The sequence below is a fragment of the Actinokineospora enzanensis DSM 44649 genome, assembly GCF_000374445.1.
GTDB classification, from domain to species: Bacteria; Actinomycetota; Actinomycetes; order Mycobacteriales; family Pseudonocardiaceae; genus Actinokineospora; species Actinokineospora enzanensis.
This window is the reverse complement of record NZ_KB894433.1, coordinates 1-56165: the sequence shown is the minus strand read 5'-3', so window position 1 is coordinate 56165 and position 56165 is coordinate 1. Positions and strand designations below refer to the sequence as shown.

The 56165-nt window shown below is 70.3% G+C and carries 60 protein-coding genes; 25 read left to right on the top strand and 35 right to left on the bottom strand.

Annotation, left to right across the window (positions count from 1 at the left end):
• Positions 1–222: 222 nt before the first annotated feature.
• The 4 genes from C503_RS0128820 to nucS form a co-directional block, all read right to left on the bottom strand.
• Positions 223–1431, bottom strand: a complete 1209-nt coding sequence (locus C503_RS0128820; protein ID WP_018685694.1) for an MFS transporter — start codon at positions 1429–1431, stop codon at positions 223–225.
• A gap of 150 nt (positions 1432–1581) precedes the next feature.
• The gene (locus tag C503_RS0128815; protein WP_018685693.1) at positions 1582–3726 is read right to left on the bottom strand and encodes an ATP-binding protein; all 2145 of its coding nucleotides are present in this window, start codon (positions 3724–3726) and stop codon (positions 1582–1584) included.
• Between the two features lie 18 nt (positions 3727–3744).
• On the bottom strand, positions 3745–4320 hold the full coding sequence (locus tag C503_RS0128810; protein ID WP_018685692.1) for a DUF6879 family protein: 576 nt from the start codon (positions 4318–4320) through the stop codon (positions 3745–3747).
• 455 nt (positions 4321–4775) lie between these two features.
• Complete coding sequence (gene nucS / locus C503_RS0128805) at positions 4776–5435, bottom strand: endonuclease NucS (RefSeq protein ID WP_033401162.1); 660 nt, start codon at positions 5433–5435, stop codon at positions 4776–4778.
• Positions 5436–5592: 157 nt separating this feature from the next.
• On the opposite strand from nucS, the gene C503_RS0128800 reads away from it, so the two are divergent.
• Positions 5593–6081 (top strand): NUDIX domain-containing protein, encoded by a 489-nt coding sequence (locus C503_RS0128800; RefSeq protein WP_425393539.1) that lies wholly within the window; start codon positions 5593–5595, stop codon positions 6079–6081.
• Positions 6082–6102: 21 nt separating this feature from the next.
• Here the strand turns inward: C503_RS0128800 and C503_RS0128795 are convergent, their stop codons facing one another.
• Both C503_RS0128795 and C503_RS41265 read right to left on the bottom strand, forming a co-directional pair.
• Complete coding sequence (locus tag C503_RS0128795; protein ID WP_018685689.1) at positions 6103–6741, bottom strand: response regulator; 639 nt, start codon at positions 6739–6741, stop codon at positions 6103–6105.
• Positions 6738–7895: a sensor histidine kinase gene (locus C503_RS41265; protein WP_018685688.1), complete on the bottom strand. Its 1158-nt coding sequence runs from the start codon at positions 7893–7895 to the stop codon at positions 6738–6740. Before C503_RS41265 ends, C503_RS0128795 begins: the two co-directional genes overlap by 4 nt.
• A 109-nt stretch (positions 7896–8004) precedes the next feature.
• Here C503_RS41265 and C503_RS0128785 point away from each other — a divergent pair, with 109 nt between their 5' ends.
• Together C503_RS0128785 and C503_RS0128780 are read left to right on the top strand one after the other, a co-directional pair.
• Complete coding sequence (locus C503_RS0128785; RefSeq protein WP_018685687.1) at positions 8005–8562, top strand: hypothetical protein; 558 nt, start codon at positions 8005–8007, stop codon at positions 8560–8562.
• Between the two features lie 196 nt (positions 8563–8758).
• Entirely contained in the window at positions 8759–10294 is a 1536-nt protein-coding gene (locus tag C503_RS0128780) for a chitinase (protein WP_018685686.1), read from the top strand.
• A 102-nt stretch (positions 10295–10396) separates the two neighbouring features.
• Here C503_RS0128780 and C503_RS46985 read toward each other — a convergent pair whose 3' ends face one another.
• Positions 10397–10549 (bottom strand): hypothetical protein, encoded by a 153-nt coding sequence (locus C503_RS46985; RefSeq protein WP_018685685.1) that lies wholly within the window; start codon positions 10547–10549, stop codon positions 10397–10399.
• A gap of 24 nt (positions 10550–10573) precedes the next feature.
• Between C503_RS46985 and C503_RS0128770 the strand changes: the two genes are divergently transcribed.
• Both C503_RS0128770 and C503_RS0128765 read left to right on the top strand, forming a co-directional pair.
• The gene (locus C503_RS0128770) at positions 10574–11224 is read left to right on the top strand and encodes a hypothetical protein (RefSeq protein ID WP_018685684.1); all 651 of its coding nucleotides are present in this window, start codon (positions 10574–10576) and stop codon (positions 11222–11224) included.
• 17 nt (positions 11225–11241) lie between these two features.
• Positions 11242–12015 (top strand): enoyl-CoA hydratase-related protein, encoded by a 774-nt coding sequence (locus C503_RS0128765; RefSeq protein ID WP_018685683.1) that lies wholly within the window; start codon positions 11242–11244, stop codon positions 12013–12015.
• A gap of 69 nt (positions 12016–12084) precedes the next feature.
• Here the strand turns inward: C503_RS0128765 and C503_RS0128760 are convergent, their stop codons facing one another.
• The gene (locus C503_RS0128760) at positions 12085–12300 is read right to left on the bottom strand and encodes a hypothetical protein (RefSeq protein ID WP_018685682.1); all 216 of its coding nucleotides are present in this window, start codon (positions 12298–12300) and stop codon (positions 12085–12087) included.
• Between the two features lie 230 nt (positions 12301–12530).
• Between C503_RS0128760 and C503_RS41260 the strand changes: the two genes are divergently transcribed.
• From C503_RS41260 to C503_RS45010, 4 genes are read left to right on the top strand one after another with little or no spacing between them, the layout of a single operon-like run.
• The gene (locus tag C503_RS41260) at positions 12531–13397 is read left to right on the top strand and encodes a helix-turn-helix domain-containing protein (protein WP_026316795.1); all 867 of its coding nucleotides are present in this window, start codon (positions 12531–12533) and stop codon (positions 13395–13397) included.
• Entirely contained in the window at positions 13394–13573 is a 180-nt protein-coding gene (locus C503_RS0128750; protein WP_018685680.1) for a DUF397 domain-containing protein, read from the top strand. The genes C503_RS41260 and C503_RS0128750 overlap by 4 nt, the downstream gene beginning before the upstream one ends.
• Positions 13574–13750 (top strand): DUF397 domain-containing protein, encoded by a 177-nt coding sequence (locus tag C503_RS45015; protein WP_018685679.1) that lies wholly within the window; start codon positions 13574–13576, stop codon positions 13748–13750.
• Positions 13751–13755: 5 nt separating this feature from the next.
• Complete coding sequence (locus C503_RS45010) at positions 13756–13932, top strand: DUF397 domain-containing protein (protein WP_018685678.1); 177 nt, start codon at positions 13756–13758, stop codon at positions 13930–13932.
• Between the two features lie 40 nt (positions 13933–13972).
• Here the strand turns inward: C503_RS45010 and C503_RS0128735 are convergent, their stop codons facing one another.
• A complete protein-coding gene (locus C503_RS0128735; protein ID WP_018685677.1) occupies positions 13973–14917 on the bottom strand; it encodes a GlxA family transcriptional regulator in 945 nt (314 codons plus the stop codon).
• 70 nt (positions 14918–14987) lie between these two features.
• Here C503_RS0128735 and C503_RS0128730 point away from each other — a divergent pair, with 70 nt between their 5' ends.
• The gene (locus C503_RS0128730) at positions 14988–15545 is read left to right on the top strand and encodes a cysteine hydrolase family protein (RefSeq protein ID WP_018685676.1); all 558 of its coding nucleotides are present in this window, start codon (positions 14988–14990) and stop codon (positions 15543–15545) included.
• 10 nt (positions 15546–15555) lie between these two features.
• On the opposite strand, the gene C503_RS0128725 is transcribed toward C503_RS0128730, so the two are convergent.
• The gene (locus C503_RS0128725) at positions 15556–17577 is read right to left on the bottom strand and encodes a protein meaA (RefSeq protein WP_018685675.1); all 2022 of its coding nucleotides are present in this window, start codon (positions 17575–17577) and stop codon (positions 15556–15558) included.
• Between the two features lie 94 nt (positions 17578–17671).
• Between C503_RS0128725 and C503_RS41255 the strand changes: the two genes are divergently transcribed.
• Together C503_RS41255 and C503_RS0128715 are read left to right on the top strand one after the other, a co-directional pair.
• Positions 17672–17956 carry a hypothetical protein gene (locus C503_RS41255; protein WP_051114961.1) on the top strand — a complete coding sequence of 95 codons (285 nt, stop codon included), beginning with the start codon at positions 17672–17674 and terminating at the stop codon, positions 17954–17956.
• Between the two features lie 19 nt (positions 17957–17975).
• The gene (locus tag C503_RS0128715) at positions 17976–18605 is read left to right on the top strand and encodes a SanA/YdcF family protein (protein WP_211222480.1); all 630 of its coding nucleotides are present in this window, start codon (positions 17976–17978) and stop codon (positions 18603–18605) included.
• 69 nt (positions 18606–18674) lie between these two features.
• Here the strand turns inward: C503_RS0128715 and ggt are convergent, their stop codons facing one another.
• Together ggt and murA are read right to left on the bottom strand one after the other, a co-directional pair.
• Positions 18675–20486 carry a gamma-glutamyltransferase gene (ggt, locus tag C503_RS0128710; protein ID WP_051114960.1) on the bottom strand — a complete coding sequence of 604 codons (1812 nt, stop codon included), beginning with the start codon at positions 20484–20486 and terminating at the stop codon, positions 18675–18677.
• A 196-nt stretch (positions 20487–20682) separates the two neighbouring features.
• Entirely contained in the window at positions 20683–21957 is a 1275-nt protein-coding gene (gene murA, locus C503_RS0128705; protein WP_026316793.1) for a UDP-N-acetylglucosamine 1-carboxyvinyltransferase, read from the bottom strand.
• Between the two features lie 74 nt (positions 21958–22031).
• On the opposite strand from murA, the gene C503_RS0128700 reads away from it, so the two are divergent.
• Complete coding sequence (locus C503_RS0128700; protein WP_018685670.1) at positions 22032–22607, top strand: cob(I)yrinic acid a,c-diamide adenosyltransferase; 576 nt, start codon at positions 22032–22034, stop codon at positions 22605–22607.
• 4 nt (positions 22608–22611) lie between these two features.
• Here the strand turns inward: C503_RS0128700 and C503_RS0128695 are convergent, their stop codons facing one another.
• The gene (locus C503_RS0128695) at positions 22612–23046 is read right to left on the bottom strand and encodes a DUF2550 domain-containing protein (RefSeq protein WP_018685669.1); all 435 of its coding nucleotides are present in this window, start codon (positions 23044–23046) and stop codon (positions 22612–22614) included.
• Positions 23047–23075: 29 nt separating this feature from the next.
• On the bottom strand, positions 23076–23441 hold the full coding sequence (locus tag C503_RS0128690; RefSeq protein WP_026316792.1) for a F0F1 ATP synthase subunit epsilon: 366 nt from the start codon (positions 23439–23441) through the stop codon (positions 23076–23078).
• 118 nt (positions 23442–23559) lie between these two features.
• Here C503_RS0128690 and C503_RS0128685 point away from each other — a divergent pair, with 118 nt between their 5' ends.
• Both C503_RS0128685 and C503_RS0128680 read left to right on the top strand, forming a co-directional pair.
• Positions 23560–24069 carry a SigE family RNA polymerase sigma factor gene (locus C503_RS0128685; protein ID WP_018685667.1) on the top strand — a complete coding sequence of 170 codons (510 nt, stop codon included), beginning with the start codon at positions 23560–23562 and terminating at the stop codon, positions 24067–24069.
• 4 nt (positions 24070–24073) lie between these two features.
• Entirely contained in the window at positions 24074–25474 is a 1401-nt protein-coding gene (locus tag C503_RS0128680) for a hypothetical protein (RefSeq protein ID WP_156893590.1), read from the top strand.
• A gap of 70 nt (positions 25475–25544) precedes the next feature.
• On the opposite strand, the gene atpD is transcribed toward C503_RS0128680, so the two are convergent.
• The 11 genes from atpD to C503_RS0128625 form a co-directional block, all read right to left on the bottom strand.
• Positions 25545–26975, bottom strand: coding sequence for a F0F1 ATP synthase subunit beta (gene atpD / locus C503_RS0128675; protein WP_018685665.1), 1431 nt, complete (start codon positions 26973–26975; stop codon positions 25545–25547).
• Positions 26975–27910 carry a F0F1 ATP synthase subunit gamma gene (locus C503_RS0128670; protein WP_018685664.1) on the bottom strand — a complete coding sequence of 312 codons (936 nt, stop codon included), beginning with the start codon at positions 27908–27910 and terminating at the stop codon, positions 26975–26977. The genes atpD and C503_RS0128670 overlap by 1 nt, the downstream gene beginning before the upstream one ends.
• A 10-nt stretch (positions 27911–27920) precedes the next feature.
• A complete protein-coding gene (gene atpA / locus C503_RS0128665) occupies positions 27921–29561 on the bottom strand; it encodes a F0F1 ATP synthase subunit alpha (protein ID WP_018685663.1) in 1641 nt (546 codons plus the stop codon).
• Positions 29562–29603: 42 nt separating this feature from the next.
• The gene (locus C503_RS0128660; RefSeq protein ID WP_018685662.1) at positions 29604–30446 is read right to left on the bottom strand and encodes a F0F1 ATP synthase subunit delta; all 843 of its coding nucleotides are present in this window, start codon (positions 30444–30446) and stop codon (positions 29604–29606) included.
• A gap of 9 nt (positions 30447–30455) precedes the next feature.
• Positions 30456–31010, bottom strand: a complete 555-nt coding sequence (locus C503_RS0128655; RefSeq protein WP_018685661.1) for a F0F1 ATP synthase subunit B — start codon at positions 31008–31010, stop codon at positions 30456–30458.
• 36 nt (positions 31011–31046) lie between these two features.
• Positions 31047–31334: an ATP synthase subunit c family protein gene (locus C503_RS0128650; protein ID WP_051114959.1), complete on the bottom strand. Its 288-nt coding sequence runs from the start codon at positions 31332–31334 to the stop codon at positions 31047–31049.
• A gap of 25 nt (positions 31335–31359) precedes the next feature.
• Positions 31360–32142 carry a F0F1 ATP synthase subunit A gene (atpB, locus tag C503_RS0128645; protein ID WP_018685659.1) on the bottom strand — a complete coding sequence of 261 codons (783 nt, stop codon included), beginning with the start codon at positions 32140–32142 and terminating at the stop codon, positions 31360–31362.
• Between the two features lie 215 nt (positions 32143–32357).
• Entirely contained in the window at positions 32358–32924 is a 567-nt protein-coding gene (locus C503_RS41250; RefSeq protein WP_018685658.1) for a Cg1360 family ATP-synthase-associated protein, read from the bottom strand.
• A complete protein-coding gene (locus C503_RS0128635; RefSeq protein ID WP_018685657.1) occupies positions 32921–34075 on the bottom strand; it encodes a glycosyltransferase family 4 protein in 1155 nt (384 codons plus the stop codon). Before C503_RS0128635 ends, C503_RS41250 begins: the two co-directional genes overlap by 4 nt.
• Before the next feature lie 90 nt (positions 34076–34165).
• Complete coding sequence (locus tag C503_RS0128630) at positions 34166–34813, bottom strand: L-threonylcarbamoyladenylate synthase (protein ID WP_018685656.1); 648 nt, start codon at positions 34811–34813, stop codon at positions 34166–34168.
• Positions 34814–34988: 175 nt separating this feature from the next.
• Positions 34989–35807 (bottom strand): hypothetical protein, encoded by an 819-nt coding sequence (locus C503_RS0128625; RefSeq protein WP_018685655.1) that lies wholly within the window; start codon positions 35805–35807, stop codon positions 34989–34991.
• 87 nt (positions 35808–35894) lie between these two features.
• On the opposite strand from C503_RS0128625, the gene C503_RS0128620 reads away from it, so the two are divergent.
• The 4 genes from C503_RS0128620 to C503_RS45000 all read left to right on the top strand — a co-directional run bounded on the left by C503_RS0128620 (position 35895) and on the right by C503_RS45000 (position 38642).
• A complete protein-coding gene (locus tag C503_RS0128620; RefSeq protein WP_018685654.1) occupies positions 35895–36557 on the top strand; it encodes a hypothetical protein in 663 nt (220 codons plus the stop codon).
• A gap of 125 nt (positions 36558–36682) precedes the next feature.
• A complete protein-coding gene (locus tag C503_RS46320; RefSeq protein ID WP_156893589.1) occupies positions 36683–36925 on the top strand; it encodes a hypothetical protein in 243 nt (80 codons plus the stop codon).
• A 50-nt stretch (positions 36926–36975) separates the two neighbouring features.
• The gene (locus C503_RS45005; RefSeq protein ID WP_084477358.1) at positions 36976–37500 is read left to right on the top strand and encodes an RNA polymerase sigma factor; all 525 of its coding nucleotides are present in this window, start codon (positions 36976–36978) and stop codon (positions 37498–37500) included.
• A 35-nt stretch (positions 37501–37535) separates the two neighbouring features.
• Complete coding sequence (locus tag C503_RS45000) at positions 37536–38642, top strand: SEFIR domain-containing protein (RefSeq protein ID WP_084477357.1); 1107 nt, start codon at positions 37536–37538, stop codon at positions 38640–38642.
• 17 nt (positions 38643–38659) lie between these two features.
• Here C503_RS45000 and prmC read toward each other — a convergent pair whose 3' ends face one another.
• From prmC to rpmE, 3 genes are all read right to left on the bottom strand, one after another.
• Positions 38660–39526: a peptide chain release factor N(5)-glutamine methyltransferase gene (prmC, locus tag C503_RS0128615; protein ID WP_026316789.1), complete on the bottom strand. Its 867-nt coding sequence runs from the start codon at positions 39524–39526 to the stop codon at positions 38660–38662.
• Positions 39527–39535: 9 nt separating this feature from the next.
• Positions 39536–40612, bottom strand: a complete 1077-nt coding sequence (prfA, locus tag C503_RS0128610) for a peptide chain release factor 1 (RefSeq protein WP_018685652.1) — start codon at positions 40610–40612, stop codon at positions 39536–39538.
• Positions 40613–40749: 137 nt separating this feature from the next.
• A complete protein-coding gene (gene rpmE, locus C503_RS0128605; RefSeq protein ID WP_018685651.1) occupies positions 40750–40971 on the bottom strand; it encodes a 50S ribosomal protein L31 in 222 nt (73 codons plus the stop codon).
• Between the two features lie 254 nt (positions 40972–41225).
• Between rpmE and C503_RS41245 the strand changes: the two genes are divergently transcribed.
• The gene (locus C503_RS41245) at positions 41226–41636 is read left to right on the top strand and encodes a hypothetical protein (protein ID WP_018685650.1); all 411 of its coding nucleotides are present in this window, start codon (positions 41226–41228) and stop codon (positions 41634–41636) included.
• On the opposite strand, the gene rho is transcribed toward C503_RS41245, so the two are convergent.
• The 6 genes from rho to C503_RS0128570 all read right to left on the bottom strand — a co-directional run bounded on the left by rho (position 41633) and on the right by C503_RS0128570 (position 49777).
• Positions 41633–43738 (bottom strand): transcription termination factor Rho, encoded by a 2106-nt coding sequence (gene rho, locus C503_RS0128595; RefSeq protein WP_018685649.1) that lies wholly within the window; start codon positions 43736–43738, stop codon positions 41633–41635. The two genes, C503_RS41245 and rho, sit on opposite strands and share 4 nt — an antisense overlap.
• 441 nt (positions 43739–44179) lie before the next feature.
• Entirely contained in the window at positions 44180–45079 is a 900-nt protein-coding gene (gene thrB / locus C503_RS0128590; protein ID WP_018685648.1) for a homoserine kinase, read from the bottom strand.
• Complete coding sequence (gene thrC / locus C503_RS0128585) at positions 45076–46152, bottom strand: threonine synthase (protein ID WP_018685647.1); 1077 nt, start codon at positions 46150–46152, stop codon at positions 45076–45078. The genes thrB and thrC overlap by 4 nt, the downstream gene beginning before the upstream one ends.
• Positions 46149–47465 (bottom strand): homoserine dehydrogenase, encoded by a 1317-nt coding sequence (locus tag C503_RS0128580; protein WP_026316788.1) that lies wholly within the window; start codon positions 47463–47465, stop codon positions 46149–46151. The genes thrC and C503_RS0128580 overlap by 4 nt, the downstream gene beginning before the upstream one ends.
• 14 nt (positions 47466–47479) lie before the next feature.
• Positions 47480–48916, bottom strand: a complete 1437-nt coding sequence (gene lysA, locus C503_RS0128575; protein WP_018685645.1) for a diaminopimelate decarboxylase — start codon at positions 48914–48916, stop codon at positions 47480–47482.
• Between the two features lie 6 nt (positions 48917–48922).
• A complete protein-coding gene (locus tag C503_RS0128570) occupies positions 48923–49777 on the bottom strand; it encodes a DALR anticodon-binding domain-containing protein (RefSeq protein ID WP_018685644.1) in 855 nt (284 codons plus the stop codon).
• A 58-nt stretch (positions 49778–49835) separates the two neighbouring features.
• Between C503_RS0128570 and C503_RS41240 the strand changes: the two genes are divergently transcribed.
• The 4 genes from C503_RS41240 to C503_RS0128550 all read left to right on the top strand — a co-directional run bounded on the left by C503_RS41240 (position 49836) and on the right by C503_RS0128550 (position 53400).
• Positions 49836–50546 carry a thioredoxin-like domain-containing protein gene (locus C503_RS41240; protein ID WP_018685643.1) on the top strand — a complete coding sequence of 237 codons (711 nt, stop codon included), beginning with the start codon at positions 49836–49838 and terminating at the stop codon, positions 50544–50546.
• A gap of 164 nt (positions 50547–50710) precedes the next feature.
• Positions 50711–51580 (top strand): thioredoxin-like domain-containing protein, encoded by an 870-nt coding sequence (locus C503_RS0128560; RefSeq protein ID WP_018685642.1) that lies wholly within the window; start codon positions 50711–50713, stop codon positions 51578–51580.
• A gap of 10 nt (positions 51581–51590) precedes the next feature.
• Complete coding sequence (locus C503_RS0128555) at positions 51591–52292, top strand: DUF305 domain-containing protein (RefSeq protein WP_018685641.1); 702 nt, start codon at positions 51591–51593, stop codon at positions 52290–52292.
• 25 nt (positions 52293–52317) lie between these two features.
• Positions 52318–53400, top strand: a complete 1083-nt coding sequence (locus C503_RS0128550; protein WP_026316787.1) for an NAD(P)/FAD-dependent oxidoreductase — start codon at positions 52318–52320, stop codon at positions 53398–53400.
• Positions 53401–53502: 102 nt separating this feature from the next.
• On the opposite strand, the gene C503_RS0128545 is transcribed toward C503_RS0128550, so the two are convergent.
• Positions 53503–54417 carry a cation diffusion facilitator family transporter gene (locus C503_RS0128545; RefSeq protein WP_018685639.1) on the bottom strand — a complete coding sequence of 305 codons (915 nt, stop codon included), beginning with the start codon at positions 54415–54417 and terminating at the stop codon, positions 53503–53505.
• A 153-nt stretch (positions 54418–54570) separates the two neighbouring features.
• On the opposite strand from C503_RS0128545, the gene C503_RS41235 reads away from it, so the two are divergent.
• A complete protein-coding gene (locus C503_RS41235; RefSeq protein ID WP_018685638.1) occupies positions 54571–55761 on the top strand; it encodes a lytic transglycosylase domain-containing protein in 1191 nt (396 codons plus the stop codon).
• Positions 55762–56165: the final 404 nt, after the last annotated feature.

Below are 56165 nucleotides of genomic sequence, written 5' to 3'. Positions count from 1 at the left end.
TGCCATATTCCCATCGAACAGCGGACCGCGCACAGGATCGGCCGAGTTCCGCCGATGGCGAACCGAATAAGTCTCACGCCAAACTGCACGTGCAAATGCACGTGCAGTGGATCTTCTCAGTCGCCCCGATGTGGTGACTGATTCCCGCTATTGTGCCCGCTGTCGCCAGAATACCAAAGCCACAGGTAAAGGTACACATTCCCGGCGCACGTCCGGAAATCGCTAGGAAACCCGGGTCAGCCGCCGGATGGGCGGGATGATGACCAGCGCGGCGGCACACGCCACGCTCGTCCCGGCGGCGACCAGGAGCAGCGGGTGCACGCCGAACAACACACTCGCCGGACCCGCGATGGCCTGGCCGAACGGCACGGCGAGGATCGAACCGGCGACCTCGTAGGCGGCGACCCGGTTCAGCCGGTCCTCGGGGATCTGGGTCTGCACGGTGGTCGACCACTGCACGCTCCAGAAGGCCCAACCGACGCCACTGATGGCGTAACCCAGGTAGATCAGCGGGACGGCCGGGACGAGCGCGGCCATCAACGGCATGAGCGGGAACAGGAACATCGCGATACCACCGCCGAACAGCGGCCGCGCGGGCCGCAGCCGGATGGCGATGAGCCCGCCGAGCACACTGCCCGCACCGAACGCGGCTTCCGCGTAACCGAACGCGGCCTTGCCATGCGCGTCGATGATCGACGACGCGCTCAGCGGGGTGAGCGGCCCCCAGACCAGGACGCCGAGGAACCACCAGATCAGGATCACCGCCCACAACCAGGACCGGGACCGGAACTCCCACCACCCCGCCCGCAGGTTCTCCCACGTCGACGCGGTGCGGTCGGTCTCGAAGCGGGGAACACGCAACAGCATCAGACACACCCCGCTCACCCCGAACGTGGCCGCGTCCACCCCGAACGCCCACGCCGCCGAGGTGGTGGCGACCAGGAACCCGGCGAGCGCGGGCCCGAGCATCGTGGCGATCCCCTGACTGACCCGCAACACCCCATTGGCCTGCTGCGGATCGGCGGCCACCTGCGGCACCAGACTGGTCAGACCGGGCTGGAACATCGCGGTCCCGATCCCGGTCAACACCGCCACCACCACGATGAACCACAACGACGGATGCCCCAGCCAGAGATACACCGCGAGCCCGGCCTGCAACACACACCGCGCCGCATCCGCGCCGATCATCTGCGGCAACGGGTGAAACCGATCCGCGAACACCCCACCGAACACCACGAACAACGCGAACGCGCCCATCCACGCGCCCATGGCGAACCCGACCCCGCTCACGCCGTAGCCGAGCCCGAGCACCCCGACCGACATCGCCACCGGCATCATCGCGTCCCCCACCATGGACACGATCCGCGCGGTGAAATACAAGCCGAAATCCGACGTCCACAACCGCGGCGACGCGGCGAGCGGCAGTGCCATGCGGGCCTCTCCATGCAGGTGGCCCGGGGTGGGCACGTACGCCCGCAGACTAGCCGCCGCCATACCGCACGAACGATCGCTTTTCGGTACGCCGACCGTCAGGATCCCGGCTCAGGGAGATCACCGCCGCCGAGCTCGACGACCACGGACTCAGCCACCATCAGGCTCCAGCCGAGTGATCCGGTCGCGCACGGCGGCCGCCCCGGGGTCACCGAGCGACTCGAACAGCTCGGCAGCCGACCGCCACGCGGTCAGCGCCGCCGACCGGTCCCCACCGGCCGCGTGGACCTCGCCCAGCTCCATCAGCACGGTCGCCACGCTGCGCTGGTCGGCGAACTCGTCGAAGATCGCCAGCGCCGCCCCGGCCGCGGCGACGGCCTCGTCGAACCGGCCGAGGTCCCGGTAGACCTGGGTGAGCGGCACGGCTCCCCACGCCCGGCTCCACCGGTCGCCGATCTCGGTGAACACCGCGACCGCCCGCTCACAGTGCTCGACTGCCTCGGTCGGCTCGCCCAGCGCGCGGAACACCTTTCCCATGCTGAGCAAGGACATGCCGGAGCCGCGGCGCAGCCCACCCGCATCGAACACCGCCAACGCCTTCCGGTAGTCCGCCATGGCCCGGTCAAGATCGCCCAGGCCCTCGTGGGCAAGGCCGAGCCCGCGGGCCGCGAACCCGATCAGCCAGAGGTGGCCGATCCGCTCGGCCAGCTCCCCGCACTCGGCATAGGCCCGCACCGCGGCGGTGAACTCGCCGAACCGCCAATGGAAATCCCCGAGGCCGAGCAGGTTGGCCGACATCCCGAGCGGCTCCGGCAGGGCGCGCGCGGCGGCGAGGCCCACCTGGTGGATGGCCTGCCAGTCGCTCCAGTAGGCACTGATCTCGAACATGCCGTCCAGCACGACCGGCAGCTTCCAAGCCAGGTCGTAGAGACCGAGGTCCATCGCCATCTCGATGGCGGCCAGCAGGGTGAACCGCTCGGCCTCGAACCAGCCGGTCGCCGCGGCGGGCGTGCCGAACTCCGGGATGGGCGTCGCAGGCCGCGGCGGCAGGGCGACCGCGTGCGAATGGGGGAAGATCACCACCCGCCCGGCGTCGGCGGCCCACAGGTACCAGGCGAGCACCCGGCGCACCGACTCCGTCCGGGCGCGCTGGGCGTCCTCTCGCTCACAGCGCTCGCGCGAGTAGGCGCGGAGCAGGTCGTGCAACTGGTAGCGGTCCGGCCCGATCTCCTGGAGCAGGTGGACGGCGACCAGACCGTGCAGCTGTTCCGCGACCTGCTCCGGCTCAAGGCCGACCAAGGCGGCGACGGAGGCAGCGGAGAACCCCGAGCCGGGATGCAGTCCGAGCGCGCGGAACGTGGCCTGTTGCCCCGAGCCGAGCGCGCGGTAGGACCAGGAGAACACCGCGCGCACGTCGGTCAGCTCGTCCTCGGCGAGGGCGAGCGCGTCCAGCCGGTCACGCTCGCCCACCAGCTGGGCGGCGAGATCGGCCATGCGCAGGTGCGGTCGATCGGCGGCCCGCTCGGCCACGATGCGCAACGCCAGCGGGAGGTGACCGCATGAGCGCGCGATGTGCCGCGCGGATTCCTCGTCCGCCTCGATCCGGTCGTCGCCGACGATCTCCGCGAGCAGTCGCACCGCGTCCTCGGGGGAGAGCACGTCCACGCTCACCCGTCTCGCTCCTTCCCTCGCCACCAGGCCGGGCATGGTGGTACGGCTGGTCACCAGCGCCAGACATCCGCTCGCCCCCGGTAACAGCCTGCGGACCTGCCGTACCGAGACGGCGTTGTCGATGACCACCAGGAGCCTGCGCTCGGCGAGCGCGGAGCGGTAGAGCGCGGCCTTCTCGTCCACCTGGCGCGGGAGCGCCTCCGGCGCGACACCGAGGGCCCGCAGGAAGACATCGAGGGCCTGTTCGTCGGTCAACGGGGTGTTCGGACCGTAGCCGCGCATGTCGATGTAGAGGTCCCCGCCGGGGAACCGGGCCCGGCACGCGTGCGCCCAGAACAGTGCGAGCGCGGTCTTCCCGGCTCCCGGTGCCCCGATGATCGCGGCAACGCCCATGGGCGCGGCGGGCGAAAGGCATTCGTCGAGCACCCGCAGTGCTTCCTCGCGGTCGACAAACCCCGCCGGCGGGCCCGGCAGCTGCCGCGGCACGGACCCGACAGCGGCGGTGCCGTGCACGTGGAACCCACCGGTCACCGAGCCCACCTGGATGGCGGTCTCGGCGTCCCCGGTGTTGGTGTTGCTCACCTCGCCGGAGTGAGCGTCCTGGTCTCGGTCCTCGGTGGGCACACCGTGCTCCGCGCCGACTCAGCTCGTCTTCGTGGTGAACAGCGGGTCGTAGCGGTCGGCGAACCGGCGGTACGGAACGGCCAGCCGCACCGCGGCGTCGCGCCACCGGTTCGCCCGCACCACGGCGGTCGCGTCATCGATGATCTCGGCGGCGCGGAACGTCCCGTCCTCCGCGTAGTCCATGTTCACCAGCAGCGACGAGTCGAACAGCCAGAACTCGGACCGGGGCAGGTCGTCCGGCCATGGTGAGTCCGGTCCCACGGCGATGATCCGCACATCCTCACCCGCGGCCACGGTGTGCTCGTAGGCCCAGGCGCATTCGAAGCGCACGTAGTCCGAGAGCGGCTCCCGAACCACGTGTACCCGGTGCATGTGCTTGCCCGCCCGCCGCGCGGGCGCCACGGTCTCGGAGATCCACGACTCGATCCCGGGAAACTCGCCCCTGGCCTCGCCCGCGCGGAACCGGGTGAACTCGTCCTTCTCGTAGCTCACCTGGTAGTGCTGCAACGCCTCCAGGCGGAACACCGTGTACCGGAAGTCGCGGAACAACCGGTTGAACTCGGGATCATCCAACGAAGTGAAAACGGCGGACACCTAGAATCCCCTACGCTCCCGATAACGGTCGGCCGCGTCCAGGACCACCTCTGCCGAAATCCGGACTGCGCCTTCACCTGGCAACACGTTCACCAATTCCGACTGTGTCGCCGAATCCACGCTGACGCCCTGTACGACCAATTCACCGGTGTCACCGAGATACACGGAGGGGCAACCATTTCCGCCCGAGTTCTGGTCTTTGCTCAGCATTGTCAGCTTCATGGGAAAGCACCACCTTTCGCACGAAATCAGGTGCGACGAAGATAAAGCCGCCCGACTATCGTACAGCGTAGCGGGAACGCCGCTCAATCCGCCGAACGATGGCGATCTCTTACCCGATCGAGCGATCGACGGAGATGTCCACCTTTTGTCCGGTAGCAGGCCAACTTATCAATAACACGGCCCCATGCCTACAACCCGGTCGACTTTTCGCGGTCCGGTGTGCAATCGGACGGCTAGAAGAGGCGGAACTCGTCGGATTCGATGCCGCGGAGGGCGTTGTAGTCGAGGGTCACGCAGCGGATGCCGCGGTCCTCGGCCAGGACGCGGGCCTGGGGTTTGATCAGCTGGGCCGCGAAGACGCCCTGGACGGGGGCGAGGAGGGGGTCGCGGTTGAGGAGTTCGAGATAGCGGGTGAGCTGTTCGACGCCGTCGATCTCGCCGCGGCGTTTGATCTCCACGGCGACGGAGGCGCCGCCCGCGTCGCGGCACATGATGTCGACCGGGCCGATGGCGGTGGGGAACTCGCGGCGGACGAGGGTGTAGCCGTCGCCGAGGGTGGTGATGTGCTCGGCGAGGAGTTCCTGGAGGTGGGCCTCGACGCCGTCCTTGACCAGGCCGGGTTCGAGGCCGAGCTCGTGCGCGGAGTCGTGCATGACCTCCGCCAGCGTGATGACCAGTTTCTCGCCCGCCTTGTTCTGCACGGTCCACACGCCCGGCTCCTCGGTGAGCCAGCACGGCGGGGTCATCCAGTTGAGCGGCTTGTACGCCCGGTCGTCGGAGTGCACCGAGAGCGAGCCGTCGGCCTTCACGAGCAGCAGGCGGTTGGCCATCGGGAGATGGGCGGTGAGCCGTCCGGCGTAGTCGACCTGACAGCGAGCGATCACTAGACGCACCCGAGCAGGCTAACGGTGCTCGAATCCGCCCACCGCCCACCCCCTCGTCCAGCGGGCACATCGCACCGACGTCCCTGGTCCGACAGCCGGTGGCGAGGGCGGGCAGGATCGGGGCGTGCAGACCATTGACTCGACCCAGGTGTACGCGAATGCGTGGATGACCGTTCGGGAGGATCGGATCAAGCGGGCCGATGGCAGTCCGGGCATCTACGGCGTGGTGGACAAGCCCGACTACGCGCTGGTCATCGCCCTCGACGGGGATCGGATGATGTTGGTCGAGCAGTACCGGTACTCGCTCGGCGAGCGCCGGTGGGAGTTCCCGCAGGGCACCGCGCCCGACCGGGCCGAGCTGGAACCCACCGAACTGGCCGCGCGTGAGCTGCGGGAGGAGACCGGGCTGCGGGCGGGCGCGGTCGTCCGCATCGGCGGCCTTGACGTCGCCCCTGGCATGTCGAGCCAGCGCGGGCACGTCTTCCTCGCCACCGACCTGGTCGAGGGCGCGGCCGAGCGCGAGCTGGAGGAGCAGGACATGCGCGCGGCCTGGTTCACCCGCGCCGAGTTCGAGGCAATGATCCGCGACGGTCGGATCACCGACGCCCAGTCCGTCGCCGCCTACACCCAGCTACTCCTTCACGAACGCGGCTAGGCGCCCCCGTGGTCCGGGGAATCAGGTCAGCCCGACTTCCTGGGCCAACACCGCGGCTTGCACCCGTGACCTCAGATCAAGTTTGGTCAACACCCGCGACACATGCGTCTTCACCGTCGCCTCCCCGATCCCCAGCCGCCGCGCGATCTGCTGGTTCGACAGCCCCTCCCCCACGCACACCAATACGTCCCGCTCGCGGTCGGTCAATTGCTCCAGCTCGGGCGGCGGCGTGCGCGGCTCGTTCTCCGCGAACGCTCGGATCAATCGGCGCGTGACGCTCGGTTCGATCACCGCGTCCCCGGCCGCCACGACGCGCACCGACTCGGTCAGTCGCGGCGCGTCCACCGACTTCAGCAGGAACCCGGACGCCCCGGCGCGCAACGCACCATAGACATAGGAGTCCATGTCGAAGGTCGTGAGCACCAGCACCGGGCACACCCCGGCGCCGACCAGCTCGCGCGTGGCCGCGATCCCGTCCATCTCCGGCATGCGGACATCCATCAGCACCACGTCCGGCTTCAGCGCGGTCGCCTTGCGCACGGCCGCCGCGCCGTCGGCGGCCTCGGCGATGACCTCGATGTCCGGGGCGCCGTCGAGGATCATCGCCAGGCCAGAGCGGATGGCGGCGTGGTCGTCGGCCAGCAGCACGCGGATCGTCACGGTTCCTCCAGGGGCAGCTCGGCGCGCACGCACCAACCGCGCGGGCACGGTCCCGCGGACAGCTTGCCGTCGATGGCCTCGGCGCGCTCGACCATGCCGATCAGGCCGATGCCTGCCGGGTTCGGCGGTCCCGCGGGCGCGTCGCTGATCACCTCGATGAGCAGGACCTCCCCCGATCGACGCAGCTCGACACCGACGTGGGCGCCCGGCGCGTGCTTGAGCGCGTTGGTCAACGCCTCCTGCACGATCCGATACGCGGACAGGTCTACCGCAGCAGGTAGTTCCGCGACATCTACCGCGTTCACCTCTACATGCACCCCCGCCGCGCGCGCCGAGTCGACCAGACGGTCCAGGTCGCGCAGGCCGGCGGGCGCCATCATTCCGTCGGGGCGGTCGGAGCGAAGCAGTCCGATCATCGCGCGCATCTCGTGCAGGGAGGCGAGGCTGTTGTCCCGGACGGACCGGAGGACCAATCGCGTGCGTTCCGGGTCGGCGTCCGGGTGCATGGTCAACAGCGCCTCGGTCTGGATGGCGATCGCGGACACATGCCCGGCGATCACGTCGTGCAGGTCGCGCGCCATGCTGGAGCGCTCGGCGTGCACGGCGGCGACCCGGTCCAGCTCGGCGATGTGGGCGAGCTGGTCGGCCCGCGCCCGCTCGGCCTCGGCGACCTCGCGCTGCTGCCGGACGTTGAGCGCCCACCACACCGGGATCACCGGCAGCGGCACCAGACCCAGCACGATCAGCAGCGACTCGCGCAGCGTGTCGCCCTCGACGACCGACACCAGCGCCATGACCGCCATGAACCCGAGGGCGACGCCCAGGATGACCCGGCTGGCCCGACGCGAGCCGTGCAGCACGGACGAGTACACGAGGTCGCCGAGGAGCAGCGCCCCCGGCAACGAGAGCCCCATGGCCAGGTCGAGCCCGCCCAGTGGCAACCCCAGCACCAATGCCAGTACCGGCCTGCGGTCCCGCAGCAGCTGCAACGCGGCCAGCGCGTAGATCACCGGCAGCCGCGCCCAGACCGGGCCGGGCAGCACGGCGTCCCGGGTGACCAGCGGGAAGTCGGTCAGGATGAGGATGGTGCCGAGAACGACGCTGAGCCCGGTATGCCACACGGGCCTGCGCCACAGCCGCCACCGGTCGTCCACCCGGCCATCACAACACACCCGCCGCCGCGCGGCGTCCGTCGAAGTGATGACCAGCCGTGCGCCATCCCGCCGACGCGTCGTGCCTGATAGGAGCGTCAGGCTGGGGTTCGTGGGGACATTCTTCGGCAATCCGATGGTCACGCTGATCGCCGCCTGCGAGATCGGTTTCTGGGTGCTGCTCGGCGGCGGCCTGCTCACGCGCTACCTGCTGAGACTGCGCCGGACCAGCACCGTGCTGCTGGCCGGGACGCCGGTGCTGGACGTGGTCCTACTGGTCGCGGCGGTGGTGGACATCGCCCGCGGCGCCGAGGCGGCGTTCGCGCACGGACTGGGGGCGACCTATCTCGGGTTCAGTGTCGCGTTCGGACCGAGCATGATCCGGAAGGCGGACGCCTGGGTGGCGCACCGGTTCGCCGACGGCCCGGAGCCGTGGCGACCGCCCAGGCGCGGGCCGGAGCGGGCGCGGCATGAGTGGCGGGAGTGGCGCAAGTGCCTGGTGGCATGTGGGATCGCCGTCGTCGTGCTGCTCACATTGTCCTTTGTGGTCGGTGAACCGGCACGCACCGAGGCGCTCTGGGCGGGTTGGCTGCCCCGGTTGGCCTGGGTGGTCGGCATCTGGTTCCTGGTAGGTCCTTTGTGGACTATTCGGGACCGGCGCAAGGTCTGAACCGGTACACCGGCGGATAACGGGCATACGCGGTACGAACACGGGCTGTGCACGACACCGCGACGCGACCCGGACACGGCACGCGTCGACCCGGTAACCGCTTGCCGACGCGGGGGTTGACAGGGGCTATTGGTCTAGTCCATTTTGAGGTGGTCTCGATCACCCTGCACCTGCACATGCCCCTTTGGAGGCAGCCATGACGTCCCACGCGAAGCGTGCGATCGTCGCCCTGCTGTCCGCCCTGACCGTGACCGCCGGTCTCGTATTGGCGTTCTCCGGCAACGCGGTGGCGGCCAACCTGGTCACCAACCCCGGCTTCGAGTCCGGCGCGCTGTCCGGCTGGACCTGCACCAGCGGCGGCAGCGTCACCAACAGTGACAAGCACGGCGGCACCTACGCCCTGACCGCCGCACCGGCGGGCTCCGACAACGCGCGCTGCTCGCAGACCGTCACCGTCAACCCCAGCTCGAAGTACACCCTGTCCGCCTGGGTCAAGGGCGCGTACGTGTACCTGGGCGCGACCGGCACCGGCACCACCGACGTCAGCACCTGGAACCCCAGCGGCGGCTCCTGGGTGCAGCTGTCCACCAGCTTCACCACCGGCGCGAACACCCGCTCGGTCACCATCTACACGCACGGCTGGTACGGCCAGCCCGCCTACCTGGCCGACGACGTGAGCCTGGACGGCCCCGGCACCCCGCCGACCACCACCACCACGACCACCATCCCGCCCAACAGCACCACCACGACCACGACGACGCCGCCGAACAGCACCACGACGACGACCACGCCGCCGGTCACCACGACGACCACCACCACGCCGCAGAACCCGGGCGGCCCGCTGCCCAAGCACGTGCTGACCGGCTACTGGCAGAACTTCTACAACGGCGCCAAGGCCCTCAAGCTGTCGCAGGTGCCCGCCACCTACGACATCATCGCGGTCGCGTTCGCCGACGCGGTGGGCGCCACCCGCGGCGCGGTGGAGTTCAACCTCGACCCCGGCCTGTCCAGCCAGCTCGGCGGCTACACCGTGGCCGACTTCAAGGCCGACATCAAGACCGTGCAGGCACGCGGCCAGAAGGTCATCATCTCGGTCGGCGGCGAGAAGGGCACCATCTGGGCCGGTGACTCGGCCTCGGCGTCCGCGTTCGCCAACAGCGTGACCACGCTGATCCGCGACTACGGCTTCGACGGCGTCGACATCGACCTGGAGAACGGCGTCAGCCCGACCTACATGGCGCAGGCGCTGCGGACGATCTACGCCAACGGCGGCAAGGTCATCACCATGGCCCCGCAGACCATCGACGGCCAGTCCACCCAGCAGCCGTACTTCCAGCTGGCGCTGGCGGTCAAGGACATCCTGACCATCTGGAACATGCAGTACTACAACTCCGGCACGATGCTGGGCTGCGACCAGGGCGTGTACTCGCAGGGCACGGTCAACTTCATGACCGCGCTGGCCTGCATCCAGCTGCAGGGCGGCCTGCGCGCCGACCAGGTCGGCCTCGGCCTGCCCGCCTCGCCGTCCGGCGCGGGCGGCGGCTACCAGAGCCCGGCCAACGTCAACGCCGCGCTGGACTGCCTGGCCAAGGGCAGCAACTGCGGTTCGTTCAAGCCCTCGACGACCTACCCGGCCATCCGGGGCGCGATGACCTGGTCGATCAACTGGGACGCCTCCAACGGGTACGCGTTCGCCAACACGGTGGCGCCGCACCTGGACACCCTGCCGTAAGGGAGGCGCCCGGTCATGGGTGGCGGGACGAGGGTATCCGCCACCCACCACCGGTCAGGTCCAACTCGAACGGCCCCGCGCACCCGGACGCGGGGCCGTTCGCTATTCCGCGCCCTGGACCCGCTTCCGCAGCTGGTCGCGGATCTCGTCCGGTGTGTAGGCCCGCCTGCGGCGTTCCGCGCGAGCGACCACCACACCCGTCGCCGCCACGCCGACCACACCCGCCAGGCCAAGGAACTTCCACAGACGTCGCACCCGGCCAGGTTAGTGTCTCCGGTCATGGCGACCATCGGGCTCGACGAGGCCGTCCACCTGACCCGCACCGGCGACCTGTGGCTGTTCCGCGGCCGCACCCCCGCCGACCGCGCGATCCAGACGCTGACCAACGCACCCGTCAACCACGTGGGCATGGCGGTGGTCCTGGACGACATGCCGCCGCTGATGTGGCACGCGGAACTGGGACGGTCGTTGCCCGACCGGTGGAGCGGCACCCACCAGCGCGGAGTACAGCTGCACGACCTGCACGACGCGGTGGTCGTCTGGGCGACCCGGTACGGCCAACGCGCGTGGCTGCGCCAACTGGCGGACCCGGTGACGCGGGAGCAGGAGGACGCCATCCTGCGCACCATCGCCCGCCTCGACGGCACCCCGTTCCCTTCCACGGCCAAACTGGCCGCACGCTGGGCCCGCGGCCGCGTTCCCCGGCTGCGCTGGCAGAAACCCCGCCCCGCCGAACTGGAGAACGCGTACTGCGCGGAGGTCGTCGCCACCACGTACGAGGCGATGGGCCTGCTGCCTGCCGGTGACCGCCCGAACGCCTACGACCCGGGCCGCTTCTGGAGCGGCGACACCCTGGACCTGCGCGGGGCCCGCCTCGGCGCGGAGATCACCGTGACGGTTCCGCCGGGGAGCGCGCCTTCCGGCCAGTAGGTCGCTACGGTCGGGGTATGGCCGACTACCAGCACATCCTGGTCACCCGCGAGGCGGACACGGTCCGGATCACGATGAACCGCCCGGACCGCCGCAACGCCCTGTCCGCCGAACACCTGGCCGAACTCCTGGCCGCGTTCTGCGTGGTCGGCACCTCGGACGCGCGGGGTATCATCCTTGCGGCCAACGGCCCGGTCTTCAGCGCGGGCCACGACTTCGCCGACGTGGCCGGACGGGACCTGCTGGGCGTGCGCGGGTTGTTGCGGCTGTGCACGGAGCTGATGCGGACCATCGAGTCGGTACCGCAGGTGGTGATCGCTCGCGTGCACGGGTTGGCTACCGCTGCCGGGTGTCAGTTGGTCGCTACGTGCGACCTGGCTGTGGCGGCTTCGTCGGCGGGATTCGCTTTGCCCGGCGGGAAGGGCGGGTGGTTCTGTCACACGCCCGCGGTGCCGGTGGCCAGGAACGTGGGCCGCAAACGTCTGATGGAACTGGCGCTGACCGGTGACGCCATCGATGCTTCGACGGCCGAAAGCTGGGGCTTGATCAACCGGGCGGTGCCTGACGCGGATCTGGACGTGGAGGTCGAGAACCTCCTGCACCGCGCGACGCGGGGCAGCGTGTCTTCCAAGGCGCTGGGCAAGCAGACCATCTACGCCCAGCTGGACCGCCCGGAATCGGACGCTTATGCGATGGCCATCGAGGTGATGACCGCCGCTTCCCAGTTGCCTGCGGCACGGGAGGGCATGGCCGCGTTCCTGGAGAAGCGCGCCCCGCAGTGGCCGGACTAGCGCTCCCGCTCCGCACCCTCCGGCCAGATCGGAGCCAGGCCGCAGACTGTCCACGATGTCCGGCACACCTCAGGCATCCGTCGACTGCCTCCGGTACTCGGTGCGAGCGGCGACCGCCCGCTCGATCAGGTTGTCCAGCCCCTCCGGGGTCAGGGTGATCGTGAGGTCGTCGCCGTCGTTGAACTCCAGATCGATGGCACCGGCGGAGACGGTGTAGGTGATCGGGCAGAAGTCGACCGTGACCGCGAGGTCGGCGGAGAACCCCTGGCCCCAGAACTTGTTCATGGCTCATCGCTCCATTGCGTTGATGCTGTTGAGGGCTGACGGGACAGCAGGAAGAGAGCCGACCACCGGACCGGGACGACTGACCCGGTGGCTGGACAGCTGCCCCGCCAGCGGGTAGACGGTACCAAGGTGCATTGCACCTTCGCATTGCACCTATCGAGTGACCTGCGTGCACACACAGGCGGTAAGGTTGCAAATACAAGTTACACACGCGGTTTGAGGAGCAGTGGGTGCCCAGCGTTCAGACACGCCGGAAGCGCAAGCTCGGCAGGTTCCTGGCCGAGCTGAGGGGCCACGCCGGGCTCAAGCCCGAGGCAGTCGCGAAGCTGCTACGTAAGACACCGTCGACCGTGTCACGGATTGAGAACGGGCACAGTCTTTGCGACTACTCGGCCCTGACCGCGATGCTCGGCTTCTACCGGGCCAACGCAGAACAACGGCGGCTCGCCGAAGATCTCTGGGAAGAGGCCAAGCAGGAAGCTCCGCCGCTCGAACACTCGACAGCGATGCCACCCCGGTATCGAGCTTTCGTGAAAGCCTGGAGCGAAGCAGCCTCAGCCAGGTCGCTGTATCTGATCGTACTTCCGGGACCGCTACAAACCTCCGATTACCGTGCGGCGATGTACCGCGCGGCGGGCAGGTTCATCGCATCGCCCATCGACGCCGAACGCGACGCCGCGTCGATGGAACACCGCAAGAAGCGGCTGAATGGGCCAAACGCGTTGCAGTTTACCGCGCTTCTCGACGAGGCCGTCATCCGTCGCACGATCGGCGGGCCCGCTGTGATGGCCGAGCAACTTCGCTACCTGCTGGCGCTCGCTGAGCGACCCAACGTGACCATACAGGCGATCCCGTTCGCCACCGGCGCTTACGGCCTGATGACCGGTGCGGTCACGATCCTCGGATTCGACGACCCGGACGACGAAGCCGACGCGGTGTACCTCGAATACCCGGATGGCGGCGAATGGGTAGAGAAACCGGACGATGTAACCAAGTTTGACGAGATGTTCGAGCACTCCCGGTCACTCGCGCTGTCAGTGGAAGAGACTGCGGCACTCATCGACAACCGGGCGAAGCGATTGGAGCAGGGACGATGAACAACCAGGTGACGTGGCGCGTCAGTTCGTTCTGCGCCCCCAACAACGATTGCATCGAGGTTGGCCGGGCACTGCAGCAGGCCCTGATCCGCGACACCAAAAACCGCGCAGGCGGCCGCCTGGCCCTCGACGCCCGGACCTTCACCACGTTCGTCCGGTCGATCAAGGAGGGCTGAATGCAGCACATCTCGTGGCGGGTCAGCACCTTTAGCGTGCCCAACAACGATTGCGTCGAGGTTGGCCAGGCACTGCAGCAGACCCTGATCCGCGACACCAAAAACCGCGTGGGCGATCGCCTGGCGTTCGACGCCCGGACCTTCGCCGCGCTCATCCGGTCGATCAAGGAGGGCTAGTTCCCATGCAGCACATCGCCTGGCGCGTTAGCAGCTTCAGCGCCCCCAACAACGACTGCGTGGAGATCGGTCACACGCGGGAGCAGACCTTGGTCCGCGACACCAAGAACCGTGCAGGCGGCCGTCTGATCCTTGACGGCCGAACCTTCACCACGTTCGTCCGGTCGGTCAAGGCCGGCTGACCCTGCCGGTTTGGGCCGCTCGATCGAGCGGCCCAAACCCTCACACCGTCGCGAAAGTGCGGCGGTAGGTCGACGGGCTGGTGCCGAACTCCACGCGCATGCGGCGGCGCAGGTTCGCCGCTGTGCCGAGGCCGCTGCGGCTCGCCACCCGGTCCACCGACAGGTCCGTCGTCTCCAGGAGCAGCTGCGCGTGGCGGAGGCGTTGCAGCAACAGCCACCGGCCAGGGGTGTCGCCGACGGCGGCGACGAAGGCTCGGTGGAAGGCCCGGGGGCTCATGGCGGCCTTCAGCGCCAGGTCGGGGACGCCGACCGGGTCGGCAAGGCGGGCCATCACCCAGTCCATTGTGGAGGCTATGTCGCCGCGGGATGGGCGGGTCGGGAGCGGGGTTTCGACGTACTGCGCCTGGCCGCCCTCGCGGATCGGGGGTGTGACGAGGTGGCGGGCCATGGTGGTGGCCAGGTGTGGGCCCAGCGAGCGGCGGACCAGATGGAGGCATAGGTCCAGGCCCGCGACGCAGCCTGCCGACGTGAGCAGACCGTCTTGCTCGGTGAACAGGACGTCGCGTTCGATCACGGCGTCCGGGCACACCTTGGCCAGGGCGTCCAGCAGGGCCCAGTGGGTGGTGGCGCGGCGGCCGGACAGCAGCCCGGCGGCGGCGAGGGTGAAGGCGCCGGAGCAGAGGGCGGCGACGGTGACGCCCGCGGCGTGGACCTCGCGGAGTGCGTGGCGTACCGAGTGGGGGACGTCGGCCAGCGGAGTCTCGCGGCCCAGGACGATGACCAGGTCGCAGCCGGTAAGGCCGGCCAGCCCGTGGGTGGGTACGACCTGCCCGGCCGGGTGCAGGGTGACCTTCCGCCGTCCGGGGCCGCACAGGCGGATCTCGAACGGGCCGACGTCCCGGCCGTCGTTCGACCACACCTCGTTGACCACGGCGAAGTCGAACATCCGGGTGTCGGGCAGCAGCAGGACGCCGATGATGCGCATGGCAGGAAAGTATCGCAACGCGCCTTTTCCGCATCTCCCCCCGCGCGCCCGGCCGCGACACGCTGGGGGCATGGCACAGACGGCATTGATCCTCATCGACGTGCAGCGCGGCTTCGACGACCCGCGTTGCGGCACGCGCAACAACCCGGACGCGGAGACCAACATCAAGACCCTGCTGGACGCGTGGCAGACGGCCGGTGAGCCGCTGGTGCTGGTCCGACACGACTCGCTGATCCCGGACTCGCCGCTGGCGCAGGGCACGCCGGGGGCCGGGTTCAAGGCGGAGCTGGACGGCGCGCGGCCCGACCTGATGTTCACCAAGCACGTCAACTCGGCGTTCCACGGTGCCGTCGACCTGCACGCGTGGCTCGGGGCACGCGGGATCTCGCGGATCGTGCTGGCGGGCATCCAGACGAACATGTGCGTGGAGACGACCGCGCGTGTCGGCGGCAACCTCGGCTACGAGGTGCACGTGCCGCTCGACGCGACCTACACCTTCGGCCTGACCGGTCCCGGCGGCGTCGAGCTGACCGCGGACGAGCTGTCCCGGGCGACCGCGGTCAACCTGCACGGCGGCGGGTTCGCCACCGTGTCGTCCACTGCGGACGTCCTCTCGCTATTGCCCTAAAGAGACAGTCCTAAACAGACAGTCCGCGAGCGACACGGATGACCTGCACGATCTCCGCCATGATCTGGGTCAGCTCGTAGTCCTTCGGGGTGAAGACCCGCGCCACGCCCCGCGCGGCGAGGGTCTTCGCGTCCTCCGGCGGGATGATGCCGCCGACCACCACCGGGATGTCGCCCGCCCCGGCCGCGCGCAGCCCGTCGACCACGGCAGGCACCGCCGCCAGGTGCGAGCCGGACAGGATCGACAAGCCGACCACGTGCACGCCCTCCTGCACCGCCGCGGCCACGATCTGCTCGGCCGTCAGCCGAATGCCCTGGTAGACGACCTCGAAGCCGGTGTCCCGCGCCCGCACCGCGATCTGCTCTGCGCCGTTGGAATGCCCGTCCAGACCGGGCTTGCCCACCAGCATCCGCAGCCGTTCGCCCAGCTCGGTCCCGGTCGACGCCACCCATTCGCGCACCTTCGCCAGCTCGGTCCCGGCCTCGCCCGCCGCGGACGCGCCCGACACGCCCGTGGGCGCCCGGTACTCGCCGAACACCTCGCGCAGGGCAGCCGCCCACTCGCCGGTGGTCACGCCCGCGCGGGCGCAGGTCATCGTGGCCCGCATGAGGTTCACGTCGGTCTTGGCCGCCGCCCGCAGCGCGTCCAGCGACTCGCCTGCCGCGGCGTCGTCCCGCCCGGCCCGCCACGCGGTGATCGCCTCGACCGCGGCCAGCTCGGCCACCGGGTCGACGGTCTCGATCGCCTTGGCGCCCTCGGCCTGCAACGGGCTGGGCTCGGTGGTGTCGAACCTGTTCACCCCGACGATCACCTCCGCGCCCGCCTCGATCCGCCTGCGCCGCTCGGCCAACGACGCGACCATCCGCGTCTTCATGTAGCCGCTCTCCACAGCCGCGACCGCGCCGCCCATCGCCTGCACGCGGTCGATCTCCGCGCGCGCGCCGGTCAGGATCTCGTCCACTTTGGACTTAATCACCGGGGAACCGTCGAAGATGTCATCGTATTCCAACAGATCCGTCTCATAGGCGAGAACCTGCTGCATCCGCAACGCCCATTGCTGGTCCCACGGCCGCGGCAGTCCCAGTGCCTCGTTCCACGCGGGAAGCTGGATCGCGCGGGCGCGTGCCTTACGGGACAACGACACCGCGAGCATTTCCAGCACGATCCGCTGCACGTTGTTCTCGGGCTGCGCCTCGGTGAGCCCGAGCGAGTTCACCTGCACGCCGTAGCGGAACCGGCGCTGCTTGGGATCGGTGATGCCGTAACGATCGCGGCAGATCTCGTCCCACAGCTCGGTGAAGGCGCGCATCTTGCACATCTCCTCGACGAACCGCACGCCCGCGTTGACGAAGAACGAGATGCGCCCGACGACCTCACCGAACGACTCAGCCGGAATCTGCCCGGAATCCCGGACTGCGTCGAGCACGGCGATGGCCGTGCACATCGAGTACGCCACTTCCTGGACCGGCGTCGCGCCGACCTCCTGGAGGTGGTAGCTGCAGATGTTGATGGGATTCCAGCGCGGCACGTTCGCCACGGCGAAGGCGACCATGTCGGTGATCAGCCGCAGGCTCGGGCCGGGCGGGAAAACGTAGGTGCCGCGGGAGAGATATTCCTTGATGATGTCGTTCTGCGTGGTGCCGGTAAGCCGCGCGACCACCTCGTGCCAGTCCGCGCCCTCCGCCTCGGCCTGCTCCTGCGCGACGGTGACATAGAGGGCGAACAGCCACATGGCGGTCGCGTTGATCGTCATCGAGGTGTTGGCGCCGCCCAGCGGGATGCCGTCGAACAGCGCGCGCATGTCGCCGACGTGGCTGACGGGCACACCGACCTTGCCGACCTCGCCGCGCGCCAGCTCGTGGTCGGGGTCGTAGCCGGTCTGGGTGGGCAGGTCGAACGCGACCGACAGGCCGGTCTGGCCCTTGGCGAGGTTGCGCCGGTACAGCTCGTTGGACTTCGCGGCGGAGGAATGGCCGGCGTAGGTGCGCATGACCCACGGGCGGTCGCGCTCACGGTCAGTGGGGTACGGCACCGGTGAACCTCCGTTAACGTCCCTTTCGAGGGAGCTTACTGGCCGGTAACAGGTTCCGCGCCCGTGGCCTCGCTCACACGGGCATGATGTGACCGTGGACCTGCCCGCCCCCTACCTGCTGCTGGTCGCCCTGCTCGTCATCGGCGTCCTGGGCCTGGTCCTGCGCTGGGCGTTCGCGACCGACGAGAAACGCGACTACGGGCTGCTCCGCGAGGTCGCCAAGGTCCCCAGCCGCACCGCCGCCCGGTTCGTCGAGGACCGCCTCCGCGGCGCGGGCATCCGAGCCACGACGGTCCCGTCCGCGGACGGCGACGGGCTGCGGATCCTGGTCTTCCCCGCCGACGAGAAAACCGCCATCGCGGCCCTGCTGGACGACTGACTCGGGCATGATCGCGCTCGTGCGGAAGAGGTGGGCGCTGCTCGCGGCCGGGCTGCTGCTGGTGCTGTTCGGCCCCATCCTGTGGATCCGCCTGAACACCGGCCCGGTCTTCCACGCCGCCGACGCTCCATCGGCCCCCGTCGCCCTCATCCTGGGCGCGGGCCTGAAGGACGACGGGACGCCCAAGCCCTATCTGGAGGCCCGGTTGGAGGCGGCGTGGGAGTTGTATCGGTCCGGGCGGGTGCGGGCGCTGCTGGTTTCCGGGGACAACGGCACGGTGCAGTACAACGAGGTCGCGGCGATGACCACGTGGTTGGTCGCGCGGGGTATTCCGGCGTCCAAGGTGGTGGCCGACTACGCCGGTTTTGACACGTACGACTCGTGTGTTCGTGCCCGCGAGATCTTCGGTGTCGATTCGGCGTTGGTCGTGACGCAGGATTTCCATGTCCGGCGCGCGGTTTTCCTGTGCCGAAACGCGGGAATCGCGGCGGTGGGGGTGGTGGCGCCGGTTCCTGGTGGGGAGGCCGGGAAGTATTGGGTGCGGGAGGTGCCTGCGGGCATCAAGGCGGTGTTCGACGCGGTGGTGCGGCCGGATCCGCATTTCCTCGGCCCGCGTGAACATGGTGTGGATGCTGCCTTGCACGGTTAAGTGCCCGCTCAGACACTGCGGAGGACAAAAAGGGCCGCCCGAGCCGGAAAGGCTCGGGCGGCCCGACAGTCAGTGCGACGGGTGGACGACGCCCGCTGAGGTGCCCGTGCGGCGGGTTCGTTCGCCGACGGCGAGGATTTGGCCGTGGTCCAGGAACTCCAGGGCGGCCGCCACGCCGATCTCGTCCTGGGGGGTGAAGGTGTGGCCGTAACCCGCCAGGCCGGGGTTGGCCGTGATGAAGGCCGGTTCGGCGGTCACCGTCGGGGTGTTGCGCTGGCTGGCACGTGGGGCGGCCAGTGCGTCGGGCAGTGATTGTTTGAAGTCGATGCGGTTGATCAGGATTTGCAGGACCGTGGTGATGATCGTGGAGCCGCCCGGGGAGCCGACCGCCAGCCACGGTTTGCCGTCGCGCAGCACGATGGTCGGGGACATGCTGGAGCGGGGGCGCTTGCCCGCGGCGGGCAGGTTCGGGTCGGGTGCCGTGCCCTGGGTCGGGGTGAAGTTGAAGTCGGTCAGTTCGTTGTTCAGCAGGAAACCGCGGCCGGGCACCACGATCCCGCTGCCGCCGAACTGTTCCAGTGTGTTCGTGTACGACACCACGTTCCCGCGCGAGTCCGCGACCACGAAGTGGTTCGTGTGGACCTCGGTGTCCGGCGCGGCGGCCACCGACGGCGGCGGCGGCATGCACGGGCCGGGCGACAGCGGGTTACCCGGGGCGACCGGCGCGGGCCGGGCACGGATCGGGTCGATGTTGCAGCCGCGAACCTCTGCGTAGGACTTCGACAGCAGGGCGTCGGTCGGGACGTTCACGAACCGGGGGTCGCCCACGTAGCGGCCGCGGTCGGCGTAGGCGAGTTTCGAGGCTTCCAGGTAGTAGTGCAGTGCCTGGGTGCGGTCGCGGTTGCCGATATCGAACTTGTCCAGGATGTTCAGCGACTCACCGACCGTGGTACCACCGCTGGAGGACGGGGCCATGCCGTAGATGTCCGCGCCGTGGTAGCTGATGTGCGTGGGTGCCTGGTCGAGTGCCCGGTACGCGCGCAGGTCGTTCACCGAGAGGGTGCCGTTGGGCGGCTTGACGGTGGCGTCCGGCGCGAGCGGCAGGTGCTGGACCGCGTCGGCCAGGTCTCGGCCGATCGGGCCGCCGTAGAAGGCGCGGGTGCCGTGGCGGGCGATCTCGCGATACGTCTTCGCCAGGTCCGGGTTGCGGAAGTTCGTGCCGACCGCCGGTGCCTGGCCGCCCGGCAGGAACAGCGCGGACGTGGAGCTGAACTGCTTGAACCTGGCCTGGTTCAGCACGATCTGGTCGTGGATCGCGGGCAACATCGGGAAACCCTGTTCCGCCACCCGGATCGCGGGCTGCAGCACGTCCGACATGTCGAACTTGCCCCACCGGTCCAACGCCCGCTGCCACGTCGCCAGGTTGCCCGGGACGCCAACGGACAGGCCGCTGGTCACCGCGTCCGCGAACGCGTACGGCTGGCCCGTGGCCGGGTTGACGAACAGGTTCTGGTCGGCCTTCGCGGGCGCGGTCTCCCGGCCGTCGAGTGTGTAGACCTTGCCGGACCTGGCGTCGTAGTACAGGAAGTAGCCGCCCGCGCCCAGGCCCGCCACATTGGGGTCGGTGACGCCGAGGGTGGCCGCGACCGCGACCGCCGCGTCGGCCGCCGTTCCGCCGCGGCGCAGCACGTCCAGGCCCGCCTGGGTGGACTCCACCGTGTCGGACACGACCGCGCCGCCGTAGCCCTGCGCCACCGGCACCTTGGGCAGCGTCGGGGAGGCAGACGCCACCGGCGGAGACAAAACTGCCGCGGTCAGGGCGACCACTGTCACACCAACTACGGAAGCCGAGCACACACCTACCTTGCGCCGAACACGCATCACGCCCTCTTCCACTCGGTCACGACCGCACTAGGTCACGACAGGTGGTCCCGTTGTACTCGGCCCGATCAGGCGCGGCGACCGCCAATCGGACCGCGTCAGCAGGCGGCGAACGGGCACGGATTGCGCCGTATGGGTGAGCGGTCAGTCACCCATAGCAGCCGAAACCGAGCGAATCCGGCAGGTGGTAACGCCTTTAAGAGGCACGCTCAGGTTCCGCGTCGACCCGGCGCACGTCGGCCCCGAGCCGTTGCATGTTCTCCACGAACTTCGGGTACCCGCGGTCGATGTGGAACACGTCCCACACCTCGGTGACCCCGTCCGCGCACAGCCCGGCCAGCACCAGGCCGACGCCCGCGCGGATGTCCGAGGCCCACACCGGCGCGCTGGACAGCCTCGGCACCCCGCGCACCACCGCGTGGTGGCCGTCGGTGCGCGCGTCCGCGCCCAGCCGGATCATCTCCTCGACGAACCGGAACCGGGCCTCGAACAGGTTCTCGGTGATCATCGAGGTGCCGTCGGCCACCGCGGTCAGCGCGATCGCGAACGGCTGCAGGTCGGTGGCGAACCCCGGGTAGGGCAGGGTCACGAAGTCGACCGCGCGCGGCCGGTCGTGCTGCACCACGCGGAACCCGTCGGCGAACGTGCCGACCTCGGCGCCCGCCATCCGCAGCTTCTCCAGCACCAGGTCCAGGTTGTGCGGGTCGACGCCCTTCACGGTGATGTCGCCGCGGGTCATCGCGGCGGCGAAGGCCCAGGTGGCACCGACGATCCGGTCGCCGACCACGCGGTGCTCGGTCGGTGCGAGCGAGCCGACGCCGTGCACGGTGAGCGTGGAGGTCCCGGCGCCCTCGATCTTGGCGCCCATCTGCTGCAGCATCACGCACAGGTCGACGATCTCCGGCTCGCGCGCGGCGTTGTCGATCACCGTGGTGCCCTCCGCCAGCACGGCGGCCATCAGGATGTTCTCGGTGGCGCCCACGCTGGGGAAGTCCAGCCAGATCTGCGCGCCGCGCAGGTTCTCCGCCTGGGCGACCACGCAGCCGTGCTCGATCTCGCTGGTCGCGCCCAGCTGTCGCAGGCCGTTCTGGTGCATGTCCAGCGGCCGGGAGCCGATCGCGTCGCCGCCGGGCAGCGCGACGACCGCCTTCTTCAGCCGACCGACCAGCGGGCCGAGCACGCACACCGAGGCGCGCAGCTTGCCCATGGACGCCGAGTCGGCGCGGTGCTCCGGCCGGGCGGGCGTGGTGATCACGACCGTGTCGCCGTCGATGTCGACCGCGCAGCCCAGGCTGCGCAGCACGTCGGCCATCAGCGGGACGTCGAGGATCTCCGGGCAGTTGGTGAGCGTGGTGGTGCCCTCGGCCAGCAGTGCCGCCGCCATCAGCTTGAGCACGCTGTTCTTGGCGCCGACGACCTCGACCTCGCCGACGAGCCGGGCCCCGCCGCGAACCTGGAAGTGCTCTGTCACGGGGGCAATGATGCCCGCCCGGTCCGGCTGTCGGGTGGCCGGGGGCACCGCCGCCGATCGCTACCCTTGGCGGCATGTCCGTGCGAATCAACCGCGTGTACACCCGGGTCGGCGACGGCGGCCTGACCGCCCTCGGCGACGGCTCCCGCGTCCCCAAGACCTCGCCCCGGCTGGCCGCCTACGCCGACGTGGACGAGGCGAACTCCGCGATCGGCGTCGCGCTGGCCCTGGGCGCGCTGCCCGATGACATCGCCGACGTGCTGCGGTCGGTGCAGAACGACCTGTTCGACGTGGGCGCCGACCTGTGCACACCGATCGTGCCGGACCCGCCCTACCCGCCGCTGCGGATCACCGAGGACTACGTGACCCGGTTGGAGGGCGCGATCGACGGGTTCAACGAGCGGGTCGGCAAGCTGACCTCGTTCATCCTGCCCGGCGGCACCCCCGGCGCGGCCTGTCTGCATGTGGCACGCACGGTGTGCAGGCGGGCGGAGCGGGGCGGCTGGGCGCTGGTGGAGGCCGAACCGGACACCACCAACGCGGTGGCGGTGAAGTACCTGAACCGGCTCTCGGACCTGCTGTTCGTGCTGTCCCGAGTGGCGAACCCGGATGGTGACGTGCTGTGGCAGCCGGGTGGCTCGAACGCTTAGCGGGTCAGGAGGCCCAGGGCAGGCGCTTGCCGGGGGGCGCGCTCTCCATCCAGGAGAGAAACCCGGTGAGCGCGTCCGGCCCCATGGCCATCTCGATCGCGGGTACCCCAGCCTGCTCGAAGCGCAGGACCCGGGAGCCGTGCGGCAGGTTGGGCTCCTCGGCGTGCTCCGGCTCGCGGCGGGAGGCGATCTCCAGGCCGTCCCGGTGCAGTACCCGGTCGGGGCCCGCGCGCAGGCTCAGCGCCCGGAACCAGGCGAACTCGTCACCCTGGTAGCGGCCGACGCCCCAGTGCCAGCCCTTGCCGGACTGGTCGACGCGGGTGCGCAGGGCGACGTGGATGCCGCCGGAGCGCAGCAGCCGGACGCGGCGGGTCACCAGCAGCAGGAGGATGACCAGGACGGCGGCGAGGAGCGCCACGACCATCAAGCTGATGTCCACTGGCCGCTCCCCTGCCGCTCAGGCCCGCGTCAGGCCGTCTGCCCGACCGCCCGGAGCCGGGCCGCGGCCCGCGTGCGCTCCTCGGTGTCGGCGTGCTGCAGGTCCGAGCGGGCCTGCGCCACGTCGATCTCGGTGGACAGCTCGGCCGACTCGGCCAGGATGCTCACCGCGTCGGCGGTGACCGAGAGGAAGCCGCCGAAGACCGCGGCGGTGACCGTCTCGCCGTCGGTGGTGCGAATCTTCACCACACCGCCCTCGACCAACTGGCCGAGCACCGGCTCATGACCGGGCAGGATGCCGATCTCGCCCTCGGTGGTCTGCGCGACGACGAAGCTGCCGGTGCCCGACCACAGGCGTCGTTCCACGGCGACCAGCTGGACCGACATCTCAGCCACGGTATCTCCTCAAGTCTCGCGGTTCCCCGCCAGTCTAATCGGAGCACTGACAACCTCCCCAGCCAGGCCGGTGTCAGTCCGGGGGAACGACCGACCGACACCGAGTCGGACACAGGGGGTGAGCGCGATCGATCCCGACAGCGAGTTCGCCGACTTCGTGGCGCACCGGTCCACGGCGCTGCTGCGTACCGCGTACCTGCTCTGCGCGGGCGACCGGGCCGCGGCCGAGGACCTGCTCCAGGACGTGCTGGAACGCGTGTACGCCCGGCGCGGGCGGGTGCGCGGCGACCTGGAGCCGTATGTCCGGTCGGCCCTGGCCAACGCCTCGGCCAACCGGTGGCGTACCCGGTCCCGCCGGGTGACCGAGACGCCGATGGACGCGGTGGCCGAGCCGGGCGTCGGCGGCCACGAGGGCGGTGTGGTCGACCGGGACGAGGTGACCAGGGCGCTGGGCACGCTGCCCGCGCGGATGCGCGCGGTGCTGGTCCTGCGCTTCTTCGACGACCTGTCCGAGGCCGACACGGCCGCGGCGCTGGGTATCTCGACCGGCACCGTCAAGAGCCAGACCGCCCGCGGCGTGGAGCGCCTGCGCGGCCTGCTGGCCGCGCCCGACCTGACGAGGGGATGAGGACTTGGAGACGACAGAGACGACAGAGCTGTCCCGCGTGCTGCGGGCGGCGACCGAGGACATCGAGCCGCGTACCGGGTTCGCCCCGGACGTGCTGCGCGGCGGGCGGCGCAGGCGGTTCCGCCGCCGTGCCGCGCTCAGCGGCACCCTGGCCGCCGTGGTGGCGGCCACCGGCATCTCGGTGAGCACCGCGCTGCGCGGCGACGCGCCCGTGGCCAGTGCGCCGAGCGACGCGTCGGGCAACGACCGGTCGATCCCGATGGTGTCCGCCGCCACCCGGGGCGACCTGGCAGGCGACCAGGCCTACCTGGGCGCGGCGGAGGCGGCGTTCCGGGCGGGGCTGCCCGCGACCGTGCCCGACGCGGCCCGGGTCGGCGCACCGCACGTCTACTGGGCGGGCACCACCCCGGCGGGCCGGGCGGCCGTGGTGGCCTGGCAGGTCACCAGCTCCGCGATCACCGGAGACGATGGCGCGCGGATCCTGGTGACCGGCGGGACGAACGGGTCGCCCGCCACGGATCTGAAGCACGTCTACGAGGAGGCGCGCGGGGTCCTGGTCGGCCTCGTGCTGGGCGACCGGCCCGCGCTGATCGGCCTCCGCGTCGCTCCCGGCGGCGACCAGGACGGCCCCGCGTTCCTCTTCGGTGAGGGCGACCGGTTCCTGCTGACCGTCAATACCCTGCCGCTCAGCATGTCGACACGGCTGTCGGTCGGCCCGGACGGCACGACCGCGCGCGGCTGGACCGGCATGACCGAGTACGACGGAGCCTGGTTCGGCACCATGGGCGGCCCGGTCGTCCCCGGCGACGTGCGGGTCGCGTATCGGCCCGGAGCCGCGGACATGCGCAACATCCATGTCACCGAGGCGAGCGGGCCTGCCGGACACCCCCGCCTGCAACGCGACTTCCCGGCACCCGCGCTGACGGGTTGGCCCACCGACGACCCGATCCGGCTGGGCGGCAGCCAGGCGAGCGAGGAGGTGGCCGGTCTCGGGCTCATCACCGAGCTGGCCCAGGCGGGTTTCACCGACCCGATCGAGCCGATGTCCATGCCGGGGTTCCGGCTGATCGCCGACGTGCCCGGCGGCGGCAGCGTGATCGCGGTCGAGTACGCACCGGACTTCGCGGGCGGTCCCCGGCTCTACCTCGGCGTGCGGGGCCTGGGGCCGGAACGGTGGCTCTTCTGCGGACCGCTCGACGCGAAGGCCGTGCTGCCGGTGTCGGTCCTGCTGCCGGACGGCAAGGGGCGGCTGGTGGCCGCACTGGGCGCGCAGCTGCGCTACCGATCCACAGTGGACGGCGCGTGGACCGACGCGGGCAAGGACGGCGCGATCCTCCCGGCCACCGCCACCCAGGTCGAGGTGACCGAGCCCGGCCAGGCACCCCAGATGGTCACCCTGCGCTGAGCCACGAAGAACGGAAAACCGGGGCCGATGTCCACAATGGACATCGGCCCCGGTCGCGTTCGGACGGCGCTTACTTCTTGGTCAGCGCCTGGTACTTGCGCTCCAGGTCGTCCAACCCACCGATGGAGAGGAACGCCTGCTCCGGCACGTGGTCGAACTCGCCCTTGGCGACCCGGTCGAAGGCCTCGATGGTGTCCGAGACCTTGACGAACGAGCCCTCCTCGCCGGTGAACTTCTGCGCGACGAAGAAGTTCTGCGAGAGGAAGCGCTCGATGCGGCGGGCCCGGTTGACCGTGACCTTGTCCTCCTCGGACAGCTCGTCCATGCCGAGAATGGCGATGATGTCCTGCAGCTCCTTGTACTTCTGCAGGATCCGCTTGACCTCCTGGGCCACCCGGTAGTGCTCGTCGCCGACCACGGCCGGGTCGAGGATGCGGGAGGACGAGGTCAGCGGGTCGACCGCCGGGTAGATGCCCTTCTGGGAGATCGGACGGGAAAGCTCCGTCGTCGCGTCCAGGTGGGCGAAGGTGGTCGCGGGCGCCGGGTCGGTGTAGTCGTCCGCGGGCACGTAGATGGCCTGCATCGAGGTGATCGAGCGGCCGCGGGTCGAGGTGATGCGCTCCTGGAGCTCACCCATCTCGTCCGCCAGGGTCGGCTGGTACCCCACGGCGGAGGGCATGCGGCCCAGCAGCGTGGAGACCTCGGAACCGGCCTGGGTGAAGCGGAAGATGTTGTCGATGAACAGCAGCACGTCCTGGTTCTGCACATCGCGGAAGTACTCCGCCATGGTCAGCGCGGACAGGGCGACCCGCATACGCGTGCCCGGCGGCTCGTCCATCTGGCCGAACACCAGCGCGGTGTCCGGGAGAACGCCCATCTCCTCCATCTCCAGGAAGAGGTCGGTGCCCTCACGGGTGCGCTCGCCGACCCCGGCGAACACCGAGGTGCCACCGAAGTTGCGGGCGATACGGGTGATCATCTCCTGGATGAGCACCGTCTTGCCGACACCGGCACCGCCGAACAGGCCGATCTTGCCGCCCTCGACGTACGGGGTGAGCAGGTCGATGACCTTGACGCCGGTCTCCAGCATCTTGGTCTTGCCCTCAAGCTGGTCGAAGGCCGGGGGGCGGCGGTGGATGCGCCAGCGCTCGGCGTCCGCGGCGTGGCCCGGCTTGTCCAGGCACTCGCCGAGGGCGTTGAACACGTGGCCCTTGACCAGGTCGCCGACCGGCACCGAGATGGCCTCGCCGGTGTCGTGCACCGGGGCGCCGCGCACCAGGCCGTCCTGGGGCGCCATCGAGATGCAGCGCACCAGGTTGTCGCCGAGGTGCTGGGCGACCTCCAGGGTGATGGTCTTCTTCAGCGACTCAAGGTCGACCTCGACCTTGAGCGCGTTGTAGAGCTCGGGCACCGAGTCGCGCGGGAACTCCACGTCGACCACGGGGCCGATCACCCGGACGACGCGACCGACCGCGGTCCTGGGTTCCTGAATGGCAGTCATTAGTCATCACTTCCTGCGGCTGCGAGTGCCTCGACGCCACCGACGATCTCGCTGATCTCCTGGGTGATCTGCGCCTGGCGGACCTGGTTGGCGACACGGGTGAAGCTCTTGACGAGCTCGTCGGCGTTGTCCGTGGCGGACTTCATCGCCGTGCGGCGGGCGGCGGACTCGGACGCGGCCGACTCCAGCAGTGCCGCGTAGATGCGGGTGTTGATGTACTTCGGGAGCAGGTTGTCCAGCAGCACGTCGGCGCTGGGCTCGAAGGCGTACGCCGAGCTGAGCGTGCCCGCGGCGGGCTTCTCCACGTACTCCAGCTCCAGCGGCGCGATCCGGGTGGCGACCGGCCGCTGGGAGAGCATCGAGCGGAACTCGGTGTAGACGATGTGCAGCTCGTCCACGCCGAGCACGCCGTCCAGACCGGGCTTGTCGTCCACGTCGTCCTCGCCGTGCAGGAACGACTGGATCATGGTCTGGCTGGCCGCCGTGGCATCCACATAGGACGGCCGCTCGGAGAACCCGGTCCAGCTGCCGCGCACCTCACGCTGGCGGAACCGGTAGTAGTTCAGCCCCTTGCGCCCGATCACCCACACGACCGGGGTCTTGCCCTGGTCCTTGAGCAGCTGGATGAGCTCCTCGGCCCGCTTGATGGCGTTGGCGTTGTAGCCGCCGCACAGCCCGCGGTCCGACGTCACCACCAGCACGCCCGCCCGCCGGTAGCGCGGACGCTCGGCGAGCAGCGGCGAGTCCAGGTTGGTCGCGGCGGTGGCCAGCGCGGTGAGCACCGAGGTGATCTCGTCCGCGTACGGCTTGGCCGCGGCCACCCGCGCCTGCGCCTTGCTGATCCGCGAGGTCGCGATCAGCTCCTGCGCCTTGAAGATCTTCTTGAACGACTGCGCGGACTTGATGCGCTGCCGGATCTCGCGAAGCTGTGCCATGGCGGACCGCCTACGCCGTCGGCGCGGGCTTGTTGACCTTGACGGTCTCCTGGCCCACCTGGTCGGCTGCGAGGGCGTCCGCGGCGGACTCGACCACGGCGCCCGGCCTGCCCGCGGCGAAGGCCTGCTTGAACGACTCCACCGCCTGCTTGAGGCGCTCGGTGTTGTCGTCGGACAGCGCCCGGGACACCCGGATCTCCTCCAGCACGCCGGAGTGGCGATGCCGCAGGTTGTCCATCAGCTCGGCCTCGAACCGGCGCACGTCGGAGACGGCGATGTCGTCGAGGTAGCCGCGGGTGCCGAGCCAGATCGAGACGACCTGCTCCTCGACCGCCACCGGGGAGTACTGGCCCTGCTTGAGCAGCTCCATCATCCGGGTGCCGCGCTCCAGCTGGGCCTTCGAGGTGGCGTCCAGGTCGGAGGCGAAGGCGGCGAACGCCTCCAGCTCGCGGTACTGGGCCAGCTCCAGGCGCAGCGTCGAGGCGACCGACTTCATCGCCTTGGTCTGCGCGGCGGTGCCGACGCGGGAGACCGAGGTACCGACGTTGACCGCCGGGCGCTGGCCGGAGTTGAACAGGTCCGACTCCAGGAAGCACTGGCCGTCGGTGATGGAGATGACGTTCGTGGGGATGTAGGCGGAGATGTCGTTCGCCTTGGTCTCGATGATCGGCAGACCGGTCATCGAGCCGCCGCCCAGGTCCTCGGACAGCTTGGCGCAACGCTCCAGCAGGCGCGAGTGCAAGTAGAAGACGTCGCCCGGGTAGGCCTCGCGGCCCGGCGGGCGGCGCAGCAGCAGCGAGATGGCGCGGTAGGCCTCCGCCTGCTTGGTCAGGTCGTCGAAGATGATCAGGACGTGCTTGCCCTGGTACATCCAGTGCTGGCCGAGCGCGGAGCCGGTGTAGGGGGCCAGCCACTTGAAGCCCGCCGAGTCGGACGCGGGGGCGGCGACGATGGTGGTGTACTCCAGCGCGCCCGCCTCCTCCAGCGCGGCCTTGACGCCCGCGATGGTGGAGCCCTTCTGGCCGACCGCGACGTAGATGCAGCGCACCTGCTGCTTCGGGTCGCCGGACTCCCAGGCCTTCTTCTGGTTGATGATGGTGTCGACGCAGACCGTGGTCTTGCCGGTCTTGCGGTCACCGATGATCAGCTGGCGCTGGCCGCGGCCGATCGGGGTCATCGAGTCGATGGCCTTGATGCCGGTCTGCAGCGGCTCGCCGACCGGCTGCCGCTGCACCACGGTCGCGGCCTGCAGCTCCAGCACGCGCTCCTGCTCGGCCGGGATCTCGCCGAGGCCGTCGATCGGCGCGCCCAGCGGGTCGATGACCCGGCCCAGGAACGCGTCGCCGACCGGCACCGAGAGGACCTTGCCGGTCCGCTTGACCTCCTGGCCCTCCTCGATCTTGTCGTAGTCGCCGAGGATGGCGACACCGATCTCGCGGGCGTCCAGGTTCAGCGCCACGCCCACGATGCCGCCGGGGAACTCCAGCAGCTCGTTGGCCATGGCCGAGGGCAGGCCCTCCACGTGGGCGATGCCGTCGCCGGTGTCGGAAACCGTTCCGACCTCTTCCCGGTTGACGTCCGGGGAGTAGCTGGAGACGTAGTTTTCGATCGCACTGCGGATCTCGTCCGACGAGATCGTCAGCTCCGCCATGTCGTTCCTGCTCTCACTTCGTTGCTCGGAAAAGTTAGGGGGTCAGCCGGCGAAGCGGCGCCGCAGGGCGTCCAGCCGTCCGGTGGTGCTGCCGTCGATGACCTCGTCGCCGACCTTGACGACCAGGCCGCCGCCCAGTCCCGGGTCGATCTCCAGGTGCAGCGCGATCGGCCGCGAGTAGATCCGCTGCAGCGCACCGGCGAGCCGGTCCTGCTGCTCGGCCGACAACGGGCCAGCGGAGATCACGTGCGCCACCGACCGCTCGCGGCGCTTGGCCGCCTCGGCCGCCAGCGCCTCCAGCCCGGCGACGACCTGGCGCCCACGCGGGTGCGCGACCAGGTTCTCCACCAGGGCGGCGGAGGTCGGGTCGACCTTGCCGCCGATCAGCTCGCGAACCAGCACGAGCTTGCCCTCGGTGGGGGCGTTGCGATCGGCAAGGACCTGCTCCAGCTCGGTCTGGTCGGCGATGATCCGCCCGAGCCGGAACAGCTCGTCCTCGACCGTGTCCAGCCTGCCCGCCCGCTCGGCGCCGACCAGCAGCGCGGTCACGGCCAGCGACTCCAGGCCGTCGAGCAGCTCGCGCGGGCTGGACCACCTGGCACCCGCCGCGGTGGTGAGCACGGTGAGCGTGCCCGCCGCGATCTTGCCGGTGAGCAGGTCGGTGACCAGCCGCTCGCGGGCGGCCGGGTCGGTGGAGGCGTCGGCCAGCGTGCGGCGCAGGCCGATCTCCCGGTCGAGCAGGCCGACCACGGCGAACAGTTCCTCGCCGATGGTCGCCGCGCTCGCTGGCGCGGCCTCCAGCACGTCGAGCAGCGTCAGCTCGACCGCCGCCAGCGCCTCACGGCTGGCGGCGTGCAGGCTGGCTGTCGCGGAGGTTGCGGTCATCGCGTTCCCCTAGCTCTTCGCGGGAGCGGAGACCGCGTCGAGCTCCGCCAGGAACCGGTCCACGGTGCCGCGCCGACGCGCCTCGTCCTCAAGCGACTCGCCGACGATCCGGCTGGCCAGCTCGACGGCGTTGCGGCCGAGCTCGGCCCGCAGCTCGGCGACGATCTGCGCGCGCTGGGCGGAGAGCTGGGCCTCGCCCTGCGCGACGATCCGCGCGGCCTCCTCCTGTGCCTGGGCGCGCAGCTCGTCCTTGATCTGCTCGGCCTCGGCGCGCGCGTCGTCACGGATGCGCGCGGACTCGGCCCGCGCCTCGGCCAGCTGCGCCTGGTACTGCTGCAGCGCGGCCTCGGCCTCCTTCTGCGCGGCCTCCGCCTTCTCGATGCCACCCTCGATCTTGGCGGTGCGCTCGGCGTAGAGCGCCTCGAACCGGGGCGTCACGAACTTGGCGAGGACGAACAACAGCAGCCCGAACGCGACCAGCCCGAGGATGACCTCGGAGATGTGCGGCATGACCGGACTCGGACCGTCACCGGCCGCGAGGTTGTGTAGCGACGACAGCACCACGGCGTCTCCCTAGGACTCGATCAGCGGATCGACCGATCAGCTGCCGGAGGCGATGAAGAAGAGGACCAGACCGATCAGGGCGAGCACCTCGGTCAGCACGAAGGTCTGGAAGCCCAGGCCGCGCAGCTTGCCCTCGGCCTCCGGCTGGCGGGCGGTGCCGCTGATGACGGCGGCGAAGATCAGACCGACACCGATACCGGGGCCGATGGCACCGAGGCCGTAGCCGATCATGGCCAGACCGTTGTTCAGGCTGGCGGGGGCGGCCTGGGCGAGAACGAGAGCAGCGCTCACTTGCGTATCCCTTTCGAACTCGTCCCGTCCCATCGGACGGGCCGGGGTTTGGTGAAACTCAGTGGTCTTCCGCGAGTGCCATGCCGATGTACATGGCGGACAGCAGCGCGAAGATGTAGGCCTGCAGCACCTGGATCAGCGCTTCCAGGAAGGTCATGGCGATGGCCATCAGGAAGGCGACCAGGGACACCGGCTTCAGCGCGCCGCTCGCCTCGGTCAGCAGGTACTCACCACCGATGGTGAACACCAGCAGGATCAGGTGACCCGCGAACATGGCCGCGAACACCCGGATGGCCAGGGTGATCGGGTCCATGAAGAACTTGAGGAAGACCTCGATCGGCGTGTACAGGAAGTACACCAGCTTCGGGATGCCGGGGGGCATCACCGACTTCTTGAGGTACTTGCCGATGCCGAACTTCCGGATGCCCACGATGTGGTAGACCGGGAAGACCACCAGGATCGATAGGGCCAGTGGGAACCCGATGTGCGAGAACGTCGGGAACTGGATGATCGGGATCAGCCCGAACACGTTGTTGACCAACGTGAAGGTGAACAGCGTGAGAATGAGCGGGATGAACGGCTTGAACTCCTTGGAGCCGATCTGCTCCCGCGCGATGCCGTTGCGGCTGAAGTCGTAGACACCCTCGGCGAGGAACTGGAACTTGCCCGGCACGATCGCGAGTTTGCGACTGGCGAGCAGGAAGAACGCGGCGATGATGACGACCGAGAGGACGATCAGCACCATCGGCTTGGTGACGTCGCCGAAGATGGGCGGAAAGTCGAAGTCCTTGGGACCTGGCGGGGTGAAGGTACCTTCTTCCGCCAGCACAAGCCTGCCCACAGGAGGGCTCCTTCCGGTTCTCCCGGCCGGCGTCGGATCCTCCGCCGGGGGAATCGTCACGATCAGGACGTAACGTACCTGACGCACATGGGGTACTCCGCAGCGGCTGCCCGCTGCCTGGATTCCCTCGATCGGGTGAGGCTCGCGTAAGCCGCCGCTGGCGTTCGTGCGCACCATATCAGCCCACATCCAAGGGCCGTACAGGCGTACTGCTTTCAGTTCTCGGTAGTGCTCGGCTCACCGTCGGGCTGTGCCGGGAGGATCAAAGTGGCGATCCTGGTCCGCTTGAACACCACCGTCTCCGCGGCCGCGTTCGCCAGCACCACCGCCAACATGGTGGTCGCCAACGCGTAGACGTGCACCCCGGGGACCGCACGCAGCAGCACGAGGGTGATCAGCAACACGAACATCTTGGCGACGAACCCGCCCAGCGCCGCGACCATGAGCATCCGCGCGTCCAGCTTCACGGTCCGGCGCATGAGCATGATGGTCGCGTACCCGGAGGCGGTGGCCACCGCGCCGCCGATCGCCGAGCTCCACAGGCCGGGGAACCCGCCCAGGATCACCCAGACGAGGAGACCGAGCACCAACGCGCCGAGCACCGGCCAGCGCGCCGCCCGGTACATCGTGTCGGCGAGCATCAGCTGCGCTTCCTCGACGCTGCTCGGGGCGGGCAGGGTGTCCAGCTCCAAGTCGGCGTCCGCCGGTGTCGCGGGCGCCGTGTCCTCGGCGTCCGACCCGGGGTCGGCGGTGCTGTGCGGGGTAGGCGTCTGCTCGCTCATCGGGACCTGAGTCTAGGGATAGCCGAGATGATCACCGCGACCAGGACACCGATACCGAACGTCCAGATCACCGCGGCCGCGTCGTAGAGGGTAAGCGCGACCGCGCCGAAGGCGAGCAGACCGGCCCACAAGTAGATCAACAGCACCGCGCGGCGCTGGGAATGGCCGATCTGCAGGAGCCGGTGGTGCAGGTGCATCTTGTCGGCGGAGAACGGGCTGACGCCGCGGGCGGTGCGCCGCACGACCGCCAGGATCAGGTCCAGCGCCGGGATGAACAGCACGGCGGCCACGATCAGCAGCGGCGAGAAGATCGCGATCGTGTCCGTGGCGCCCCACAGCGACGGGTTCGCCCTCCCGGACGCGGTGGTGCTGCCCGCGGCCAGCATGAGGCCGATCAGCATGGAACCCGAGTCGCCCATGAAGATGCGCGCAGGCTGGAAGTTGTGCGGCAGGAAGCCCAGGCAGGCGCCCGCCAGGGTGGCGCCGATCAATGCGGGCGAGTAGGTGTTCACGTCGCCGCCGGACTGTTCCAGCAGGTGCAGCGAGAACGCGCAGGTGGCCGCCGCCGCGATCAGGCCGACGCCCGCGGCCAGGCCGTCCAGGCCGTCCACGAAGTTGATCGCGTTGATCATCATCACGGCCAGCAGGATGGCCAGCAGGCTGCCCTGGTTCTGGTCCAGGATCAGCACCGAGCCGAACACGCCAGCGTCGCCGCCCCACGGCACCCACAGCACGAACCAGCGGATGCCGTAGAGGACCAGGATGCCCGCGCACATGATCTGCCCGGCCAGCTTGGTCAGCGAGTCCAGCTCGAACCGGTCGTCGAGCATGCCGATCGCGACGATGATGCCGCCGCCGATGAGCACGGCGGTCGGGTCGAACGAGTAGTCGAAGGCGCGGCGCAGCACCGGGAGCTGGTGGGCCAGCAGTATCCCGCCGCACACGCCGAGGTACATGGCCAGACCGCCCAGCCGCGGCATGGGCACCACGTGCACGTCCCGCTGGCGTGGGTAGGCGACCGCGCCGATGCGGATGGCGAACACCCGGACCGGGCCGGTGAACAGCAGCGTCAGGACGGCGGTGACCAGGGCGACCAGGAGGTACTCGCGGACCGGCAGGCCCGCGGGAGCGATATCGCTCGGAGGTGTCACGCCCGCGCGCTCCTCGCGCGGGTATGGGCGGTGGCCGAGGACGGGGTGAGCACGACGGGTCGCATCTCCTGCGTGGGTTCGGTTCGTGGACTAGCGGGCGGCGCGGATTTCCGTGCCGAGCGCCTCGCGGAGCGCGGCCATGCTCACCGCGCCCTCGCGCAGCACCAGCGGCTCGTTCCCGGTGAGGTCGACGATGGTGGACGGCACGGGGTCCCCGGACGGCCCGCCGTCGAGGTACACCTGCACCAGGTCGCCGAACTGCTCGACCGCCTCCTGGGCGTTCGACGCGGGCGGCTGCCCGGAGCGGTTCGCGCTGGACACGGCCATCGGCCCGGTCTCGCGCAGCAGCTCGATGGCCACCGGGTGCAGCGGCATCCGCAGCATGACGGTCCCGCCGGTGCGGCCGAGGTCCCAGTTCAACGACGGCGCGTGCGGCAGCACGATCGAGAGGTCTCCCGGCCAGAACGCCTGCACCAGCGTGCGCGCGGTGTGCGGCACGGACAGCACCAGGCCGTCGATGGTCGACCAGGAGCCGACCAGCACACCCACCGGCATGTCCGGGCCGCGGTTCTTGGCCGCCAGCAGCGCGGCGACCGCGGTGCTGGAGAAGGCGTCGCAGCCGATGCCGTACACGGTGTCGGTCGGGATCACCACGAGCCTGCCCGACCGGACCGCGCCCGCCGCGGCCGCCAAGCCGTCCTCGCGCGGACCGGACTCACCACAGTCGTAGACCGTCACCTATACGAGCCTAGCGGGAGCGTTGCGCGTTCCGGCACGCGCCTCTACAGAGGATCACAGCGATTCGGGCCTTCCGGTCACTCCCCCACACGGCTCAGGACGATGGCCCAAGACGAGTAAGTCCGATGGGCTGCCTGCGGTCGAGCAGCTCAACCCCCACCCGCCCCTTGCTCGCCTAGACGGCACCCGTTTTCGTGATCCGGGGGGCCAGGGAGTCGGCTCTGGTCTGCCAGGCCTGGCGACGGAAGCGGACGACGATCAGGTAGAGCAGGGCGCTGCCGAGCGCGATGCCCGCGACCACCACCGCCGGGCTGCCGGTGACCCCGCCGACGGCGACCAGGATCAGCCCGAGCGACACCGCGAGCACGGCGAGGCTGACCGCGATCCCCTCCGGCCGCCACTGCCACCGGCGGCCCGCGTCCACCTCGGCGAGCAGGCGTTCGGCGCCGCGGCGCAGTTCGGGGTCGTGCACGCCGAGGGCGAGGATGCGGTGGGCGGCGTGCTCACACACGCGCAGCTGGTACTCGCTGGTGATGACCAGGACCTCGTCGTCGGTGCTGGCACGGGTCTGGTCGCCGACCGAGCACCAGGTGCTGGCGAGGTAGTAGCGCAGCACCGGGTCGTCGGTCCCGCCGTAGCGCCGCTCCAGGTCGCGCACGGCCGCCTCGGCGTTGTCACCCGCGACCTTGAGCTGCGACAGCCCGAGCACGGCGAGCACGTTGTCGGGGTCGAGCCGGGTCGCGGTCAGGTAGTGCGCGGCCGCCGCGCGCTTGCGTCCCCGCGCGAGCAGGACGTCGCCGAGGCCCACCTGGTCGTGCGGATGGGTGCGTAAGGAAGCGGCATGCTCGAACCCGGCGGCCGCCTCGTCCAGCCGCCCGGCGAGCAACGCGGCACGCCCGGCCGCGAAGAACTCCCTGGCCGCGGTCGGGCCGTCGCCGTCGTCGGTCATCGCCAAGCGCCACTTGGCGGTGACGTCCTGCCATGTCCGAAGCATTGGATCACCCAGGTCCGCACGCTACCCTCGGTACGCCATACCGACCGGACCGGCCGAGGAGTAGCCACGACCAGCCGCTCGCCCCAGGTGTTCCCCCGGCGCCAGCTCACCTCCCGCTGGCTGGCGTCGTCCCTGGTCGTCGCCTATGCCGCGGTGAGCGCGGCGGTCGGCACGGTGCTGTTGCTGGCGCCCAAGGAAGCCGATCCGCAGGCCCGCCCGGCCCCCACCTACGTCTACGAGGACCCGCCCGCGCCGAGCATCGGGTCCGCCCCGAGCACCAGCCCGCACCCGTCCAGGGTGGCCATGCCCGCGGTCCCGGAGGGGTACCAGCGGGTCGCCGGACCCGGCGGTCTCATCACGACGATCCCGGCGGGATGGACCGTGAAGCGCTCGTCCGGCCCCGGCGCGATGCAGGCCACCGACCCGGCCGACCCGAACCGGTACGTCCGCTACGGCGGCGCCGCCATGCCCGCGGCGGGCCTGGTGGAGTCGCACGTGGAGTACGAGCGGACCTACGCGTCCGCGCACCCGAACTTCACCCGGCAGAGCCTGGGGACGACGACGTACCACGGGGTGCAGGCACTGGATTGGGAGTTCGAACACGACTCCCCGGCCGGACGGCGGCACGCCCACTCGATGTATTGGCGAATCGACGGCGTCGAGTATTTCGTCTACGCCAGCTCCACCGTGGACAGCTGGCCGGAAACCGAGACCATCTACCAGACCATGATCGACAACGCCACGCCGTAGCCATCCCTTGGCCACCTACGGTCAGCCACGTTCGATCGCCCGCAGAACTGGTTCTCGGCGCGCTGTGGTGTCTGCCCCATCCGAAACGTCTTACTTGCAGACGACACTCGGGAGAGGCTGACGACATGGAGTGGACCGCCCTGGCGACGATCGCAGGGAGCACCTTCGTTGGTGCGATGATCCCAGTCGAACCTTCACACATCTGCCAACGAATCGCCAAGGTGTCAACGAACGTCGTGCGACAAGTCGGCTGGATTCTCGTGTGGATCACCCTGCCGCCAAGCCACCGACTGGTCGAGTTCGATGGAACAAGGACCATCAGAGAGGTTGCCAAGGGCGCACACAAGGCGAAGGGACGCCATGAGTGAACCCAAGGGCGTCAGGTTCGCCCGACAGGACAGGGTGTGACGATCCGAACATGTGCCCATCATCTGATTGGGATCGGGTCGAGCGGCTGTACCAGCGAAACAAGCGCAGGATTCTAGGGACGCTAGTCATCATGCTCGAATCCCAACAGGACGCCCAAGACGCCCTACAGGACTCGCTCATCAAGGCCGCCAAATCAATCGACCGAATACGACAGTCGGAATCGACGGACTCGTGGTTCGTAAAGATCGCAATGAACAGCGCACTGGACCGGATCCGCAAGCGATCCAGAACATGCATGATACCCAGCGGATCATTCGATGATCTGGCGACGCAACACAGGGCTGCGGTCTCGCCCGGCACCACGCCCGAGAATGCGGCCCTGCTAAGCGAAGCTATCGGCTTCTTGTCGAGCCTTCCCGAAAAACATCGCCTAGCCTACCTAATGCGGCACTTCCTTGGTCTGCCCCCATCTGACATCGCCGACATCCTCGACTGCGAGAGCAAGCACGTATCAACCTATATCAATCGAGCGCAACGCGCGGTGGAAAGATACTTCGAGGACAGCGGGCGGTAGGTATCCCAGTCTGCTCGACGAAAGGAGAGAAGAGCATGAGCAGCAAGAACGCCGATGAACCACAGCCGCACAAATTGCCAAGCGCCCTCGAAAGGCTCCGTAGCGCGGTCGCCAACTGGCCGGTTGATACTGTATGGGAGAAAGACGCACTGACGTTAGCGCAAGCCTCGTCGGAACCAGCGCCGCCCACACCGAATTCCGATGATCGACACCTGCCTGAAGCAGTGACCGAGCACCCTCTCAGGGTGTTCATTTGCTACGCCCATGAATCCGCCGAGCACCTCGGGAACGTTAGCAAGTTCGCCGAGATCCTGCAGGCCAACACGGACCTTACCGTCCACTTCGACCAGTGGGCAACCGGAGTGCGGCAAAACTGGGAAACTTGGTCCGTGACACAGATGAATCAGGCAGACTTCGTTCTTTTCATCGCATCACCGGCGCACACCGAGCGGGTGCGCAAAATCGGCCCACCGGGCATGCTGCATAGCAGCAGATTCGAGTCCGCCGTGCTACAAAAAAGCATCGAGAGCAAGCAGGCATCGGCAACCCCAGGAATTCTGTCCGTTATTCTACCTAATAGCGGCCCAAGCGAGATTCCCGCCTTTTGCGTGACACATTCAAATACCATATATGAGATCGACAGGATTACACCTAAAGGCATCGGAGAGATTCTCGCCGCTCTTATGGGCAACTCCAACGCCACACCGGCCCATACTCGATCCTTGACCGCGTCACTGGAGCCGGTACGCAAAAGCTACGATATCCGATTCACCACCGCAGACATCAGAGGGCTACGCCACAAGAACAGCATCGCATGTCGCCCCGGTCTCTTCGCCAGCTCACCGACCGGAAATATCGAATACGCACTCAACCGAAGCTATCGCAGGTTCGAATCCGTTATTGGAATCCATGATATCGCATCGAGCGGCGACCAGTCGGGCATCTTTCAGGTTTTTCTGGACAACACGCCGCAAGTCAAGCACATTGTACGAGCAGGCATGCCGGTCTGGATCCGGCACGATGTAACGGATGTACACCACCTGAAGTTGATAGCCTGGAGCCCAGAGACTCCCGGAGATCACATGGAGACAGGGGGGAGAACTCCAGAGCTGACATGGGGGAGCCCGACACTGATCGAATGACCGCCCAATCGTTCAGATCATCCGGCGCGTCGGGCGGTGGCGAACCTGGGTCGTCCGGCCAGGTCGGCGTGATCCTCCACAGTAGACAGAACCCGGCGCGCCGCGAGCAGGGCCGGGACGGATTCCCCATGTGTGTCATCGTGTTCGATGGCCACCGCGCCGCCGGGACGAAGCAGTCGAGCGGCGGCCGAGATGACGGCGCGGATCACGACGAGGCCGTCGGCGCCCGAGAACACGGCGTGGAACGGGTCGTGGTCGGCCACCTCCGGTGGCACCTCGGTCCCTTCCGGCACATAAGGCGGATTGCAGACCACCAAATCCACCCGCGCTTCCAGCTCCACCCCGAAATCCGGCCGGGTCACATCGGCCGAGTGCAGCAGGATGGGCGTATCCCCCGCCGCCGCGCAGGCATCGGCATTCCGCCGGGCCCATGCCAATGCCGAGGAATCGAAGTCCACCGCGTGCACGACCGCGTCCGGCCGCGCATTGGCGATCGCCAGGGCCAATGCGCCGGAACCGGTGCACAGATCGACCACGACAGGGTTCGAAACCCCATTCAGGGCCGTCAGCCCCCAGGCGAACAACAGCTCGGTCTCCGGCCGGGGCACGAACACCCCCGGCCCGACCGACACGGTCACGCCCCCCATGACGGCCGTCCCGATCAGGTGCTGCAACGGCTCCCGGCGCGCGCGGCGGGTCACCAGCTTGCCGATGGCGTCGACCACCGGCGGGTCCACCAGCGGCACCATCGGCAGCTTGCCCCGCGACACCCCGAGCACGTGCGCGGCCAACAGCTCCGCGTCGACGCGGGGTGAGTCCACACCGGCGGCGGTGAGGACGCGTTCGGCTTCCAGGATGGCCAAGCGGAGAGGCTGCCTGCTCATGGGCACCACTTAACCCGCGGAACCGGCCAGCCGCTCGGTGCGGTCCGCCTCCGCCAGGGCGTCGAGGACCGCGTCGAGGTCGCCGTCGAGCACCGCCTCCAGGTTGTGCGCCTTGTAGCCGACCCGGTGGTCGGAGATGCGGTTCTCCGGGAAGTTGTACGTCCGGACCCGCTCGGACCGGTCGACGGTGCGCACCTGGCTGCGGCGGGCGTCGGAGGCCTGCTTGGCCGCCTCCTCCTCCGCGGCGGCGACCAGCCTGGCCCGCAGCACCTGCATGGCGCGGGCCTTGTTCTGCAGCTGGGAGCGCTCGTTCTGGCAGGAGACCACGATGCCGGTGGGCAGGTGGGTGATGCGGACCGCCGAGTCCGTCGTGTTCACGCTCTGGCCGCCCTTGCCCGACGAGCGGTACACGTCGATGCGCAGGTCCTTGTCCGGGATCTCCTCGATATCGGCTGTGTCCTCCACCTCCGGCACGACCAGCACCCCGGCCGCCGAGGTGTGGATGCGGCCCTGCGACTCGGTCACCGGGACGCGCTGGACGCGGTGCACGCCGCCCTCGAACTTCAGCCGGGACCAGACGCCGTCGGGGTCGGTGCCCTTGCTCTTGATGGCGACCGTGACGTCCTTGTAGCCGCCCAGGTCGGACTCGGTGCCGTCGAGCACCTCGGCCTTCCAGCCGTGCCGCTCCGCGTAGCGCAGGTACATGCGCAGCAGGTCACCCGCGAACAGGGCCGACTCCTCGCCGCCCTCGCCGGACTTGACCTCCATCAGCACGTCCGCGCCGTCGTGCGGGTCGCGCGGGAGCAGCAGCTCGGTCAGCTTGGTCTCCAGCCGCGGGATGCGGGACGCCAGCTCGTCGGCCTCCGCGGCGAACGCGGCGTCCTCGCCTGCCAGCTCGCGCGCCGCCTCCAGGTCGTTGCGCACGGACTCCAGCTCGCGGGCGGCCTTCACCACCGGCGTCAGCTGGGCGTAGCGACGGCCCAGCTTGCGGGCGCGGTCCTGGTCGGCGTGCACGCTCGGATCGGCGAGCGCGACCTCCAGCTCGGCGTACTCGGCGAGCTGTTCGGCGAGCGAGGTCGATTCCACGGGATCCCCTGGGGACTTGGGCGGGAGGGTGGGTCAAAAGGCTAGGCGGGAGGGGCGGGTCAAAGACAGAGCGGGCCTGGGCGGGACATGCGAACGGCGCCCGCCCCGAATGACCCGGGCGGGCGCCGTCTGCGGAGCTACTTCGCGGTCTTGGTCCGCTTGCCGTAGCGGGCCTCGAAGCGCGCGACCCGGCCGCCGGTGTCGAGGATCTTCTGCTTGCCGGTGTAGAACGGGTGGCAGGCGGAGCAGACCTCGACGAAGATGCTGCCGGAAGTCTTGGTGCTGCGAGTGGTGAAGGTGTTGCCGCAGCCGCACGTCACGCTGGTGGTGACGTACTCGGGGTGAATGCCGTTCTTCACGGAACTGGTCGCCTCTCCTCTGGTGGCCGCCGGGTCCCCGAAACAGATCAGGGTGAACCGGAGCCGGACTCGACCTGACAGTGTGCCAGACGGGCTGGCGTGAGCTGCAACGCGGGGCGCGACCGGGCTATTCCCCGAACCCGAACGGCCGCACCCGACCGTTCACCGACCGGGAACGACCTCCGACCGCGGGTGCGTGGCCGCTCACCGAACGTAGTCTGCCGCGCCGTCGAGATGTCCGCAGACTGGACGGCGTGCGCCGCGCCGAGGGCTACCCGCTGCCGGTGTCGGTCTGGCTGGCCGCGCCGGTGCTGTTCACCGCCGCCGTGCTCGGCCTGACCGCGCTGGGCGGGCTGCTGCTGGCCGCGTCCTGGCAGGTCACGCTGTGCGTCGGGCAGTTCGGCGCGGCCGCCGCGGTGACCGCGGGACTGGTGCCGAAGGTGGGCTGGCCGTCCGGCTGGCTGCGCGCCGCGCTGGCGCTGCCGTACCCGGTGGCCTGGTTCGCGGCCGGGCTGCTGGTGGGCCCGGTGGCCGTGCCGACGTCCTGGGCGCTCACCGTCGGTGTCCCGGTGGCGGTGCTGCTGGCGGTGGCCGGAACGACCGAGTCCCCGCGGGCCCGGTGGGGCGCGCGGGGACTCGGTGGGTCGAACCCGACGACCGACTAGTCGTCGTTCCCGGCAGGCGTGGTCTTGGCGACCTGCATCAGGAACTCGATGTTGGTGCGGGACTTGCGCAGCCGGTCGAGCAGCAGCTCGATGGCGGCCTGGCTGTCGAGCGCGTGCAGCACCCGGCGGAGCTTGACGGTGATCGCCATCTCGTCCGGCGAGAGCAGCAGCTCCTCCTTGCGGGTACCGGACGGGTCGACGTCCACCGCGGGGAAGATCCGCTTGTCGGCGATCTTGCGGTCCAGCTTGAGCTCGGCGTTGCCGGTGCCCTTGAACTCCTCGAAGATCACCGTGTCACCGGCCGACCCGGTCTCCACCAGCGCGGTGGCGAAGATGGTCAGCGAGCCGCCACCCTCGATGTTGCGTGCCGCGCCGAGGAACCGCTTGGGCGGGAACAGCGCCGTGGAGTCGACACCACCGGACAGGATGCGTCCGGAGGCCGGGGCCGCGAGGTTGTACGCGCGGCCCAGGCGGGTGATCGAGTCCAGCAGCACGACCACGTCGTGGCCCATCTCCACCAGGCGCTTGGCGCGCTCGATGGACAGCTCGGCGACCGTGGTGTGGTCGCCCGGCGGGCGGTCGAAGGTGGAGGCGATGACCTCGCCCTTCACCGACCGCTGCATGTCGGTGACCTCTTCCGGGCGCTCGTCGACGAGCACCACCATGAGGTAGACCTCGGGGTTGTTGGTGGTGATCGCGTTCGCGATCGCCTGCAGCACCGAGGTCTTGCCCGCCTTGGGCGGGGACACGATGAGCGCGCGCTGCCCCTTGCCAACCGGCATCACCAGGTCGATGACGCGAGTGGTGAGGATGTGCGACTCGGTCTCCAGGCGCAGCCGCTCGTTCGGGTAGAGCGGCGTCAGCTTGGTGAACTCGGGGCGGTTGCGCGCCGCGTCCGGCTCCAGGCCGTTGATCGTCTCCACCCGGACCAGCGGGTTGAACTTCTGCCGCTGCTGCTCGCCCTCGCGCGGCTGGCGCACCAGGCCGGTGATCGCGTCGCCGCGGCGCAGGCCGTACTTGCGGACCAGCGACAGCGACACGTACACGTCGTTCGGGCCCGCCAGGTAGCCGGAGGTGCGCACGAAGGCGTAGTTCTCCAGCACGTCGAGCACACCGGCGACGGGCAGCAGGACGTCGTCCTCGCGCACCTCGGTGTCGTTCTGGCCGGTGCCGCCCTCGGTGCGGCCGCCGCGCCTGCGGCGGTCGCGGAACCGGCGACCGCGGCGGCCGCCGCGCTCGTCGTCGTCATCGTCGTCGTCCGGCCCGGCGGAGCGGTTGTTCTCCTGCTGGCGCACCTGCTGCCGGTTGTCGTGCCGGTCCTGCCGGTCGCCCCGGTCACCGCGATCCTGACGGTCGCCCCGGTCTCCCCGGTCGCCACGGTCCTGGCGATCGCCGCGGTCACCCCGGTCCTGGCGGTCACCCCGGTCGCCACGGTCTCCCCGGTCCTGCCGGTCGCCGCGGTCGCCCCGGTCCGGGCGGTCGCCGCGGTCACGCCTGCGGTCGCCCCGGTCCGGCCGGTCGCCGCGGTCACGCCGGTCGTTCTGGCGGTCGTCGGAGCGGGCCGGGCGCGTGCCCTCGGCGGGCTGCTCGGTGGCCGGTGCCGTCGGCGCGGAGGATGCGGACGTGGGTGCCGCCCCGGTCGGCGCGCTGGTCGCGGCCGGTGTCGAGGTTCCCGCGGACCCAGCGGATCCGACGGACCCGGTGGTCGCGGCCTCGGGGCTGCCCGCGGGCCGGGCCGCGCGACGACGCCTGCCGTCCCGGCCGCCCTGCGGTGCCTCCGCCTCCGGCTCGGCGGCCGTCTCGGCCGCGGCCTTGGGCGCGCGCTCGCGCTTGGGGCGCGCGGGGGCGTCGGTGCCGTTGAGCGGCAGCTGCTGCGCGGTGGCCCCGCCCGAGCCACCGCCCTGCCGCTGCTTGATGGCCTCGATCAGGTCGCCCTTGCGCATCCCCGTGGTGCCGGTGATCCCCAGCTCACCCGCGAGCTGGCGCAGTTCGGCCAGGACCATGCCGGACAGGCCCGCACGGCGCCGCGGGGCGCCGCCGTTCGCCGCGGCCTTGGCGGCGGGCGCGTCGGCCTCGCCGCTCAGTAGATCGGTATTGCTCACACATGTCCTTCCTGACCGGTCCCCGCCTCCTACGTGGACCAGCGGACCGCCGTCCGTCGGAATGCGAGACGGCGTATCTGCGTTCCCTGTGCGCACCGCGGCGCCCGCCGGGCCGCGAGGCGGGCCGGCCGGACGACGAGATCGCCGACAGGGAGCATCTGGTCACCACGGTCATCGGGTACCTGGGAGCGCCGACTCGGACCTTGGCTAGGACTGAGCCGATACCCCGGCAGATGATGCGACCCGGAAAGAGTTCCCCGGGAACGACACCGGGCGCCCGTGCGCGCGGTGACTGAACGCCCCCGAGGGTAGACGGCAGTCACTCAAGGTGCAACAACCGGCTCACAGCGCGTCGCCCCGGTTTCCCGGCGTGGCGCGGTGATCTGAGTCACTCGGGTGCCCCGAATGGCAGAACGTCCGCGTCACGACCGGTATTCCCGTTCAGTCGAGCGGGTCTACCCGTACCCCCGGTCGGTCCACCGCGATCGGCCGCACAGTGAAGCCGGTGAGGTCGACCGGGGTAGCCGAGACCGGGTCCGCGCCGGTCGCCGCGAGGGCGAGCACGGTGGGTCCGGCCCCGGAGATCGCGGCCGCGATGCCGTGCGCGCGCAGCTCCCGGACCACCCGCAGCGACTCCGGCCACGCCTTCTCCCGGTAGTCCTGGTGCAGTGTGTCCGCGGTGGCGGGCAGCAGCAGGTCCGGGCGCTCGGCGATGGCGTGCACGGCCAGCGCGGCCCGCCCGGCGGCGAACGCGGCGTCCCCGTGCGGCACGACCGCGGGCAGCAACCCCCTGGTCACGTGGGTCGCGGACTGCTCGCCCGGGATGATCGCGACCGGCCGCAGGTCGGCGTGCGGCTCCACCCGCGCGGCCCGGAACCGGTCGCCGTCCAGCCACGCGATGACCGCGCCGCCGAGCAGGCTCGCGGCGACGTTGTCCGCGTGCCCCTCGAACTCGGCGGCCAGGTGCAGCGCGTCGTCGAGCGCCGAACCGGTCAGCGCGACGCCCGCGAGCCCGTACCCGGCCGCGATCCCGGCGACGATCGCGGCCGCCGACGAGCCGAGGCCGCGCGCGTGTGGGATGGCGTTGGCGCAGGTCAGTTCCAGCCCGCCGGGGTCGTGGCCGAGCCGCTCGCAGGCCGCCCGCAGGGCACGCACGACCAGGTGCGTGCCGTCCAGCGGCACCTCGCCCGCGCCCTCGCCGGTGACCCGCACGGTCAGCCCGGACGGCGCGCGCCGCACCTCAAGCACGTCGTGCAGCGCCAACGCCAAGCCGAGCGCGTCGAACCCCGCGCCGAGGTTCGCCGAGGAGGCGGGCACGCGTACCCGGACGCCCCCGCTCACCGCAGCTGCAGGGCCGAGATGACCGCCCCGGCGTCCACCGGCACCGGTTCGACCTCGACCACCTCGCGCAGCGCGGTGTCCGGGTCCTTGAGGCCGTGCCCGGTGACCGTGCAGACGACCACGGACCCGCGCGGCAGCCGCCCGTCCGCCGCCGTGTCCAGCAGGCCCGCGATGCTCGCCGCCGAGCCCGGCTCGACGAAGACCCCCTCGCGCACGGGCAGCAGCCGGTAGGCGTCCAGGATCTGCTCGTCGGTGACCGCGGCGATCAGGCCGCCGGACTCGTCGCGCGCGGTGACCGCGCCGGTCCAGGAAGCCGGGCTGCCCACCCGGATCGCGGTGGCGATGGTCTCCGGGTTCGCGACCGGCTCGCCCAGCACGATCGGCGCCGCGCCCGCGGCCTGGAAGCCGAACATGCGCGGGGTCCGCTCGATCAGGCCGTCGGCGAGGTAGTCGTTGTAGCCGCGCCAGTACGCGGTGATGTTGCCCGCGTTGCCGACCGGCAGGCAGTGGATATCCGGCGCCCGGCCGAGCACGTCGCAGATCTCCCAGGCGGCCGTCTTCTGCCCGACCAGCCGCACCGGGTTGACCGAGTTGACCAGGCCGATCGGGTACTCCGCCGCGGTCTTCTGGGCCAGTTCCAGGCAGTCGTCGAAGTTCCCGTCGATCTGCAGGATCCGCGCGCCGTAGGCGACCGCCTGGGCCAGCTTGCCGAGCGCGATCTTGCCGCGCGGCACCAGGACCGCGGAGGTGAGCCCGGCGCGCGCGGCGTAGGCGGACGCGGAGGCGGAGGTGTTGCCGGTGGAGGCGCAGATGACCGCCTCCAGGCCGTTGGCCCGCGCGTGCGTCATCGCCACGGTCATGCCGCGGTCCTTGAAGGACCCGGTGGGGTTGTGGCCCTCGACCTTCAGGTACACCGTGCAGCCGGTGACCTCGGACAGGTACGGGGCCGGGAGCAGCGGCGTGTTGCCCTCGCCCAGGGTGATCACCTCGGCGCCGTCGGGCACCGCGATCCGCTCCCGGTAGGCCTGGATGATGCCCGGCCAGCCCGGCCGCACCTCGGTGGGGATGGTCATGAATCCTCGCCTTCGACCCGCATGACGCTGACCACCTCGTGCACGAACTGCAGCCCGGCCAGCTTGTCCACAGTGGACCGCAAGGCGGCGTCCGGCGCCGAGTGGGTGACGATCACCAGGCTGGCATCGGTGGCGCGCCCTTCCTGGCGCACGGCAGCGATGCTGACCTCGTGCTGGGCGAACTCGGCGGCGACCGCCGCCAGCACACCCGCGCGGTCCGCGACGTCCAGGCTGATGTGGTACCTGGTCGAGGCCTGCGCGATCGGGCGCACCGCCAGGTCGGCGTACGCCGACTCGCGCGGCCCGCGCCCGCCGACGACCCGGTTGCGGGCGACCGCGACCAGGTCGCCGAGCACGGCGCTGGCGGTGGGTGCACCGCCCGCTCCCTGCCCGTAGAACATCAGCTGCCCGGCGGCCTCCGCCTCCACGAAGACCGCGTTGAACGCGCCGTTCACCCCGGCCAGCGGGTGCGTGCGCGGGATCATCGCCGGGTGCACCCGGACCGCGACGGCCTCGGTGGCCGCGCCGGTGTCCGGGTCGGTCCCGCGCACCCGCTCGCAGATGGCCAGCAGCTTGATGGTGCGGCCGAGCACGCGGGCGGCGGCGATGTCCGCCGAGGTCACCTGGGAGATGCCCTCGCGGTGCACGTCACCGGCGGTGACCCGGGTGTGGAAGGCCAGCGAGGCGAGGATGGCGGCCTTGGAGGCGGCGTCGAAGCCGTCCACGTCCGCGGTCGGGTCGGCCTCCGCGTAGCCCAGCCGGGACGCCTCGTCCAGCGTCTCGGCGTAGCCCGCGCCGGTCTCGTCCATCGCGGAGAGGATGAAGTTGGTGGTGCCGTTGACGATCCCCATCACCCGGGTGATGCGGTCGCCTGCCAGCGACTCGCGCAGCGGCCGCACCAGCGGGATCGCGCCCGCCACCGCGGCCTCGAAGTACAGGTCGGCGCCGGTGCGGTCGGCGGCCTCGAACAGCTCGCCTGCGTGCTCGGCCAGCAGCGCCTTGTTCGCGGTGACCACGGACTTGCCCGCGTTCAGCGCGGCCAGCAGCCAACCCCTGGTCGGCTCGATGCCGCCGATGACCTCCACCACCACGTCCACGTCGTCGCGCGCGACGAGGCCCGCGGCGTCGGTGGTGAGCAGCTCGGCGGGCACCTGGCGGTGCTTGTTCGGCCTGCGCACGGCGATGCCCGCCAGCTCCAGCGGGGCGCCGACCCGCGCGGTCAGCTCGTCGGCCTGGTCGGTGAGCAGCCGGACGATCTCGGTGCCGACCGTCCCGCAGCCGAGCAGGGCCACACGGATCGGTTTAGCAGTCACGCTCGCCGCCGAGGTCAAAGGGTCTCCAGTCTCAACAGGTCGTCCACGGTCTCCCGACGCAGCAGCGGCCGAGCGACGCCTTCGCGCACCGCCACCACCGCGGGCCGGGGGAGCCGGTTGTAGTTGCTCGCCATCGAGTAGCAGTACGCGCCCGTCGCGGCCACCGCCAGCAGGTCACCGGGAGCAAGGTTGTCGGGAAGCCAGCAGTCTCGCACCACAACGTCACCGGACTCACAGTGTTTGCCCACCACGCGGGACAGCACGGCCTCGGTGCCGCGCTCCCCCTCGCCGCTGGACCGGGACACCAGGCGCACGTCGTAGACGGCGTCGTAGAGGGCGGTGCGGATGTTGTCGCTCATGCCGCCGTCGACGCTGACGTAGCGGCGGCCGGTGCCGTGCCCGAGCGAGACGTCCTTGGTCGTGCCCACCTCGTAGAGGGTGACCGTGCCCGGCCCGACGATGGCCCGGCCCGGCTCCACCGCGAGCCGCGGCAGCGGCAGCCCGGCCTGCTCGCACTCCTTGGTGATGATCGCGCGCAGCTGCTCGGCCAGCCAGGACGGCGGCGGCGGGTCGTCCTGGGCGGTGTAGGCGATGCCCAGGCCGCCGCCCAGGTCGACGGTGGTCACCGCGGCCAGCGCGGCCGCGCCGTGCTCGGCGTGCAGTTCGGCCAGCAGGCCGATGACCCGGTGCGCGGCGACCTCGAAGCCGTCCGCGTCGAAGATCTGCGAGCCGATGTGGCTGTGCAGGCCGACCAGCCGCAGCCCGCCCGCCTTGAGCACCCGCCTGGCCGCCTCCGCGGCGGCCCCGCCCGCCAGCGAGAAGCCGAACTTCTGGTCCTCGTGCGCGGTGGCGATGAACTCGTGCGTGTGCGCCTCGACGCCCACGGTGACCCGGACCAGCACGTCGGCCACCCGGTCCCGCTCCCTGGCCAGGTGGTCCAGCCGGGCGATCTCCAGGAACGAGTCGACCACGATGGTGCCGACGCCCGCGTCCAGCGCCTCGGCCAGCTCGGCGGTGGACTTGTTGTTGCCGTGCAAGGTGATCCGCTCGGGCGGGAAGTCCGCGCGCAGCGCGACGGCCAGCTCGCCGCCGCTGCACACGTCGATGCTGAGCCCCTCGTCGGCCACCCAGCGGGCGATCTCCACGGACAGGAACGCCTTGGACGCGTAGTGCACCAGCGCCGGGTCGCCGAACGCGGCCGCGTGCTCCCGGCATCTGGCCCGGAAGTCGTCCTCGTCCACCACGAACAGCGGCGTGCCGTACGTCTCGGCCAGCTCGCGGACATCCACGCCCGCGATCCGGACGGCGCCGTCGTCGCCGCGCGCGGTGTTGCGCGGCCAGACCGCGGCCACCAGCTCGTCGAGCGCGGCCGGACTGGTCGGCCGCTCGTTGGCGGGGTTGCTGGGCGGCAGGACTTCCGCGTGCCGCGGGCCAGCCGGGTGTGCCCTCATCGATCCCTACATTCGTTCCGGTGCGGTGACGCCGAGCAGCCCCAGCCCGCTGGCCAGGACCCGGCGGGTGGCGACGCACAGCGCGACGCGCGCGTGGTGCCGTGGGGTGGGTTCCTCGTCGCCGCTCGGCAGGACGCGGCAGGTGTGGGTGAACCGGTGGAACGCCTCGGCGACGTCCTCGACGGCCCTGGTGAGCGCGCGCGGGTCGGCCACGGGGGCGAAGTCGCGCAGGGCCCGCACGAGGTCGAGCTCACGCGGGTGGTCCAGCAGTTCAGTACCGTCCTGTTGGGACAGTGTGATGCCGAGGTCGTTCGCGTTGCGCGCCAAGGAGAACGCGCGCGAGTGTGCGTACTGGACGTTGTAGACCGGGTTGCGGTCCACATGTCGCCCCCAGACCTCCGTGTCCACTGTGGACTTTCCGGAGAGGACGGCGTAGCGGGCCGCGTCGGCACCGACCAGCTCGACCAGCCCGGCCATCGTGACCGTGCCGTGCGTGCGCGTGCGGACACGCTCGGGCAGCTCCCGGTCGACCGGCCCGCCCGGCTCGTGGATCGACCGCAATACCTCGCCCACCGAGGAATTCACCAGGCGGAGGTTGACAAATCCCGGCCCGGCCACCTCGGCGACGACCTCATCGGACACCGCCAACTCGGCGGCGACCCAGGCCGCCACCTCGCGGGCGTCCACACCGACCGGCCCGGCCAACCGCAACGCCACCGAGGTCGCGTAGTCACCCTGCCCCGCGCGTCGCGCCGGGCGCACGTCCACCTCGTCCGGGACCACCGCCGGGTCCAGGCCACGTGTGCCCAACGCCCGCACGGCGGCGGAGCGCACGAGGTCGGCGAGGGCGGCGGGGGTCACCAGGTAAGTCTAGGTAGGTGGGTCCTCAGCGCCCGGTCGGGTCCATACACTCACCCGCATGATTCGCAACGCGCGGCACCTGGCGCTCGGCGCCGCCTGCCTGCTCCTCGCCGGGTGCGGGACCACCCAGACGGGTGCCCCGGTCGGGGCGGACCAGCGGACCGCACCGAGCTCCGCCGCGCGGTCCGGCCCGACCGACGCCACCGAGCCCGCGCAGGCCCCGCCGGTGAAGGACGCGACGACCGACATCGACGGCGTGCTGTCGATCCAGTACCGGCCGGGCATACACGTGCCACCGGACCGCCGCGTCGCCTACGACCACCTACCGCCGTTGGGCGGCGCGCACGACGACGTCTGGGCCGCGTGCAACGGCGTGGTCTACCCGAAGGCGGTGCGCACCGAGAACCTCGTGCACTCGCTGGAGCACGGCGCGGTGTGGATCTCCTACAACCCCGACGAGGTGAAGGGCGCCGATCTCGCCACGCTCGTCAAGAAGATCGACGGCAAGCCCTATTCGGTGATGTCGCCGTTCCCGGGGCAGCGCAAGCCGATCTCGGTGCAGTCGTGGGGCAAGCAGCTCCAGGTCGACCAGGTGACCGACCCGCGGATCGACAAGTTCATCGCCGCCACCCGGGCCAACCCGTACCTGACCCCGGAGCCGGGCGCCTCCTGCGACCCGAACCCCACCAAGTTCGACCAGGACGACCCGCCGCCGTTCGACCCGAGCGACCCCGGGCCGGACGGGGTGCCGGTGAACGCTCATTCGTGATCCGCACACACCCGCCGATCGGGTGTGGTAACGGCCGCCGGGCCGGTGGTTGACGCCCAGCAGACACCCGTTCCCTAGACTTGGCGTCCGCACCCACCAGGTGCGGCTCGCCGGTCGTGCGCCGATCGGGGATGTCACGCGAGCGCGCAGGTCCGAGGGACGGCATGGCCAGCGGAACGACGAAGAAGAAGGGCCCCAAGGGCGGCGGCAAGAACAGCGCGGTGAAGGCCGCGCGGTCGTCCGTGGTCACCAAGAAGGGCCCGCCCTGGGGGCTGATCGCGGGCATCACCGTGGTCGTGCTGGTCGCCGCGGGGGTGTTCACCTACTCGTTCATGCAGGTGAGCGCGGCCCGCAAGTACACCGTGTCCGACGACAACAAAGACCCGTCGGTGAACATCCCCGGCGTCGTCCGGGTCACCTACACCGGTGGCCAGCACGTCGACTCCACCCAGCGCGTCGCCTACGACCAGACCCCGCCCTTCGGCGGCCCGCACGACGGCGTCTGGGCCGACTGCACCGGCGTCGTCTACCCGGTGGCCGTGCGCAACGAGAACATGGTGCACACCCTGGAGCACGGCACGGTCTGGATCGCCTACAACCCGGACAAGGTGCAGGGCACGGCGCTGGACAAGCTCAAGGACAAGGTCACCGGCACCCCGTACATGGTGATGTCGCCCTACCCTGGCCTGGACCAGCCGATCTCGCTGCAGTCCTGGGGCCACCAGCTCAAGCTGGCCAACCCCGAGGACGAGCGCATCGACCAGTTCATCAAGTCGCTGCGCGCGAACAACTACCAGACCCCGGAGCCGGGCGGCCGCTGCGACAGCAACCAGACCGGCTTCGACTCGTCGAACCCGCCGCCGTTCGTGGCCGAGAAGCCCGGCCCGGACGCGGTCACCATGGACGGCAAGAACATCAAGACGGCCGAGTCCGCGCCCGCCATGACCCCGTCCGCGGGTGCCCCGGCGCCGACCGCCACCGCCCCCGCGACTACGGCACCGGTCCCCACCTCCGCCGCGAAGCCCTCGCAGTAGAAGGTGAGCCATGACTGAGCCCGAGGAGCACGACACCCCACTCGACGATGCCCCCGCCCGGCCGGGCGCGGGCCGCTCGACCCTGGTCTACGTGGTCGCGGCAGTCGTCGTGCTCCTCGTCGGCGCCGCCGCGGGCATGCTGATCACCCTCGCCTCGGTCGGCAACGGTGACGAGACCCCCAGCGCGGACTCGATCGACGTCGGCTTCTGCCAGGACATGCGCGTGCACCACCTGCAGGCCATCACCATGGCGGGCCTGGCCAGGGACCGCAGCGACGACGCCGAGGTCCGCCAGCTGGCCTTCGACATCGAGTCCACCCAGCTCGACCAGAGTGGCCAGTTCAGCGCCTGGCTCACCGCATGGGGCCAGCCCAACCTGCCCCCCGCCGACCAGCCGCACATGCGCTGGATGGCCGCCGCCCACTCGCACGGCATGGCCGAGGGCGGCGTGGAGCTGATGCCGGGCATGGCCACCAACTCCGAACTGGCCAAGCTGCGCGGCCTGCAGGGCAAGGAGTTCAACGTCTACTTCCTGCAGCTCATGCTCCGCCACCACCAGGGCGGCCTGGAAATGGCCTCCTACGCGGCCGAACACGCGCGGGTGGACTACGTGCGCAACCTGGCGCAGAAGATCCAACAGGGCCAGACCGCCGAGGTCACCCTGCTGACCAAGATGCTCACCACCCGCGGCGGCCAGCCCTTGCCTTCCTGACGGACCGTCGAGCAAGGTGGTGGCCGTGGTTGCGAATGTGGTCGTCGTGGGTGCCGGGGTGTACGGGGCCGCCACCGCGTGGTCCCTCGCGCGCCGGGGTGCGCAGGTCACCGTCGTGGAGGCGGGTGAGCCCGGCAGCGGGACGTCGGCGGCCACGTTCTCGTGGATCAATGCGAACGGGAAACAGCCGCGGGCATATCACCGGCTGAATGTGGCGGGCATGGCCGCGCACCGGAAGCTCGCCGCCGAGGTCCCCGACAACGACTGGTACCACGAGACCGGCAACCTGGAGTGGGCCACCGACGACGACGCGCGCGCCCGGCTGCGGGCCAGGGTCGCCGAGCTCCAGGAGTGGGGCTACGACGTCGACTGGCTCAACAGAGCAGACGCGCGCGCCCGCGAACCCGGACTTGATCCGGCGGCCCTGCCCGAGACCGAGATCGCGTACTACCCGCGGGAAGGCTGGCTGCGCCCCGACCGCCTGATCCCGTACCTGCTCTCCACCAACCTGGACCTGGTCGTCGGCGACGCCGTGGCCGCCATCCGGGTCACCGGCGGCGAGGTCCGCTCGATACGCCTGGCATCGGGCCGCGAGCTGCCCGCGGACGCGGTCGTGGACTGCGCGGGCCCGCGGGCGGCCCAGATCGCCGACCTGGTCGGGTTGACGCTGCCGATGCGCAACACGCGCGGCCTGATGGTGCGCACCGCGCCGACGCCCGTGCCGGTCCGGCACGTGATCCACTCACCCGCGCTCAACCTCCGCCCGAACGGCGACGGCAGACTGATCCTGCGCTCCCTGGCCACCGACGCCGCCGCGTACGAGCCCGGCACCGAGGAACGCGCGGCCAACGACCTGCTCACCGCCGCCCGCGCGCTCTACCCCGAACTCGACGCCGCCACGGTGACCGACACCCGCGTCGGCGAACGCGCCATCCCGGGCGACAACCTGCCGCTGCTGGGCCGCGCAGCCAAGATCCCGAACTTCCACTTCGCCGTGTCCCACAGCGGTGCGACCCTGTGTCTGCACGGCGCCGACCTGGTGGCCGCGGAGATCATGGGCGAGGACCGGGACGTCGAACTGGCCCCATTCCGCTTCGAACGCTTCTGACCTCCGGAACAGCAGGCAATACCCGTCGCCGAGCGATCCTGACCTGCCAGGACAGCGGGCCGCCGCCGACACTTGGGCGCCACAGCCCGCTGCGGTCCCGACCTACCAGGACAGCTGCCGGCACTTCGACGCCGCCTCACGATGCTCCACCTGAAGCGTGGCGTGCTCGATGCCGTAGTCGCTACTCAGCAGTTCCCGCGCCGCGTCCAAGACCGCGCCTTGGTCCGCCCGCTCTGCCATCGTCAAGTGCGCGGACGCGACCTCCATACCCGAGGTCAACGTCCACACGTGCAGGTCGTGCACCTCGGCCACCCCGGTCACGCCACCCAACCGCGCTGCCATCTCGGTGACGTCGACCCGTTCGGGCGCGTGCTGGAACAGGATCCGCAGCGCCCGCCGGGCCAGCGACCAGGTGCGCGGCAGCACCCACAGACCGATGGCGACGCCGATCGCCGGGTCGGCCCAGCGCCAGCCGGTTGTCAGCGTGATCAAGGCGCTGACCAGCACGCCGACCGAGCCGATCAGGTCGGCGACGACCTCCAGGTAGGCGCCGCGCACGTTCAGGCTCTCCTCGGCGCCGTCACGCAGCAGCAGGAACGACACGATGTTGGCGGCCAGACCAGCGGCGGCGGCCAGCAGCACCGGCAGCCCGGCGACCTCCGGCGGGTCGGTGAACCGCTGGACAGCCTCGGTCACGACATAGGCCGCGACGCCGAACAGCAACACGGCGTTGGCGAGCGCGGCGAGGACCTCGGCGCGGTAGAGGCCGAACGTACGGCCGGGCTTGCTGCGCGCCCGGCGGGCCACCACGATCGCGGCCAGCGCGAGGCCGACGCCGACGACGTCGGTGAGCATGTGCGCGGCGTCGGAGATCAACGCCAGCGAGGAGGTGGCGAAGCCGACCGCGAACTCCACCACCATGATGGCGGCGGCGATGCCGAAGGCGGCCCAGAGCCGTCCGGCCAGACGCCCGGAAGCGCTGGCATGCCCATGGCCGTGCCCGTGTCCGTGTCCCACGCGTTCCTCCCTTCGGACGCCCCGGGCCAACGTATAGTCACATGCGCATAAGTACAACCCGGTGTGACCCGATCGGTCCGCGTGGCCACTCGAACGAGGGATCATCGACGCCGACGACCAGGGTCGCCGTCCGTGACCTGGTAAACGGGAAGCGTGGTCACTTCATCGCGCGGGTCGGCGCCGGGGGGCGCGCGGCCGGTCACCGCCCTGGCCCTGGTGCTGTTGACGCTCGCGGCCGCGGCCGCCCAGGCGTCCGGCCCGGTGCCGGAGTCCTCAGCCGAACCGGCCGCCCCCACCGCCATCGCACCTCAGCACACCCCGGCCGACCGCGTCGGCGCGGTCACCACGGAGTCACTGCGCCTGGCGCCCGCGCTCGGCCCGATCACCCAGGTACCCGCGCCCGCGCCGGTGGCCAGGGTGGAACCCGCCGCGAAGTCCCCGATCACCTCCACCGGCATCCCCCGCAACATGCTCACCGCGTACCAACACGCGGAACACACCGTCCGCGCGAGCTGCCACCTGCGCTGGTACCATCTCGCCGCCATCGGCCGCGTCGAATCCGGCCACGCCCGCGGCGGCCAGGCCACCGCGAACGGCGACACGTCCCCGCACATCCTGGGCCCGGTCCTCTCCGGCGCCGACGGCTTCGCCGCCATCCCGGACACCGACCACGGCACCCTCGACGACGACCCGGTCTGGGACCGCGCCGTCGGCCCCATGCAGTTCATCCCGTCGACCTGGCACAAGTACGCCGCCGACGGCAACGGCGACGGCATCACCGACCCGCACAACATCAACGACGCGACCGTCGCCGCCGCTCACTACCTCTGCTCCGGCGGCCTCGACCTCGACAAACCCGACGACCTGGGCGCCGCCCTGTTCCGCTACAACAACTCGGCCGACTACGTGGTCACGGTGACCACATGGATGACTGCCTACTCCGGCGGCGCCACCCCGATCCCCCCGGTACCCCCGGCCGACCCCGCACTGGCCCAGCCCGCCCCACCCCCCGCACCCGAGCCCGCGACGGAAGCCACCCCCACCCCGGACCCGACCCCGGAACCCACCACCGAACCGTCCCCCTCGACCGACCCCTCAGCCGTGTCGACCCCCACGACCTCGACCGACGCAACCACCACATCCGCCCCCGCACCTTCCGAGCCCGCGGCCGAGTCCGCCCCATCGGACAAGCCGGTCCGCACTCATCACCACCAGTCGGTATGCGAGGCGATCGCGGACAAGCTGGACGAGGAAGGCATCCCCCACGCCCCCTGCCCAGCCACCAAGACCGACGCCGCCCCAGCTACCTCCAGCACGCCCCCACCAGCCCCACCACAGCCCTGAACCAAGCCACTTTCCAGCCGCACCCCAAGGCAGACCCCCAGCCGCCCGCACCCAACATGCCCCTCCCGCAACTCTCCACAGCGACCACACCACAAAGCAAGCCCCACCCCACCAGGGGGCAGGGGGTCGGCAAAGTCGGTTGCCCGGTGTATGGGTCGGGCACGGTCTCGTTGATCATGTGATTGCTGATGTCGCATGATCGTTGGAGAGCCGTGCCCGTGGTGGAATCCTGCCTGATGCCTGCTGCGTTCGATCGTCTGGCCCTGGGTGTGGTGCCGGGGCGGGGTGTGGAGTGGGTGGCTGACCTGCGGGATTATCTGGCTCGGGTGCCTGATCCGCGGGATCGGCGGGGTGTGCGGTATCCGGTGGGGTCGTTGCTGGCGTTGGCCGCGGCGGCGGTGTTG

Bases quoted from the DNA above. Each gene is read 5' to 3' on its own strand.
- C503_RS0128700 (WP_018685670.1), top strand. From the start codon at position 22,032: ATGTCCGTGCGAATCAACCGCGTGTACACCCGGGTCGGCGACGGCGGC.
- C503_RS45000 (WP_084477357.1), top strand. From the start codon at position 37,536: ATGAGCAGCAAGAACGCCGATGAACCACAGCCGCACAAATTGCCAAGC.
- C503_RS0128555 (WP_018685641.1), top strand. From the start codon at position 51,591: ATGACTGAGCCCGAGGAGCACGACACCCCACTCGACGATGCCCCCGCC.
- atpD (WP_018685665.1), bottom strand. From the start codon at position 26,975: ATGACTGCCATTCAGGAACCCAGGACCGCGGTCGGTCGCGTCGTCCGG.
- C503_RS0128820 (WP_018685694.1), bottom strand. From the start codon at position 1,431: ATGGCACTGCCGCTCGCCGCGTCGCCGCGGTTGTGGACGTCGGATTTC.
- C503_RS0128760 (WP_018685682.1), bottom strand. From the start codon at position 12,300: ATGAACAAGTTCTGGGGCCAGGGGTTCTCCGCCGACCTCGCGGTCACG.
- thrC (WP_018685647.1), bottom strand. From the start codon at position 46,152: ATGACCATCCCCACCGAGGTGCGGCCGGGCTGGCCGGGCATCATCCAG.
- C503_RS0128560 (WP_018685642.1), top strand. From the start codon at position 50,711: ATGGCCAGCGGAACGACGAAGAAGAAGGGCCCCAAGGGCGGCGGCAAG.
- C503_RS0128670 (WP_018685664.1), bottom strand. From the start codon at position 27,910: ATGGCACAGCTTCGCGAGATCCGGCAGCGCATCAAGTCCGCGCAGTCG.
- C503_RS0128770 (WP_018685684.1), top strand. From the start codon at position 10,574: ATGGCGACCATCGGGCTCGACGAGGCCGTCCACCTGACCCGCACCGGC.
- ggt (WP_051114960.1), bottom strand. From the start codon at position 20,486: ATGCGTGTTCGGCGCAAGGTAGGTGTGTGCTCGGCTTCCGTAGTTGGT.
- C503_RS45015 (WP_018685679.1), top strand. From the start codon at position 13,574: ATGCAGCACATCTCGTGGCGGGTCAGCACCTTTAGCGTGCCCAACAAC.
- atpA (WP_018685663.1), bottom strand. From the start codon at position 29,561: ATGGCGGAGCTGACGATCTCGTCGGACGAGATCCGCAGTGCGATCGAA.
- C503_RS0128660 (WP_018685662.1), bottom strand. From the start codon at position 30,446: ATGACCGCAACCTCCGCGACAGCCAGCCTGCACGCCGCCAGCCGTGAG.
- prmC (WP_026316789.1), bottom strand. From the start codon at position 39,526: ATGAGCAGGCAGCCTCTCCGCTTGGCCATCCTGGAAGCCGAACGCGTC.
- C503_RS41250 (WP_018685658.1), bottom strand. From the start codon at position 32,924: ATGAGCGAGCAGACGCCTACCCCGCACAGCACCGCCGACCCCGGGTCG.
- C503_RS0128730 (WP_018685676.1), top strand. From the start codon at position 14,988: ATGGCACAGACGGCATTGATCCTCATCGACGTGCAGCGCGGCTTCGAC.
- C503_RS45010 (WP_018685678.1), top strand. From the start codon at position 13,756: ATGCAGCACATCGCCTGGCGCGTTAGCAGCTTCAGCGCCCCCAACAAC.
- C503_RS46320 (WP_156893589.1), top strand. From the start codon at position 36,683: ATGGAGTGGACCGCCCTGGCGACGATCGCAGGGAGCACCTTCGTTGGT.
- C503_RS41240 (WP_018685643.1), top strand. From the start codon at position 49,836: ATGATTCGCAACGCGCGGCACCTGGCGCTCGGCGCCGCCTGCCTGCTC.
- C503_RS0128800 (WP_425393539.1), top strand. From the start codon at position 5,593: ATGACCGTTCGGGAGGATCGGATCAAGCGGGCCGATGGCAGTCCGGGC.
- C503_RS0128765 (WP_018685683.1), top strand. From the start codon at position 11,242: ATGGCCGACTACCAGCACATCCTGGTCACCCGCGAGGCGGACACGGTC.
- lysA (WP_018685645.1), bottom strand. From the start codon at position 48,916: ATGAGGGCACACCCGGCTGGCCCGCGGCACGCGGAAGTCCTGCCGCCC.
- C503_RS0128650 (WP_051114959.1), bottom strand. From the start codon at position 31,334: ATGGGACGGGACGAGTTCGAAAGGGATACGCAAGTGAGCGCTGCTCTC.
- C503_RS0128780 (WP_018685686.1), top strand. From the start codon at position 8,759: ATGACGTCCCACGCGAAGCGTGCGATCGTCGCCCTGCTGTCCGCCCTG.
- C503_RS0128735 (WP_018685677.1), bottom strand. From the start codon at position 14,917: ATGCGCATCATCGGCGTCCTGCTGCTGCCCGACACCCGGATGTTCGAC.
- C503_RS0128750 (WP_018685680.1), top strand. From the start codon at position 13,394: ATGAACAACCAGGTGACGTGGCGCGTCAGTTCGTTCTGCGCCCCCAAC.
- C503_RS45005 (WP_084477358.1), top strand. From the start codon at position 36,976: ATGTGCCCATCATCTGATTGGGATCGGGTCGAGCGGCTGTACCAGCGA.
- C503_RS0128625 (WP_018685655.1), bottom strand. From the start codon at position 35,807: ATGCTTCGGACATGGCAGGACGTCACCGCCAAGTGGCGCTTGGCGATG.